Source organism: Rhodohalobacter sp. SW132, assembly GCF_003390325.1.
GTDB lineage: Bacteria > Bacteroidota > Rhodothermia > Balneolales > Balneolaceae > SW132.
Map to the genome: position 1 here is coordinate 115,343 of NZ_QUOK01000012.1, position 52,154 is coordinate 167,496.

Here is a 52,154-nt window from a genome sequence, read left to right on the forward strand (position 1 = left end):
CAAAGAATAAAATGACGACTGCAATACAGGAAAACCTTTTAAAACTTCATAGCAAACTGAATCGTATGTCAGAATTGGTTCTGGAGGCTGTGAATGAATCCGTCGATTCTTTATTGGATAAAGATGTTGAAAAAGCCAAACGGATCAAGAAAGGCGATAAACAAATAAATAGTATTCGATGGGAGATTGAGGAAGACTGCATCAATTTGATTGCCACGCAGCAGCCTGTTGCGTCTGACTTGCGCGAGCTGATCGCACTATTATATATCATTACAGAACTGGAACGAATCGGCGATTATGCGGCCGGTATCGCAAAGCTTACCATTGTTATGGGTGATGAACCTCACATTAAGCCTTTGATCGACATTCCAAGAATGAGAGATATTGCTGTTGAAATGATTGAAAGCTCAATGGAGGCTTACATAGATAAAGATGAGAGAGCAGCTCGTGCGATTCATATACAGGATGATGCTATTGATGATCTGTATAAACAGGTAAACAGAGAACTCATATCGTTTATGATTGAAAACCCTTCAACGATCACACGATGCACCTATCTTGTCTGGATAGCCCATAATATTGAAAGAATGGGAGATCGGGTAACCAATATTTGCGAACGGATCATTTATCTTGCAACCGGAGAGCGCGCGGACGATCTTTGAAAACGGTTTCGTCTGTTTTCCGGATTTTCTATTCATAGATATGTTCTGAGCATCCGTACTCTTATCTACTTAAAAAAGCCTATTTCGATAGCTTTTTAGCAGTAATTAATCCATTCCAATTCTCTAATACGTGAAGAAATAGTATATTGTGCGCTTAAATGCATTTTAAAAATGTTAACTACATATTAACATACTGTAAAGTGGCTGCATGAATTACACGTTTTTTGATTTTCTACAGCTGGTTGGCTCGCTCGGGATATTTATTTATGGGATGAAAATTTTCAGCGACGGCCTGCAAAAGGTCGCAGGTGGGAAGCTCCGCGCAATCCTTAAAGGGATGACCACCACCAGGCTTCGGGGCATTATTACGGGCTTTGGGGCAACTACAGTAACTCAATCATCTACCACTACAACTGTGATGGTGGTTAGTTTCGTAAATGCCGGACTGATTACCTTTATCGAATCCACAGGCGTGATTATGGGGGCCAATATCGGTACCACCGTCACTGCGTGGATGGTCTCGATTTTTGGGTTTAAGATGCAAATAACGCCCATTGCGATTGCCATGATTGGAATCTTTTTCCCCTTCATGTTTTTTGGTCGGGAAAAATTCCGGAATCTTGCAGAAGCGATGATCGGGTTCGGTATTCTGTTTATTGGATTGGAATTTATCAAGAATGCTGTTCCAAACATTGATGATAATCCCGAAATGTTTATGTTCCTCGACGGGTTTACGGAATTCGGGTTTCTTTCGATTCTGATTTTTGTCCTGGCAGGAACAGTCCTTACACTGCTTACGCAATCTTCCTCAGCAGCAACGGCAATTACACTGGTAATGCTTTTCCAGGGGTGGATCGATTTCCCGATTGCTGCAGCTATGATCCTGGGTGAAAATATTGGCACGACGGTTACGGCGAATATAGCGGCTATCATCGGTAATGTTCACGCAAAACGCGCTGCCCGTTTCCATTTAATTTTCAATCTATTCGGTGTGATATGGATGCTTATTGTCCTGCAGCCGTTTCTTGTGGGCATTGATAACATTATGAGCTTCTTTGCACCGGAAGCCGGTTCCGTTTTTGAGGCGGCGGATGAAATTGGACGCGCAAACGCAACGCTGGCTCTGTCGCTATTTCATACCACATTTAATGTGCTTAACGTTCTTATACTTTTTGCATTCGTACCGCGCATTATTTCGCTTGTAGAAAAAGTTCAGAAGGAGTCAAAAACTTCGGATGACAAATTCCGGCTTCAGTACATTTCATCCGGTATGATGTCATCTCCGGAAATGTCGATCGAGCAGGCACGAAAAGAGATTGAACTATTTGCGAAACTGATAGATAAGATGCATTTCAGCTTCCAGGGACTCTTTTATAAAAAACAGAAGAAGCATGAGAAATTCCTGAAGAAAATTAAAAAACGGGAGCAGATTACTGACAATATAGAATTGGAAATTGCTGAATATCTGACGAAAATTTCCAGCTTTAATTTATCAGACAGAGCGACACGGCAAATCCGGGCCATGCACAGTATGATCAACGACCTTGAACGGGTAGGGGATATCTACTTCCAGATGTCGAAAACGTTTGAGCAGATGCAGAATGAGGATATAAAACTGCCGAAAGATGCAGCCAAAGAGATCGGGCAGATGCTCGACCTTCTTCACAATGCAATTCGTCACGTTCGTCACAACCTGGACAAAACAAACGGGGAGTTTGATCTCGATAAAGCGATTATAATTGAGAAAGAGATCAATGATATGCGGGATAAGCTCATGGATCAACATTATAAACGTCTCGAGGAAAACGCATACTCCAACAAAGCAGGATTCATTTACCTTGACTACCTGAACCGGATGGAGAAAATCGGTGATCACCTGTTTAACGTCAGTGAAGCCCTTGCCGGGCGAAAGGTGAAATCAGCCTACTCCCGGGTGATGGAAGATCGCAACTAAAAGATTCTTCAATTGACTGCTCTGCACATTATCGTTGAAAAGGCGTCGGGCTACAATCGTTTATCTTTAATATAGATCGCTTTTGACTGGCCCTCGCCAACCGATCGCTCTTCGATATCAAAAAGCTTCATCGCTTTCACAAGCTCTCCCAGTTTTTGGAAGCCGTAATTTCTCGGATCAAATCCAGGCGACTGTTTTGCAATGTAGCTCCCGACAGGGGCAAGATGCGCCCAGCCGCTCTCATCCGATGCTGCCTCGATAGCATTTCGAACCAGGTTTACGAGTTTGGTGTCCTGCTTGAGTTCGTTGATCGGTTGTCGCTTCTTATGGGTTTTTTCATCAGGATCATCCTTAAGCACCTCCGTGTAGATGAATTTATCGCACGCCGCAACAAACGGATCGGGTGTTTTCTTCTCGCCAAAACCGTAGACAGTCAGGCCCGATTCGCGAATTCTTGCTGCCAGTTTGGTAAAGTCACTGTCGCTGCTTACCAGGCAAAATCCATCGAATTCACCAGTGTAAAGCAGATCCATTGCGTCGATGATGAGTGCGCTGTCTGTCGCATTTTTCCCCTTGGTATAGCCAAACTGCTGAATCGGCTGGATCGAATGCTGCAATAAAATGTCTTTCCATCCGCGAAGTTGCGGAAGGGTCCAGTCACCATAAATTCGTTTTACATTTGCAGTGCCATATTTGGCAATTTCAGCAAGAAGTTTCTCGGTGATGGATGGCTGGGCATTATCCGCGTCTATGAGTATGGCCAGTTTTTGCGTGTTTTTCGTATCCATACAGAAGTTTGGTTTGCTGTGTGTTTAAGTTTTAAGATGAAATAATGACTGAACAAAAATTCATATTCGTTTCCTGACGATAATGAACTATCAAGAAAAAACCCGAAAGATTCTCTTCAGATAGAAAATCCTGCTATTGTGATACATCTACATACAAAAACAAAACATAGCAGGTTACTCTATCAAACTACCTTTTTTTATGGTAAGTCACTTGTATCAATGCCCGAAGTATACAAAAACAACGGGAGTAACACGGGGGTCCCATCCGAAATTTTAAGAGAACCGGGTGTTGATACCGAAATTATTCCGGTAAGAATCGAAGAATACGCTTCAGAGACTACATTTATGGAAAGCAACTTAATGTTAGGTTGATAATTACCCCGATCATTTTGTATTTATAAGGGATAATTGATTTTATGCAAATGCTTGAAATCACAAATCGGATATATAAATAAGTGGCCTGCCGATGGCCATCTGTACTGAACCCGAAATTTTACAGGAGTATCATTTATGCCCAAGTGTGAACTATACAAAGATGTGAAAGGTGAATGGCGCTGGAGAAGAACAAAGAAAAACGGCGATATTGAAGCCTTTTCAAAGCAAGGTTTCGAAAGTGAGGAGGAGTGCAAAAAGAACGGCAAAGAAGAAGGAAATTGCACGAGCTTTAGAAAAGGTGCCTTTCACTAACCAATTATATTTACAGCTATCGGGATGGGAAAAGGGCGTTAGTATGATCTGGCGCCCTTTTTTACGTAACGACAAGTAAGTGGAACACATGGTGTGAGTCTGCAGCAGTTTCTGAAAAATTTTATTGTTTCATTAGGTATTACGCTGAAAAACCCATATCATAATAATGTTAATTTTAATCCCACCTACGGTACGGTAATTTTTTTGGAAACGACATGGTAACGCCCTTCTTTTCATTAGATGAACACTTAGGTGTATAAATACTATATACAATATTATGAGTAAGCAACAAGGTAAAGTAAAATGGTTCGACGCAGAAAAAGGTTTTGGATTTATTCAACCAGATGAAGGCGGAAAAGACATTTTTGTACACAGAAACAACATCGAGAATCTTGGATTTCAGGAAGGCCTGGAAGACGGTGAAGCTGTTGAATTTAACGTTGAAGAGACACCAAAAGGTCTCAGTGCAACGGACGTAGTAAGCCTGATTTACGAATAGGCCACACATTTTTAATGTGATTTTAAAAGCCCGTGCTGCTCAGCAGTACGGGCTTTTTCTTTTTATGGCTATGTACCGTCAGCATATGTGAGACTGATCAGCTAAATCGCATAACCATAATCCCAACTGGGATATAATTTGGTTTTATCATCCAGCATCTGCTTAAACGTTGCTTTGGTAATCAAATTGATATGGTAATAACACTCCTATACATTATGATGCCAGCACCATAGGTCTCCTGTTGAATCAACCACATCACAAACCTACCCTGTTTTACGCACCGGAAAAAACTGAAAATACATCGAAATGGTTCTCAGAAAAGATTTGATTTAGAATAACTGCCTGATCTCTTTCACGAAAATCTCACTATCTCAGTGAACTTTATAAGATCACTTGAAATGTCTAATGTCCGGCAGAAATAGTTGATAATCCGATTCCCGTTTTGTGCTTCTAATTTCATGCCTACTAACATTTCTTCAAGGCTTTGTTTACATTATACAGCAACCCATAAATTTTATTTCCAGTTTTATGAGTACTGATCTTAATTCCATATCTCCCCGTCGGGCGAAAATTATTGACGTACTTGATGAAGCAGGCGAAGCCCTTCAAATCCGTGAGATTGTAAAGCGAACAGGACTCGATTATGGCAATGCCAGGAGCGCCCTCTCCGAAATGGTAAATATGGACATACTTGTCAGGGTTCACCGCGGGGTTTATGATCTCCCGGAACGCGTTGAGAAAAGAGAACTCGACTCGCCTGATCACCCGATCCAAAAAATTCTTCAAAATCAGCAAATTCTCAAAGTGTTGCTGAACACCATCATCACCAATAAAGCGTTGATGGAAGCTCTTTTACTGGGGCAGCAGGAAATAATTCAGGCACTGCGCACCATCAGCCCCAGCACAGAAAAAGGTGAAGAAACTATAAAAAACCTGGAAGATATATTCGCCAAGCGTGTTGAATGGCATTTTGATGTAGCCGCCGAACAGGTAGCCGCCCAGTATACAAAACTCCCACCCGAGGTATTTGATGTGCTTGTTGCTCCCCTCACCCGCGACAAAGACACCAAGAAAAAAATGGCTGACATCGCCGAAGCATTGAAAAAATCGGACGAGAAAAAAAAATAAGGAAATAAACGATCATCAGGACGAACAAAGTATTGACGGTCATAACAAGCCTGACAATTGTCATTCAAAAATTATTCTGAGCAGAAGCCCCACCATTTTTTCTTCTCTTGATTAGACAACACCCATAACATAAATAATATCAATTCTATTTATTGATATTAGCCTTTTATGTCAATATCAATACGAGCCGATATTTTTATATAAAAATGACATCACCCACTTGTTACCTAACAATGCATCATTTATATTCTTTAAAAATTGTAAATAAGCGAACATGTTAGCAAAAGTTATGAATCTGGAAATTTTTAAATCTTAAGATGATTTCTGCAATTCCAGGGTTGCTGTTTATTTTTCTGATTCCACAAACTGCTCTGAATATAAATGACCCAATATATCTGACCCGAATCACCAGTCCGATAGTGATTGATGGTCATGTGGATGAACCCGCATGGGATGCCATCGACCCGGTTCCAATGGTGTCTTATGATCCGGTTTCCGGGCTGCCTCCATCCGAGCCAACTGAAATCCGCATCGGTTACGATGACTATTATATCTATGCATCTATCCGGGCGTATGACTCCAACCCCTCTGGCATTCGGGCTAATACACTTACCCGTGATCGCCTCAGCGGAGATGATGTTTTTCACATCCTGCTGGATACGTATAATGATAATGAGTCGGCCATGGCTTTTACCATCACACCTACCGGGGCCAAACGGGATGCAACCATCTCGAACGATGGTGAAGGCCCGCGAGCCATGAATGCAGACTTCATGACCTACTGGGATGTTGCCACACACTTTAATGATGAAGGCTGGTTTGCTGAGGTCCGCATCCCCTTTTCCAGCCTCGGTTTTCAGGATGATAACGGCCGGGTGGAAATGGGAATCTTATTTCAGCGGGGAATTGCAAGAAAGAACGAGCGGGTAACTTTTCCTGAAGTACCAGCCAATGTTTCAAGGCCATTTTTCAAACCATCGTTAGGCCAGCGAATTGTTTTTGAGGGAATCTACAGCAGTCGTCCGTTGCACTTTACGCCCTACCTGCTCGGTGGACTGGAACAAAATTACCGCATCAATGAAGATCAAGCCGGCTTTTCAAGAATTGATGATACTACACTGGAAGCCGGTTTTGACATTAAATATGGCATTACGAACAACCTTACACTCGACCTGACAGTAAACACCGACTTCGCCCAGGTTGAAGCGGATGATCAACAGGTCAACCTAACACGTTTCAATCTTTTTTTCCCGGAAAAGCGCCAGTTCTTTCAGGAACGGTCCGGTATTTTTGAATTTAACACGGGCGAAAACGGATGCCTGTTTCACAGCCGGAGAATCGGGCTGAGCAGCACAGGCGAACAAGTTCGTATTCTTGGCGGCGGACGCCTGACCGGCAGGGTTGGGTCCTGGGATATCGGCCTTCTCAACATGCAAACCGACCGATATCAAAACATCGACACGGAAAATTTTGGTGTACTCAGGTTGCGCCGCGAACTCTTCAATCCTTATTCGTTTGCAGGTGCAATGGCCACTTCACGAATCAATTCTGAAGGATACTACAATCTTGGCCTCGGTGCAGATGGGAATATCCGTTTCCGGGGGGATGATTACCTATCCTATGTTTGGGCATTCACTATGGATGAACAAGTGGGCAGACAATCGCTTACAGATGCTTCAAAATTGCGAATCCATGTTGAGCGAAGGTCCCGCAGGGGATTTTCCTACGAAACCACGGCCGGCTACTCCGGCGAAACGTATAATCCCGGAATGGGTTTTGTTCCCAGAAGCAACTACTACATGGCCGCCCAGGCTTTGCGATATGGCTGGCTGCCTGGCAGTCAGTCTTCCCTGCTTTGGCATTCAATACAGGTTGAAGGAGAAGCCTACTGGAATGCTACCACCAACAGCCCGGAAACCATTGAGTTTGGCCCGTCATGGTCAGCAACCACAAGGCTGGGGGCTTCGTTTAACGCCTCTGCAACCTGGTACTATGAAGCTGTGCCATTCAATTTCCGGCTTCTGGGAAGCACCACCATCGAAGAAGGTACCTATGAATTTTTCCGGGGTATGGTTAGCTACCAGATGCCATCTACCCGACTATTCAGAACACGGTTTGAAGTGGATGCGGGCACATTTTACAACGGCCGGCTGATCACTACGCGAATTGCACCCACCTGGAATGTATCTCGCCATCTGGAACTGGAAGCCTCCTACCTCTACAACCTGCTGGATGCCGGCACAGAAAAAGACTGGTTTTCTGTGCATGTTGCCCAGCTTCGGATGCGTACAGCCCTGAACACCCGGCTCTCTACAAATGCATTTTTTCAATTTAACTCATCTGCCAATGGGGTTACGGCAAATGTTCGATTCAGATATAACTTCCGGGATGGCAATGATTTTTGGATTGTATTCAACGAAGCAATAAACACCAACCGGGACAGGGTACTGCCAGTACTCCCGAGATTAAACACCAGAACGTTGATGGTAAAATACACGCACACCTTTCACCGGTAACATGATCGCATAATCAAAACAAAAAAAACCATAACTATGGACAATCACACTTCGATCTATTCAGATCCATTTCTCGAACATTACAAAACCGCCAGGCGGCTATTTTGGGGTATAGGCATCATGCTACTTGGTATAATCATTGCCGGATTCTGGAACTTCCACCTCGTGGATGGTTTCGGGCGGGACTTTATTGCCGGTCGAACCATCGGAGATACCGGACTTCTTGCCGATACATATGGTGAACGGGGTGGTGGTTTTGGATTTGTATTTGCTGCTATTGCCGGGCTTGCAGCCACCTTCACGGCCTGCAATTGTGTGGCCTTTGCGATGATTCCCGGGCTGGCCTGTTCTACCGATAAACAAGCAACAAGAAAAACAGCCATCCGGGCTATCATAGCATTTACACTGCCGGTTTTGGCAATCGGCGCTGCTTATGGCGTGTTTGTTGGTTTCCTCGGATCGGACGGAGTTGCTGCCATAAATGAGCGTGCCGTACGCCTGGCACAAGCCCAGGCTGTTTTTTCCATCATCGGGGCAGTTATGATTTTTTGGGGATTGATTGAACTGGGTTATCTCAAATGGTTTACCAAACACGTAAGCCCGTTAACCCGGGAATTCTTCAGCTCTTCAATTGCTAAAGCCGGTCTGATGGGTGTCTTGGTCGGCCTTTTTGCAGTGGGAAGACCCTTTCCGGTATTCCGTGAATTTATGACCTACGCTGCCGCAGCGGATAGCCCTGCCTATGGTGCTGCAGTAATGACCATGCATGGCTTGGGGCAGATCGCCGTACTGCTTGGCTTATTCTTCCTGCTTGTATGGCTTGCCGGTGACATGATGGTAAACTGGGCAACGGAAAAACCGTGGCAGCCACGGATGGTTACAGCCCTGGCTCTGCTTGGTGGTGGCGCCTACTTCGTATTCTATTGGGGCATAGCATTTATCTATGATGTAGGCCGTTGGGGATTTAAGCTGGGTTGGTACGGGTGAACAGTTTTGATGGGTTTTTCCGGCACGTCGATGAATCTTCTTTTTTTTGAGCGACTCTGCGGTTAATTCCACGCTAATATGCAAAAAAAAATGACTCGCAAAATGCTGCTTTATGCTCACATCTATCATCCCCAGTGATGTAAGGGATACGAAGCCGGAGAAGAAAATGATGACACAGAAATTGTTGAACGCGGTGGATACACCGGATGAACCTATAACCTGATTTCTATTAGACTACTCTTGAGTTGCAGCAAATCTACCTGTTATTCCCGGATCTGCCGCTGCCGATAGAAAAAAGCTGACGGGGACTATCCCTCGTCAGCAAAAGCATGACACACTTTAATGACCACCACTCCAATTGTACATTCCCTTTTTATACTGGGTGGTATAGCCAACGTTTTTCCATGTATTTTTTAGTAGTTCAACCTCATCCTTCCAGATACGCCCGTGAAATAGCTGTGAACTTAGCTGGCTGATCCAGAAAAGCGTAATGACCTGCGTTTTCAATCTCAACAAGGGCACTATTCTTTAATCCTTTCTCCAGCCGCCTGGCCTGGTCCATCGGTGTGGCATCATCGTCCGTTCCCCAAAGCAGCAGAATTTCATCAGGAATCTCATCAAGCCTGTCATCAAAAAACTCAGTGACTGACTTCACGAAGGTCTCCCTCATAACCCCCGAAAGTTTACTGTAATCGGATGATCCGAGTGATTTCCAGAGTGCTGTGTTGCGCAGGCGGTTCATCCAGGTCTCTCGTTTTGATGGAATGACCAGCTTCACGGGAAGTTTCAGCAGTTTCGCCGTGATTCTTTTGACATGAAATTTCAGGGAGCGTTTTGGTTTTAGTCCCGCACCGCCTGTTATGATGACTTTTTCAATCTGCAGAGTTCTTTTTTGTTCACTTAACAGTTTTAAAATGATACGCCCGCCAAAAGAGTGCACAAGATAATCGACAGGCTGATTCGGAAATTCATTTCTTACCAGAGATGAAACCATGTCAGCGTAATCGCCGATTCCCCACGCCTCAGGCGGTTCAGGAGATTTTCCAAATCCCGGCAGATCCACCAACACACAATTACGAATGCCTGAAAGTTTATCGGCCGCAGGTTTCATCACGTCACTACTGCTCCCCCATCCATGTAAAATGATAAGCGGTTTCCCTTCCCCTTTTTGGTACCAGGTAGTCTCTGCACCATTATACTGAAAACGTTTAGAAATAAATTCCATGAAATATGTAAGGCATGTTCGATTTTATGATCATAAAAGTACGGATGAACTATTAAGGAGGAAACTATGAAACGAAAACTATTTTTTTGGATCGATAAACTGAAAATAAAACGCAGTGAACGAATTATGCTTTCGGTATGCATGATATCTGCCCTGATATTAAGCGGTGCGCTTCTTTTCATCGATTTTTCACATGCACCGGATGAGTACGATTACAGTGAGCTGGAGGAACTGTTTCGTGAACGGTCAAAACAACAAAAACAGGAACACGATATGATTATGGCCCGGTATGGTGGCGAACCTGCTTTGACAGATACGATGGAACCAGAAGAGAATGTGGTGCAGGAAAACGTAAAAAGCTATGAAATACCGGAACCTGAGGTAACGGTTGCCGATACAACTCGTATTAATGTTAACACTGCAAATTCAGAAGAACTGCAACAGCTTCCCGGAATCGGACCAGCATACGCCTCCAGGATTGTTGAATGGCGGCAGGAAAATGGAAAATTCCAGACGGTAGAGCAGCTTCTTGAAATAAGGGGTATCGGACCGGCAAGGCTCGAAAACATCAGACATCTCGTTGAGCTTTAATTTTCTGAGAAACTTCCAATAGCAGGCTTCTTTCACTATTTTTAGACCAACCGAAGACAAACCGAGGAAAAAAGAAGATGCCAAATCAAATATTATGGGCTGATGATGAAATTGATCAGCTGAAATCGCACATTATTTTTTTAAAGAATAAGGGATTCGAAATTACCCCGGTTACCAATGGGGAAGATGCGGTTTCGATGATCAAAGAAAATGTTTTCGACCTTGTTTTCCTGGATGAACAGATGCCAGGAATGGATGGTTTGGCAACGCTTGAACAAATTCAAAACCTGCAGCCGTCACTTCCCGTGGTGATGATTACCAAAAGTGAGGAAGAGTCGATCATGGAGGATGCTATCGGCAGCAAAATTGCCGATTACCTCATCAAGCCGGTGAATCCAAACCAGATTCTTCTCTCAATCAAACGAACTCTCGACAAAAAGCGGATTGAGAATGAAAAATCTGCTCAGTCGTATCTGAAAAACTTCAATGAGCTCTCCTCGCGTTTTAATGAACAAACGGACTGGAAGGGCTGGATTGATATCTATCGTACGCTCACACACTGGGAGATGAACCTTGAAAACAGCGATCAGGGACTACAGCAGGTACTACAGGATCAGTTTCAGCAGGCGAATCAGGCGTTTGGACGGTTTGTAGAGCTTGAGTATAAATCGTGGCTGACGCGCGAACCGGAGGACCGGCCGATGCTGAGCCCCGACCTGTTGAAAAAGAAAGTATTTCCAAGACTATCAGATGACGAAACGGTCGTGTTCTTTTTGATCGATTGTATGCGTTACGATCAGTGGGTACTTTTCGAAAGAATACTTACCGAGTATTTCTCAATCGAGACCGATTTCTATTACTCCATACTTCCCACAGCAACACCTTATTCAAGAAATTCGATTTTTTCAGGACTCTATCCGCTTGAAATAAAAAACCGTCACCCACAGCTCTGGGAGATGGGCCAGGATGAAAGTTCGCTCAATCAGCATGAAGAAGAACTGCTTGAAAAGTATCTCGCACGAAATCATCTGTCAAAGCCATTTAAATATGAGAAAGTAGTTCGGCCGGAAGATGGGAAACGGATTGCAGATAAAATGTCGAACTACACTCAGAACCCGTTTACATCGATCGTTTACAATTTTGTGGATACCCTGGTTCACAGCCGGTCTGATTCGGACGTATTAAAACAGCTTTCACCCGATGTGCCGGCATTTCGGTCACTCACAGAGTCATGGTTTCAGCACTCCTCGCTGCTCCAGATGTTTAAGGAGCTGGCAGATGAAGATGTAACCATTATCGTATCAACCGACCATGGCGCAGTTCGATCCATGCGCGATACAAAAGTGTTTGGAGATCGGGATGCAGCGACAAACCTGCGTTATAAGTATGGCCGCAATCTGAAAGCAGAAGAGAATGCCGCAATATTTATCGATAAACCGGAAGAGTATTTTCTGCCGGTTCCCCGCCATGCAAACAGTTTTATCATTGCTAAAGAGGATTATTACTTCGTTTATCCCACTAATTACAACAAGTTTCAGAATCTTTACAAAGATACCTTTCAGCACGGCGGTGCCTCAATGGAGGAGATGATTCTGCCTGTAGCCACACTCAAACCCCGCGGCTGATAGATGGAAAAAATTGTCTGCTGCAGTGAACAGGAAACGATGAAGGCTGCCCGCTCGTTTGGTGAGGGGTGCACCTCCGGCGATACTATTTGTCTGAAAGGCGAACTCGGTGCCGGGAAAACGCACTTTGTGAAAGGTTTTGTCCAGGCTTTCGGGCTCACACCCGATGTGGTGACGAGCCCCACATTTTCCATAATTAATGAGTATAATGGGGACTTACCTGTATACCATTTCGATTGCTACAGACTCGAACATGTGCAGGAAGCCCTTGAAATTGGAGCAGAAGAATATTTATATGGGGATGGCGTTTCCATTATCGAATGGCCGGAACGTATTGAACCGATTCTTCCCGCCGATGTTAAGTGGATCGAAATTATCGCGATAAATAGTACAGAACGGCAGATTTCTTTTTTTTGATTTGTACCCCGATGCAGAATTAGACACAGATGTCAACAAAAAAACGACGACTTTCATACAGACTGGACTTGCTACCGGTAATACTACCCTATCACAGGAGAGCTGTAAATATCGTGCAAATCGGTGACCTGGTGTATTACGGACCTTCTCCGGAATATTACGGAATCGGGGAAGTTGTGGAGATTAGTGACAATTATAGTATTGTGGATTTCAGGGGAACAGGGCTGCTCGGAATACAAAAAGATGTTTTTGCCAATAAGTATATCATTCCCATTCATAAACTCAATCTGGGAAATATTCTGAAATCGACCTGAGGATTGTACAGGTTGTTTTTTTGTTCAGTAGTATTTTCACTTCCATGCTTTGAAGCAATACAGGAATCTTCAATTCGCCCGTCCTGAATGAAGCGGTCAAAAGTAATCATGATGTCTCTAAAATACGATATTCCGTCTTTGGCACGTAATCTTGAGAAATTGGAAAATATTAAGCAATAGCTTAACTTTTGAAACGTAACGCAATTATAATAAAAGAATCTTTTGACGGCAGCCGCTCTGTTGCCGTTGACGAAGATAATGCTGAGGAATTGCTGAATTTCTTTCGGCAGGATAACCGGTATAAAAAGAAATTTAATCATATTTGTGAGTTAATATTAGGCAATCATGTCAACCGTGAGCTTTACGACAAAGAAGAACCCGATGATAAGAGTAAAGGCGTAAGGGCAATGAAGTTTTTTAAAGGTCAGGAAAACGCCAGGGTATACTGTAAGGAGATAAATACTTCAGATAAAACTTGTGTTATTGTAGCAGCAGAAGTGCTAAAAAGAAAAAAACAGACCAAACTGACACACAAAGAAATTAACATCATACACCGGGTAGCAAGTTATGAGTACGAAACAATCAAATAGAGTGGAAAATATCCGAAGTGAATTTCAAAAATTGTTTGAAAAATCACCGGAAGAACATGTAGAAGACCGGGCACAGATGCTTTCCTATATGTTTCTGAGTGAAGCCCAAAAAACAATGGATCGAAAAGGCTGGACCCGAAAGCGGCTGGCGGATGAAATCGGTACATCTGCCAGTTATCTCACTCAGCTCTTTCGGGGCGACCGGCTGCTGAATTTTAAAACGGTTGCGAAGATAGAAGTTGCATTGGGATTCCGGTTTGAAGTGAATGTTGACAGTTCCGCAGAGGGATTCATTGAATATTCTGAAAAGGAAGATGTAGAATTGGAACAACCTCAAGTGAATGAATCATAATTTTAACAGGATTAAAGTTGACTTGACACTAATTTCAATGTCGTTCGGTTCGCTGAACCGAGAGGATTCACTATTCAAACGACCAATCAAAGTTCAGAACGATTCGTTAACCAAAAAAACGGATAGGTCGGCGGCTTTTTACTCTATTTCGTAATAGAGTTCAGATTAGATGGTAGATCACTTCTCATCAATTAAATCACCACCGTATAAATCACTTTCAGTCTTCCCATTTTTAGCTCGCCCAATAAGCCAGATCACAAATGCCACAAAGAGTCCGGGGTAAAACGGTTCAACTCCCATATAAAGATATCCTTCTCCTCCGGCCGGGAAATAAGTTCCGAGAATGAGCCAGGTGAGTGATATCAGAATCGGAATTACCAGGGCAGGAAGTGCAAATACCGTTCGAAGCTGAAATATCGGAAGATAGATTCCCAGTACCGGAATCAGTAATCCGGGTATGCAGACCGATCCAATGACATACCAAAGGTCGATAACGCTGGGATAGAGAATTGTGAGTATGATTCCAATTACCGCAGATATCAGGATTCCGGCGCGGGTCAGCCAGTTTGGGTTGATCGATGGCAGATATTTTTTCAGGTAATCACGTCCCAGGGTTTGACCAGAGATAAAGAGGTAACTGTCGAGAGTAGACATGATGGTGGCCAGCAGGGTTACGAAAAAGAGCCCCTTCAGGCCGATAGGCAGAAGTTGATCCGCAAGCACAGGATAAGATAAAATCGGGTTTTCCAGGCCTCCGCCAAGTATTGCAAAAGCGTATAACCCGGTAAAACAGGTAAGAAAATCGAAGAAGGTCCAGAACCCGATGGAGATAAAAATTCCTTTCTTAGCAGTTTCAGGAGATTCCGCCGCCGCCGCCCGCTGATGAAAACTGGGATCCACAAACGTCCAGAGTGCAATAAAAAACCACACCAATATATATTGCCAGCTGAAACCGCCGGTGAAATCGGTATGCAGATCAGGAAGTTCGGAAAAAAGCAGGCCGACTCCGCCAAACTCTGCAACAGCAAATAAGAGGAGCATTCCAAAGCCGCTGAACATCAGCACAATTTGCAATATATCGGTGCGAATCACCGCCCCGAAACCACCAATCGTGATATAGAGAACGGAGAACAAGGCAACCAGCGAGGCATACATCAAATAGGGTACATCTCCGCCGATCATAAACTGAAAAAGTACTGCAAGCATTAAGATGTAAGGAGCCGGACTAACAAGAATGAAGATGGGCAATGCGCTCACACGCCCGGCAAGCGGTGTGTAGCGGTTGGCAATGGCTTCAGGGATAGTCAGCGCTTTGTTGAGACGGATTTTTCCGGCAAGTAATACCGCAAAAATGGCTGAAAAGAGATAAAACGGAAGGCCAAAAATAAGCCACATCGAAATACCAAACTGGTAGCTGAACTCCCCGACACCCAAAATTCCGCCATACCAGGTTGAGACCAGTGTGGCAACAAATGCAGGGATTGTAACTTTACGCCCGCTTAAAAGAAATTCTTCTTCCGACTCATCACTCCATCCTTTTTTCCAGCTCAGCCAGATCAGAAAAAAGAAATAAAGGAGAATGAGAATCCAGTCGATGGAAAATAGTGTTGCTGACACAGCAATTAATCGGTTTGATGATTAATAAAAAGGAGGAGATCACCGGATTCGTACGTTATCACAACCTGGTCTGAAACCGATTCGTTGGACGTACCGTCGAATACCCCGTTTTCGAGTGAGTGGTTGTTCAATTTATACTTTAAACCGCTGCTGGAAATACCAGTCACTTTACCGGAAAGAGGGAAAAGGGAGATTTGTGTTCCCGGTGTAACCTGTTCGGTGTGTGGCGAATTGATCAGTTTTATATCACAAAATTTATCTCTGAAAACCAGGGTATTGAACTGGTTGTGAAATTGTTTCATAACGGAGAGATTTTTTACGGTATGATCCAGTCGCTGCCCGGTTGCGCCAAAAACCAGCACGTTTTCAACTTCAAGTTGTGTGATATGATTCAATGCTTTTTCCAGATCATTAATGTTTTGATCGGGTTTGTGCAGAACAGGTACGGTAACCGTATCAGGCTGATGAAAACTGTCTAAATCACCAATAATTATATCAGGAAGAAGGTTATATTGGAGTGCAATGTTACCTCCGCCGTCAGCGGCAATGAACAGGTCTGCCGTATCAATAGAGCGTTGCAGCTGCTCTTTCTCCGGTGGTTCTCCATTGCACAGTATTACCGCAAGATTTTTGCCAATTTTCATACTATCTGATCGTTTAAATGATCTTGTCGACCATTTACAAAAAAACATTTGACTCCTAATGATTGAACCATCATTTTAACAGGCTATTTTTCATGCTAAGGATAAAGAATTTATGTTTAAAGAGTTCATCAAAAACGTAAAGAAGTATAGCCGCGTTGGCGTGTTTTCACATATCCGGCCAGACGGGGATTGCATAGGTTCTCAGGTTGCGCTCAGTATATGGCTGCAAAAAAATGGAATTGAAGTTATTGCTTTTAATGATGACGATATTTCGGAAAACCTGATTTGGCTTACAAACTACTTTCCGGTAAAAAAAGCAACAAAGGAGAATACAGATGCCTGCGACCTGTTTATTGTAGTGGATGGAAACGCCCCGCACCGTTTTGGTTCCTATGAAGATTGGCAAAAAGAGAAACGGCGACCGGTTTTTATGATCGATCACCACCCGAATCCTGAAGACGAATTTGATCTGAGCATTTCTGTTGATGATGCTTCATCAACATGCGAGCTTATTTATAACTTGTTCAAAGAGCATGATATCGATCAGATTGATGAAAATGTTGCCAAAGCGCTCTATACCGGTTTGATTACGGATACCGGCTCCCTGCAGTTTGATAGTGTGAAACCGGAAACGATGGATGCCGCTGCTGAACTGTTGCGAAGAGGGGAATTTAAACCAAACCTCGTGGCTGAGCGCGTGTTTTCTAACCAGACACTGCCCCAGCTGCAGCTTTTGAGTTTATCACTCGGCACAGTTCAGCTTTTTGAAAACAATCAGATTGCGGTGATGACCGTTACGAAAGAGATGCTTGATGATACAGGGACAACAAATGCCGATACGGGCGGATTTGTAAATTACCCTCTGAGTATTACCGGGATTAAAGCCGCAATTTTATTGAAAGATCTGGATGATGACGGCGTTAAAATGAGCCTGCGATCGAAAAGTGACGTGGATGTGAACATATGGGCCCGCGAACTGGGTGGCGGTGGTCATAAAAAAGCTGCCGGGGCATGGCATCCGGGGCCCCTTGAGAAAGCGATCAGCGAAACCGTACAGATAGGGTCTAAACAGATTCAAAAACTCGAACTTGAAGAAGAAAGTACTATATAACCTGCTGCTGATTCTACCACTCCTGTTGCTGATGCAATGCGTTTCAGAGAGTGAAAACAGCAGCACAGCCAACGGGGATGAGCCGTTTTCAGCAGCCTTCGTTGAAGAAAATTCAGGCAACTCATCTGCCAATGAAAACGGGGCAGAAGCAGATATCGAAGAACGAATTCACAATAGCCGGGATAACGCGATTACGGCTGCAGTTGAAAAGGCGAGTAACTCTGTGGTGAGTATTATGGTGTCTGCCGTGGTCGACAGGCCGGTCCACCCGTATGACGAACTGTTCAGGCACTTCTTTGGCGACCGGCTCCAGCGCGATAATGCAAGAATCGGGTCGGGATTTATTATTAGTGATGACGGGCTTGTTGTGACCAATCAGCATGTAGTTGGGAATAATCCTACGGAGATTGTGATCTCAACAACATATGGAAATACGTATGTCGCTGAACTGATCGGCAGTGACGAACTTACCGATATAGCACTTCTTAAAATTCAGTCGGATGATCCGTTTCCTTTTGTTGAAATGAGTGATTCTGATGATGTGCGTGTTGGTGAGTGGGCCATAGCTCTCGGAAATCCATTTGGACTATTTGAAGACGGTAAACCAACGGTTACAGTTGGTGTGGTAAGTGCTATGAACCGCGATTTTCGTCCCGATCCGTCCAATCCGCGGGTCTACCTGGACATGATTCAAACCGATGCTTCCATCAACAGTGGTAACTCCGGTGGCCCGCTCCTGAACAGCAACGGAGAGGTTATCGGAATCAATACCTTTATCTACACTGGAGGCACTGGTGCGGGGTTCGTGGGGCTTGGATTTGCCATTCCGAGTAATCGTATCGACCGGATCATTACACAGCTTCTCACCAGCGGCAGCGTGATGCTGGACTACAATCCAGGGTTGAAGTTTACCAGTATGACAGAACAGCTCGTCTACCGGTACCGTCTTCCGTATGTGCAGGGCTTGCTTGTAACAGAGGTGAATAAAGATGGTCCCGCTTTTGAGAGCGGAATTATGCCGGGGGATATCATTCTTAGAATCGGGGGAGAACGTGTGGTAGGAGAAATGCACGCATGGGCTCTGCTCAGGGAGTATAACGAAGGGGATGAGATGGATATCGAACTACTTCGGGATAATAACCGCTATGAAACTGAAATATATCTCAGAAAAAGAATAACCGCAGAACAGACTGAATAAAAAGATTTCGATTTCTTGTGAAAATAGAAAAAGCCCCATCCAATAAATCAGGTTTGGATGGGGCCTTTATCTCTTGATATCCAATTTTGTATGCCTAAACAGTAACCTCAGCTTGACTATTTTGCTGCCTTAATCAATAGTCAGTTGTATGGTCCAAAATAAGCCAACTCCTTACACTTTTTTTTAAAAAAAATTTAAATCACTTTTAGAAACGTAATGTGCTTTTTGTATCAGCGTGGGTTCGTTTCTTAATTTAAGATCGTAAAAGCACACCGTAATACTGAATAAATGATTCTTTCTTCACTCTATAAATTCTTATTTTTTATGCTTTTCGATTGAATACTGGTTGCAGGAATATTTCCTGTTAGCCCCCGAATTCGGTCATTCATTACTTTACTATTTTTGAGCTATGCTTGCACAAAAAGAAAATAATACTACCACTGAATATCTGCTTGAAGTTCCTGATGGGCAGGATTCTGAAATCCGTTTGGATAAATACATCACTTCATTCATTCAGAATGCCACCCGAAATAAGGTGCAGAATGCGATTAAAGATGGCTACGTTTGGGTAAACGGGAAACATGAAAAACCGTCGTACCGAATGCAGCCTGGGGATAAAATTGAGATTAAACTTCCAAAACCACCGCCTCCGGAAGCTGAGCCTGAAAAAATGGATCTGGATATTGTGTATGAAGATGATGATCTCATCATCGTAAATAAACCGGTAGATATGGTGGTTCATCCCGCGTACGCAAACTGGACCGGCACCCTGGTGAACGGCCTTCTGTATCACACTCAGGAAAATTTATCAAGAACAGATGAGGAGACTCTTCGTCCGGGAATTGTCCATCGTCTCGATAAAAATACAAGCGGTCTTCTGGTTGTGGCAAAAAATGATGTTGCACACCAGAAACTCTCCAAACAGTTTGCTGAAAAAACAGCCGAACGAACCTACTGGACGATTGTCTGGGGCAATCCGCCTGATTCCGGAACCATCAGGGGAGATGTCGGCCGTTCGCCAAAAGACAGAAAAATTATGACGGTACGGCCAGATGGTGAAGGGAAAAGTGCGGTTACACATTTTGAAGTTATGGAGAGGTTTGACCATCTTGCACTGCTGAAGGTTAAACTTGAAACGGGGCGTACGCACCAAATCCGTGTTCATATGCAGTATGAAGGATATTACGTATTTGGAGATGTTACCTACGGCGGTGCTTCGGTTCGGTACGGGCCGAATACCGGAAGCCGTAAACAGATGTTTAACAATCTTTTTTCAATGATTACCGATCAGATGCTTCATGCAAAAACACTGGGGATTGTTCACCCCGGTACTGATGAATTTATGCAGTTCGAATCTGATCTGCCGCCAGAATTTGAACATGTGCTTGAGATGCTTAGAACAAATTGTAAACCCAATTTATCATATTAATCAGAAGTAAATGTCATCCAATAAAAAGAATATCAATATTGAAGTAGAACTGGATCAAAAAAACATCCCCACAAATATCAGGTGGAATGCAACCGATCTTGAAGGGTATGACGAGGCTTCCTGCCGTGCGATGCTTCTTGCATTGTGGGATCACAATCAAAAAGATACCCTTCGTCTGGATCTCTGGACCCGTGATATGACCGTGGATGAGATGAAAATATTTTTTCACCAAACCCTGGTAACCATGGCGGATACTCTTGAAAACGCCACCAATGATTCAAGAATCAGCGGTGACATGCGTGATTTTTGCGCCTATTTTGCAGAACGCATGGAAATAAAAGAGAAATAATAGTAGCCGGTAGTCTATTGGAACGGTAACGATTCGTATCTAAAGTACCTATATTCCGAACAGCCTGAAAATTTTAAAAAGTATATATCATGCAATATCTCGATTTTGAAAAACCGATAGCCGATCTTGAAGCTAAGATTGAAGAGCTTCAGGATCTTTCCGTAGGGGATGGAGTTTTGAAACCTGAAATTGATCGGCTGAGAAAAAAAGCAGAACAGCTGCGGGAGTCGATCTTTGCGAATCTTACCCGGTGGCAGCGTGTTCAGCTCGCACGGCATCCTGAGCGGCCTTACACACTGGACTACATTGAGCGGATTACCGAAGATTTTATTGAACTTCATGGGGATCGGTATTTCGGTGATGATCATGCGATCGTCGGCGGATTTGGTACGATTGATGGAAAATCTGTAATGATCATCGGTCATCAGAAAGGACGGGATACCAAAAACCGGCAGTACCGAAATTTCGGTATGGCAAATCCCGAAGGCTACAGAAAAGCGTATCGGCTAATGAAACTGGCTGAAAAATTTGATATTCCCATCATCACCCTGCTCGATACACCAGGGGCCTTTCCCGGACTTGAAGCAGAAGAACGCGGCCAGGCTGAAGCGATCGCAAAAAACCTGAAAATGATGGCTGGTCTCGAGGTTCCGATGATAAGCATCGTGATCGGAGAAGGAGCCAGCGGCGGTGCAATCGGAATTGGTATGGGAAATGAGGTATACATGATGGAGAACACATGGTACTCGGTCATTGCCCCGGAATCGTGTTCTTCTATTTTATGGAAAACCTGGGATTATAAAGAACAGGCAGCTGAAGCATTGAAGCCAACAGCGAAGGATCTGCTTGAGCTGAAAGTGATCGACGGCATCATTCCAGAACCCATTGGAGGTGCGCATCGGGATTATAACAAAGCTGCGGAAGCGGTGAAAGAATGCTGCCTGAAGAGTCTGAAGCGCCTTGGAAAACTTAGCGGTAATAAACTGGTAGATCAGCGTATAGAAAAATATGGCTCGATGGGAGTCTGGGCGACTGCCGGTGAATCGTAGCATAGTCCCTAAATGATTCAATTTCCTGATCGCCAGCCGATAATAAGCTCTACTCACACTCTGCGAAGCCGGTATGGCGAAACCGATCAGATGGGATATGTCTACTACGGGCGGTATCCTGAGTTCTTTGAAGTGGCCAGAACAGAAATGATGCGCGATGCCGGCCTTACATACCGAAAACTTGAAGAGGATGGCTTTATGCTTCCGGTAATCTCGATGGAAATTGATTACAGAAAACCGGTACTCTATGATGAAGAGATGCAAATTGAGGTAATGCTTTTTGACCGGCCACACATCAAACTGCACACCTACTACAGAATAACGACTTCGCGCAGCAGTAAACCTCATGTGAACGGTAAAGTGACTCTCTGTTTTGTGGATGCAGAGACACGAAAACCGGTTGAAGCACCAAACGCATTGATTGAAAGAATCAGAAAAGAATGAAACTTCTGCATCCTTTTCTATACCTCTTCGTATTAGCCGGCAGTCTGTTTATACTTGCAGTCTCTTTCGGGGAGATATTGTGGGGTGCTTCAGTCGGTTCAGGACCACACTGGAGTGAGCGAATGTTTGACGGGATCTGTCACCGGATACCCGACCGGACATACAGCTCAGGAAACCTGCTGATGGCAGTAAATACCCGCTGTTTTGGGGTATTCGCCGGAATGGCGGCCGGATTTATCCTGATGCCGCTCCTGAAGAAATTTACTGTAGGAAACAGATGGCCAATTTTATTACTTTTAGCAGCTGTGGCCGTACAGATTACAGATTACGCGGGAAACATGTTTGAGTTGTGGGAAAATACCAATCACTCCAGAGCAGTGCTGGGAAGTCTGCTGGGTCTTTCGGTTCCGTTGTCTGTATCAGAACTGTTTTATCAACGAAAAACTATAGAATAAAGAGGAAAATTCATGGATGAAGTAGAACAAAGAGCACCCCAAAATCCTACATTAGCAGACTACATGCCGTCTGCAGGTATCGTAGGCGCAATTTTTAGTGTGATTACATTCGCAATCGGGCTGGCGATCGGCTATCAGCAAATTGGTTCAGAACCAAGCGGCTCTTTTCTGTCGCCAACCATGCTTGGCGGAGTGGTCATCTGCCTGGTTTCCTGCCTTGCCGGTGCTCTTGCCGTATGGCATTTTACCAAAGAGGTAACCCCTTTCATAAAACTTGGGCAGGGTGCGGCACTTGGGTTTATCACAGGTGCTGTGATGGTTATTCTTACAGCCATACTTGGTGAAATCTGGAATTTTATTGATCCAAGTTATACCGAAAACCTGGTGGAAGCTACCATTGCCAATGTTGAAGCAATGGATCTGCCTGATTCACAAAAAGATCAAATGATTGACGGAATGGCGGAATCGGTAAGATCACAACAGTCATTTGGTTCACAGATAATCTGGGGAATCCCAATGAATGGATTACTGAACCTGGTTACCGCAATGATTGGCGTTAAAATATTTGCTAAAAAGGAGAATCAGGAGTCGTTTTAGAATTTGAATAATATTCAACCAGATTCATCACTTATTGATCAGCTGAACAGACCCTGGGTAGAAAGAAAAGGATTTTCTCACTGGGGGATGGCCCTGCTGTGGCTTGTGCTGATGTTCCTGACATCACAAGTTGTAGTTGCCATTGTGGCTGTCGCCGTACTTTTTATTACGGGAGAAGTATCCACCGCGGAAGAGCTGTTGGCGGCGATGGAAACCCGCCTCGATGTTCTGTTTATCGGAAACTCTGCGGGTCAGATTCTCTGTTTCGGTCTGGCAACGTTTCTTGTTGTAGGCCTGCATTCGGGAGCTGAGTCAAAACTTCGCTTTCTGCGAATGGGGTGGAATGATAAAGTGCCGGGTTTTATGTTTTACGCGGTACTTCTGACTCTCTTTATTCAGCCAAGCGTAATGTTTCTGGGTTACTTCAATTCGCTGCTTCCGGTCCCTGATTTTATTGCCGAAATGCAGCAGAACCAGTACCGGATGTTCGAAGAATTTCTGCGAACGGATGGTGTGTTGCTTTTCGGGCTTCTTCATATCGCGCTGGTGCCCGCCTTTGCTGAAGAGATCCTGTTTCGGGGATATATTTTACGGGCTTTCGAAAAGAGCGGCGGAATTATTATGGCAATCATCTTTTCAAGCCTGGTTTTTGCACTTTTTCATTTGCAGCTCACGAATCTTCTCCCTCTTGCTACGCTGGGTGCGATGATGGCAGTACTAACCTGGCTGAGCGGTTCTATATGGCCTGCTGTTGTCGCACACTTTGTGAACAATGGGGCAGCGGTGGTCATGGGAACCTATATGCCCGACACAGCGTTTGCTGATATGACTCCGGATGCACTCCCACCCATCTGGATGCTTGCTTTAAGTATCGTTTTAACCGTTATTATGATTAAGGTGATCTATCATAATTCCAATTATCAGCTGAAGTCATGAGTTTATTTAAAGGTCCCGAACCAAACAAGATCGATAACTGGGTTTGTGTCATGGAGCGGAATCTGGAGTTCGAAGTAGAGATGGCAAAGAATTACCTCGCTAACCAAAGAATCCCATCAAATATTTTGAACAAAAGAGATTCTGCACACAGTATAAACGTAGGAGAGATGTCTCTGATCTATTTATATGTGCCAAAAGAGTTCGAGAAAAGGGCACGAAAGGCACTCGCCGAATTTCAGAACGAAATCGACGAAGATCAGAATCTTGAGTGAACTAACCAAGCGTATTTTATTTGCTGTTCCTGCCGCCACTCTTTTTATATGGCTGGCCTGGATGGGCGGTATCTATTTTAATACGATTATGGCGCTTCTTGCACTGGGTACAGTATGGGAAGTGGATCGCCTCATGAAAAATGCCGGGTTCGGCGGTTTTTTTGGAGTGAGTGTAGCCATTGCCGCACTTCTCTGGTTCTCATCTTCATTGCCCTCGCTTGTGGTTTTAGCCGGATTTTTAGCCGCAATCATTCCACTTATAGCCTTTCTTTTTAAAAAATATCATGGATTTGGGTATCAGTGGATCAGTATGCTTTTTTGTGGGTTATATGCGCCAATAGGCTATCTCATGGTCGTTCATGTGCGGGAGCTGGGAGTGGATACCCAGGGATTCTGGCTGATCCTGTCGCTATTCTTTATGATTTGGGGCAATGATATCTTTGCCTACTTTATCGGCAGATCATTTGGTAAAAACAAACTGGCGCCGAATGTAAGCCCAAACAAATCCTGGGAAGGTTTTTGGGGCGGATTTTTAGGTGCAGCAACCGGTGCACTGATTGCCTGGGGTATCGCCGCCGATTTTCCTCTCACGCTGGTCGAATTACTGCCGGCTGCGGTAGTTGTAAGCATAACCGGCCCATTGGGTGATCTCACCGAGAGCCGGTTGAAACGACTTGCCGGAATGAAAGATTCATCCTCACTGTTACCGGGGCACGGAGGATTGTTTGACAGGTTCGACGCCATGATTTTAACAGCACCTTTTCTCTTTTTTTATTTCACGTTTTTTCTTTGAAAACAGAGCATAGAAAGACAGTAATTTAGCTTTTTCCTCAGTATTGAATCCAGACTAAGTGAAATGCTGATTTGAACCGGACATATAGATTCTTTTGTCCGGAAGCTCCACTAAATAATAATGTAACCGGTAAAAACCATGAATAATGAAAAGCAGATTTTAATAACGGGAGGGACCGGATTTATCGGTTCTTATCTGGGTGAAGATTTGATGAGAGACGGACACTACCTCACACTGATCACCCGCTCCCCGGAAAAATATGCAGAACAGAGTGCTCAAAACCACCGGTACATCGGCTGGGATGATAACCTGGCAGCAGAAATGGAGAAGGCTGATGTTGTGATTAATCTTGCCGGAGAAAACCTGTTCGGCAAACGATGGACAGATGAGGTGAAAAAGCGGCTGTACAACAGCCGGATTGATCTCACGAAAAAACTTGTAGATGCGATGGGCAAGGCATCCAATCCACCGTCGCTTTTCATTTCAGCTTCCGGTATTAATTATTATGGAGACTCAGGTGATAAGGTACTCACCGAAGAATCGCCAGCCGGGAATGATTTTTTGGCAAAACTATGTGTGGATTGGGAAGCTGAAGCACTTAAAGCGGAACAGCACAACGTAAGAGTTGCAATACCAAGAATTTCTCCCGCCCTTGAAGATGATGGCGGTATGATTGAACAGATGAAGCTGCCTTTTAAAATGTTTGTCGGCGGACCGCTCGGCAGAGGAACGCAATATTTGTCATGGATTCATATGAATGATCTTTGCAGTTCCATTCTTTTTCCGATGAAGAAACCTGAATTCTCAGGACCTTACAATGCTTGTTCACCTAACCCGGTTACCATGCGTGAACTTGCAACTGCGATGGGAAATGTGCTCAAACGCCCATCACTCTTCAAAGTGCCGGAATTCGCTCTCAATACAGTTTTGGGTGAAGCGGCAACACCGGTGTTATCAAGTGTAAGAGCTCAGCCGAAGCGTCTGCAACAAGCAGGATTTGAATTTGAGTACGAAGATCTCGATTATGCTTTGGCAGATATTTTATAGGGATTTTCGTTTACATTAAGTTCTGAAAATGGTTATCTTAAAAATCTGGGGCAAGTTCCATACAGTCAGCTCCCTGTGAACTCCGTCAGGGTCGGAAGGCAGCAGCGGTAGCAGGTCGTAGCGGCGTGATATGGGTAGCTTGCCCCTCTTTTTTATCTCATCTTTTTTTGATCTGCTACTTTCCCTATGTCCCTTTTCAATTTTATGGGTTACGCTGAACTCGGTAACCTAATAGAAATCATTTCCTGATACTTTTTGGTGTCAAAAAGTATCCAAAAACCACCGGGCTGTGCCATTGTTCGATCGGAGGTTTCCCTCCGCTATGAGATGTATTAAGCAATGGTCCGCGACTCTCAGATAAAGTTTGAAAGATCCGGCCGGAGTGCTTTATACAAGCAATCTCATACGCTCCGTTCAACCTAATCACCTCACTCACACTGGCAAGGCCGGTTTATTTCAGCTCTTTTTTATTAGAATTTGTCTAAAAAGTAAATCTTAAAATAGGACAGAGAAAAGATATTCGATCTTGATTTTTAGAACATCTAATCACATTCGATAGCAAGTTGAATACTGTCGCCTGCCCCGATTTTTTCGGGGACAGCAAAAAAGTAACAGGCTATTGTAATTGTTGCGATTGCGACCACATGATTTCGCCCTACCCATACAAAATAGAATAGAGCCCTCCTTTTTCACTGATCAGCCAAGTTTTTGTTCGATATCTTTTGCAATCTGATCTGCATGAACCCGGGTATTTTCGATAAACAAACGGCTGGTGTCCATCCCGCCGCAGACAACTCCGGCCACGTACATTCCGGGCCGATTGGTTTCCAGGCTCTCTTCTCTGTAGACCGGCATTTTCACATCATCATCGGTCAACTCAATCTCAAGAGATTCCATCAATCCGTAATGCGGCCGGTAACCGGTCATCGCCAGCACAAAATCATTCTTTAGCGTTTTTTTACCGTCTGGTGTTTTGATATCCACCTCTTTTTCCCGGATTTCCAGCACTTCGGAATTAAAATATCCAATGATGGATTCTTCCTTAATCCGGTTTTCGATATCCGGTTTTACCCAGTATTTGATGGAATCTTTCAGAGAATCATTCCGAACCAGAATTGAAACATCTGCTCCCGAGCGGTAGGTTTCAAGAGCGGCATCCACGGCTGAGTTTCCCCCGCCGACAACCAATACATTTTGCCACGCATAGCGGTGCGGTTCATCATAATAGTGAAGGACTTTCTCCAGGTCTTCGCCAGGCACCCCCATTTTATTTTCCTGTCCGTAAAACCCGGTAGCCACAACCACTTTATCTGCTGAATAAGACCCTTTATCCGTTATGATAGTGAAGTCGCCATCTTCACCTTTTACAGTGTCGACCGACTCATAAAGCCTTACATCAAGATCATAGTGTTCGGCTGCGCGGCGGTAGTATTCAAGTGCCTCTTTCCGGGTTGGTTTTGGTCCGTGAGAAATAAAGGGAATATTTCCAATTTCAAGCCGGTCAGACGTGGAGAAAAAGGTCATATTTACGGGGTAATTGTAAATAGAATTCACCAGGCAGCCCCGGTCGATGAGGAAGGAGGGGATACCGCGATTTTTTAAAGCGATGGATGTTGCCAGACCGATGGGTCCGGCGCCGATAATTGCTACCATAAAATATGTTTTTTCTTGTGTTTTTGAATACCAACTGCTTGTTTCGTTGACTCAAATAAACAGAACATCTCCTCATTCAGTTCTGTAAAGATACGGAAGCATAGAGAGAATTTTTTAGTTGTTATTCAGCTCAGCAACTGCCGGAAGTAGGTTCCGATCGTCAGCTCAACCCAGCCGGGCGGAAGGCTCCAGAACCCCACATGGCCGCCCCGTTCCGGGAATGATGTTGTAAGCTTAGGATTTTGATTGATGACATCTTCCGGGGTGAAATCAAACGGACAGAGCGGATCTTCCCGGCTGTGAATGAGCAGGCCCCAGGTTTTAATCTCATCCATAAAATAGGCGCTGGAACACTGTTGGTAATAGTCACGTGCATCCTCAAATCCGTGGATTGGGGCTGTGACCTGGTCATCAAAATCAAAAACGGTTCTGCCGCTAAATGTTGGGAGATCAGAAAAGGATTCTCGTTTTTGATGAAGTTTCTGTTTAAGAGTTCTTAAAAATTGGTAATCATATAATCGGTTAAATCCTTTTTGCAGATTTAGTGAACCCCGGTACAGATCATACGGTACGGAAACTGCAGCAAAACCTGAAATCTGGTTGTTTGTTGCATGATGCCTGAGGTAGTTCAGAAGTACACTTCCGCCCAGTGAAAATCCTGCAGCAAGAATCGGCGATTCGGGATATTTTTCACGGAGCCAGTTCGTGACAGTGTTGAGATCCTCATATTCGCCGGAGTGATAAAATCTGCGTTTTTTATTCATTTTACCGCCACAACTCCTGAAATTAAGCGCTGCAACAGTATGTCCGTTCACATGAAGGTGATTCGCCAGGTTACGCACATAAAAGCGGTTTGATGATCCCTCCAGTCCGTGCAGTATAATCGTAACCGGTGAGCCGTTCTCATGTTCAACCAAGTCCAGGTTCAGATGATCACCATCGGGTGTTGGAACGAGGTGTCGCTTAAAATCAACAAAAGCGGGCTGAAACAGGAGGGATGCAAAAATGGTATGCATATGGCCGTTCATACACCACGGTGCGGAATCAAATTCGGGCAAATAGAACTCTTGGGAGTCAGACACAGATCGGATTTAATATTTCGGTTTAATAAAGGAATAAGATGAGGAAAATGTGAGAATCATTCATATTAAATTGGAAACCGGTTCTTCTATTAGTTTATTTATTATGAGCTTTGGATACATTTCAAAAATTTAAATTCAATCCGCATCTACAATGCCTGAAATAACATTTCGCCAGCCGGTTCGCCGAATTGCAGCAATCGACCTGGGAACCAACTCATTTCACGCAGTAATTGTAGATGTTTTTCCTGATGGAAGCTTTCAGACGGTAGATAAACTAAAAGAGATGGTTTTGCTGGCTGAAAAAGGCTTTGCAAACCGGCTGTCTGATGCGGCGATGGAGCGTGCGATGAGCGCTCTGCGAAAAATTAAAACGTTGAGTGACCATCAAAATGCTGAACACGTTCTTGCATACGCAACCAGCGCTATTCGTGAAGCGGAAAATGGCGGTGAGCTGATCCAGCGGGCGATTGATGAACTCGGCATTAAAATCAATGCCATTCCGGGAAGAGTGGAAGCGGAACTGATCGGGCTGGCTGTTCAGCATGGAATCAAACTGCCCATCAAGCCGGTTTTGATGGTGGATATCGGCGGCGGGAGTGTTGAGTTTATCATTGGGGATAAGCTGAAGTTTTATCATCTCGCCAGCAAAAAGATTGGGATTGCCCGCATGACCGATAAGTTTGTAGACAGCGATCCGATCAGCCAAAAGGAAATTTCGAGTCTCGAATCATACTACGAGGAACAGCTTCGGGATGTGGCACAGGCGTTTGCCACGCATCGCGCGGAAATGATGGTAGGCTCATCCGGAACGCTTGAAAATATCGGTTTGATGATCGCCCGAAGAGAAAAGATGTCGTCAAGCCTGTCGGTGAATGAACTCGAATTCAGCCGTGAACAGTTTTTATCACTTTATGATGAGTTAATCGGCATGGACAGAAAACAGCGCTCTGAATTGTCTGAACTGGATGACAAACGGATCGACCTTATCGCCCCGGGACTCATCCTGGTTCGTTATATCCTGACTTCTTTCGGGATTAAACGAGTGAAGATCTCGTCTCAGGCATTGAGGGAAGGAATTATACTGCGCTATATCAGGCGGGAGATGGATGATCTGAAAGATCTGGCACTATTCAGCGATCCGCGTCTCAGAAGTGTAATGGAACTCGTAAACCGCTACGACTGGCACGAGGAACACTCCAGGCATGTTGCAAAAATTGCGGTAAAACTGTTTGATGAAATCCGGGACGAACTTGAACTGACGGATACCGACAGGGAGTTGCTTCGGTATGCCGCTTTTATGCATGATATCGGTTATTATATCTCCCATAGAAAGCATCATAAACATGCGCTGTACATCATCCGCCATTCTGAATTGCTTGGGTTTAAGGAGATGGAAGTCGAGGTCATGGCAAATGTGGCCCGGTATCACCGGCGATCTACACCAAAGATGAGGCACCTGTTTTACAAACAGCTACCGGAAGATGAACGAAAAAGAGTGAAAAAACTATCAGCTCTTTTACGTGTAGCAGATGGGCTTGATCGCAGCCATTTTCAAAATGTGCGTGATCTGAAAATCGAGAGAAAAAAGAAGAGAGTGTTGATAGAACTTCACACCGAAACCGATCCGCAGCTCGAAATTTGGGGAGCGATGAGAAAGCGAACGCTCCTTGAAAAAGTTCTCTCTTCCAAAATTGAAATAAAAGAGGCTAAAACGGCATGGCTGGGCTCTACTGATTCTGTTCAGCCTGACGTGCTTTAAGTTTCTGTATATATTCATAACGGGCTTTAATGCCTGCACGGTTGCCGTAAAATGCGCCAAGACCACAGGAAAACGCCAGTATAACGATTAGAATTAGTTCCGATCCTCCTGCAGATTCACTGATGGCATAGATCCAGATTGCAGCGGGCAGGAAGATGAACAGCGCGAGGAGATAATGTTTGTTGGTAGGTTCGGGTACTTTACGGATGTACCGTTTTATCGCTGCGTAAGCCAGATTCAGGTAGACGAACCCAAATGCAAGCAGCGCAACCAAACCTATCCACCCCGGATCGGCAACGTATGATAAAAATGGATTTCCTGCGAGAATAATGGCCAGGGAGACCATCACCACCCAGGTAACATAAGCGAAAAATCGGGCACCGTCCTGCATTGTTTCAAGAGTAAATTAAAGAATCTGTTGGCCGGAAGATAAGGGGAACTACAAGGACTTTCATCCCTCGTTTGCAGAGCGGGTCTGGCAAAGTTCAACCAATACGCCGTGGTTATCTTTTGGATGAAGAAATGCCACAAGTTTATTGTCTGCTCCCGGTTTCGGCTGCTCATTTAAGATCGTAAATCCTTCACCTGCGAGACGCTTTATCTCCTGCTTGATATCCTCAACTTCAAACGCAACGTGATGAATTCCTTCCCCTTTTTTATCGATGAACTTCTGGATCACAGAGGATGAATCTGTAGGGCCGAGAAGTTCTACTTTCGATTCACCGGTTTGAAAAAAAGCGGTCTCCACTTTTTCACTTTCTACAGTTTCAGTTTTTAAACACGGGCGGTTCAGAATTTTTTTGTAGGTGTCAATCGCCTGTTGAAGATCTTTAACAGCAATACCGATGTGATCAATGTGCATAACACGTATTTATTTAAGGAGCATTGGGAGTGAAATTTACTGAGTAAATGTAGGCTTCGCCGGGTACTTTCAAAAAATATAATCCAAAAAAAAAGCCACGCCGTTTCGGCGTGGCTTGATATCAGTTGAAACCTGAACAGTAGTTTTAGTTAATGTTCGGGTTTGAGTTGATTTCGTTTGAACTAACTTCGAGACACATTCGCTCGACATTCAAAACGTTAACCGGGTTATCGTCATCACCGCGGATCACTTCAAAGGGTACGGAACCGGGAGTATTTGTCCATCTGCGAAGGTCGGCAATTCGGCGTCCTTCCAGCCAGAGTTCAATCCCCTTCTCTTTCATGAGAAGTTCCCAGGCTCCATCGAGGTTATAATCTGAAGCATCATGCGGATCGAGTCCATGAAGAGCTCTGACTTCATTGATTTTTGATACCGCTTCATCAACATCCTGGTTTTGAACAAGAGCAGCTTCCGCCTCGATGAGTCTCATCTCTGTTCCTTTCACGATAGGGATAGGTGAGTTCCGGGAATCGAATTTTCCGGAATACCAAAGCGGACGGACATTATCGCCGCCTGTAGCTACATCACCTTCAGATGTAAACTGAATCTCGAAAGTAACGCGTGGATCTTCTTCAGATGCATATTCACCATTTACCTCGGTTCCCCATTCAGCAAAAGGTGTACCCCAAACTGACATTTGCTGACCGTTATCTCCCCGGGTAGCCCAGTTGTGCACACCGTTATGTTCGCGTGATGCATTATCAGAGTGAACCTGGTCAAAACTGAAATCAGTGGGGACCATATCTGCATCATTCAGTGCTTCACCCCAGTTGCCCAGCATCACATGTGCCTGAGCCCGGCCTCCATACGCAGCTGTAAGCATTTCACCGTCACCCACATTATTTGCAATTGCAATTGCATCCGTAAAGAAATCAACGGCTCGTTGCGAAAACGCGGTGTGTTCTTGCATCGGGCCTCCGTCAACAACTGCATCGCAGAAAGTATCTCCTTTCAGACGATTTGAGAAGCCTGCATAGAGCGTAACCATTCCAACATCAGCGTTGTTTTGCGGATCATCCACAATATTGCCAATTCTCCGGATAGCATCTTCGGCAACCCAACGGGCTCTTGCTGCATATCCCCAGCGGCTCTGGTTTTCCGGTTCTGAGTTTATTGTTATACCGTCACTGGCAAGCCTGATCGGCTGCCATGTTCCCACATGAACGAGTTCATCTGTAAGAACGGCAGTAGAAGTGTATAAACCACCTCCGCCCGGGATTGTGGCTGCATACCCAAAATCGCCTTTTACACCGTTAACCAGTGGAGTAACAGCTCCGGGGGTATCGAGATCGGTATCATCAATTTGGCCGGGATTTTCAACTCCCAGATCGCATCCAGTAAAAATTATTGCAGATAGCAATAGTGTTGCTGCTCCCGTCATCCAATTGCGAAGAGGGGACTGGAAATCTTCTTTACATTTTTTGGAAATCATAGTAATCAATTTTTTAAGATTTGAAGTTCTTTCAGAGAATCTTGGTTTAGAAGCCAATGTTTATGCCAACAATAAATTGACGCGGTATCGGCGTATCAAAAAAGATCTGCTTTCGGATTGCTGAATCTGAAAGATCTCCACGATAGTTTGCTTCGGCTTCGAGCCCTTCATACTCCTGTGATCTCCAGAGATTTCGACCTGAAAATGTTAAAGCGGCATTCCTGAGTCCGGCACGGCTAACAAGGTCTGACGGAACTCTGTAGGTAACGGATAGCTCTCTGAGTTTCCAGAAATCTGATGGAAACACAAAATCACCCTGAGTAAGGTCGGAATTTCTCTGGCAGTTCATATTTATAACTTCATTTGCAGGCTCCCGGCAGGCGATTGCAACAGGGCCTGGAGTTGCCACGCCTTGTCCATCAGAAATATCTCGCCGTGGGTCCCATAACCATCGAAGGGTACTGCTCTGCAGGTAACCGCCACTTTGGTGATCGAAAAGAACTTTTACGTTGAAATTCCGGATATCAAACGTACTTCCAATTTGTGCTGTTCGGGTAGGTAAAGCCGGGCCGATGTAGTCCCATCCTTCCTCTGAAGTATCGAGAAGGTTGCTTGCGAGATCCGTCTGCCCATCAACCGTGATATAACGGTCGCCAAAGAAGCTTCCCACGGAGTACCCTTCCTGGATAAATTGACGCCATTGAACCTGTACAGGGGCACCATCACCAAGAGAAATCACTTCATTCTCATTTGTGCTGTAATTTACCAGTCCGTTCCAGCGGAAATCGCCGCGATCGATAATTACCCCGTTTAGAGAAAGTTCAATTCCCTGATTCTTAATCTCACCAACATTTTCAAGCTGCGTGGAGATGAATCCCTGTGATGGAGGATATCTGAACTGGTACAGTGCATCTTCGGTGCGTTGATAAAAATAGTTGAAATCAATATTGAGCCTGTCATTCAAAACACTTGCATCGAACCCGATTTCGTATTCGTGAGACACTTCAGCTTTCAGATCGGGGTTTCCAAGGTTATCAGGTGTTACAGCAGGTTGGGCTCCTACAGCGGATACCGGAGACCACGTTCGGACAGCTGAAAAAGCACCAGGTTGCTGACCGGCAGTTCCATACGCACCGCGCAATCGAAGTGTTCCCCAATTCTCATTCCAGAAAGAGCTTTCTGAAATGATGTAGGATGCATCAATTTTTGGATATAAAACATAATCAACATCATCACCGAAAGCGCTGTGACCATCAGCCCGTGCCCCGAGAGTTACATACAGGCGCTCATTGAATCCAAACTGCTGCTCTACAAAAAAGCCAGCTGAACGCTCTTTAAATCTCGACTCTGCCGCACTTTGATCAACAGTGGCACTAACAGTTGACAATCCAACCATTGGGAAATCATTACCGATAGCAGAATTGGATCCAACGTCTCTGTCGAAATACTGGAATCCGCCGGATGTAGTGGTTCTCAGCCATTCTGTTGGTTGAAACCGTAGAGTTGCAACATAATCAACATTGAAGTTGGTAACATTTCTTCGATAGTTGCTTTTAAAGCCGTTGATGAGATTATTGATGGCTCCAAAAGGAAAGAACTGTGTCTGATCTTCATTTCGGCTTTCGTACCCCAGGGTTACTCTGTGGCTGAAATTTCCTGCCGGGTTGTGGTTCATTTGGAGGGAAGTGTTAAACCGGTTTCCATCCTGGAACGTTTGGATAGCTGTGTGGTCGCGAGTTGGAGTTCCAAACTGACCTTGTGGCCCGCCCACGAGTCCGTTAATCGTGTATCCACGGGTGTTATTGGCATCTGGTACGTGTTGAACCGAACGATCTGAAAAGGATGTATTCAAACTGATATCGAGATCATCACGAGGGTCAAAATCCAGATTCAACCTGAAACCAAGATAATCTTCACCACTTTCAGGCAGAATACCAGTTTCATTTCTGAAACTACCGGAAGCATAATATCGCACATTATTCACTCCGCCTCTGACAGATAGGTTGTGTGTGGTCATCGTTCCGGTTTGAACCATCTCATCATAAAACCAGTCGCTGTATTCAGATACCTGCCACCAGCTGGGTGGTGTGTTTAACATGCCAACCTGATTGCGGTAGGTGAATTGTGGTGTTCCGTCGATCCCCCTTTTTGTAAAAATCTGGATTACACCAGCTGATGCTTCTGAACCATATAACGTTGCTGCTGAAGCTCCCCGGATCACTTCCATTCGCTCAATATCTTCCGGGTTGATATCATCGAGACCTGACCAGCTTACACCTGCTGTAGTAGTGCCGATTCCACTTGATCGTTCGTTATCAATCCGAACACCGTCTACATAAATGATCGGTTCGTTACTTTGTGAAATACTGGCGGCTCCTCTAAGTACTATTGTGCTTCCCTGGCCTGACTTACCACCGCCAAGCTGAACTCTCGCACCGGCAACTCGCCCCTGGAGCATTTGAGACATATTTTGGATGGGGGCTTCAGCCAATTCTTCGGTAGAAATACTGGAAATGGATGATCCGATTTCGCGACGGGCTGAACTGGCGCCTCTGGCTGTTACAACAACCTGATCAAGTCCGAGTACATCTGCCCGGAGATTAAAATCCATTTCGGTGTCCACACCAGACTGAATTTCTATGGTTCGCTCCAAAGCAGTGTAACCAATAAAGTTTGCACTGATTTGGTACGTTCCAACAGGGATATCAGATATAGAATATTGCCCGTCCACATCTGCGGATGCACCCAGTCCGAGTTCTTCAATAAAAACATTTGATCCGGGCAGGGGATCTCCTGAACTACGATCTGTAACAATACCTGATACAGATCCGGTTTGAGCAATTGCACTACCTGTTACAATCAATGTAAACAGGAGTAGCATACTCATGCAGCTAACTAAAGTTCGATTAATTTTTTTGCAAACCACGCCATTCCTCGTAAATCGGGAGGAATCACCAGGATTGAGCAAAAACGTTTTCTGGAGCGTTCGTATCATAATAATACTTTTGATTAGGTTACGATGGTAAATTAAACGGAACAGGTAAGAATTAATGAATGATTAGTGAAGCAGCTCAAACTGTTACAGTTTAATGATTACCATCTGTTGAATGTTATGCTAACATTATCAAATGTGCCCCAAAAAATCTATGGTCAATTGGAAAGATTTTTGGCACTGCATCAGTACCTTATTGGGTGCGTTAATGGCTTTAATGTTGAATGCAATCCCGATCCGGCAGATAAGGTTCTGGGGGGATTAAAAATATTTTCGGTATTCCCGTACCCAGTGAAGAATTGTTGAAAAAGAAATTATGATAAGAAATAATCAAATTTCAATATTTGCCGATAATATCACTTTAGGTATTAATTTCTAAGCTTTTTTACCAACAGGTGGAGTAATGATCAATATTAAAATGACTCAAAAAATTGCAGGTTCATTCATTCTTATTCTATTTTCAATTACGCTTTTATCGTGTAAAACTACCGAGCCTGCAATGGATCGCAGCCCCGGTTTGGATGAGGAAGAGCGTAACGGGCTTGAAAAAATATTTACAAAATCTGACGTCTTTTCTGAGAGTATAACCGGCTTTGTTCTGTATGATCCTGAATCAGAATCCATCCTCCACAACAGAGACGCAGAACGCTATTTCACGCCGGCATCAAACACAAAAATTCTTACGCTCTATGCCGCTCTTCAGGCGCTCCCTGATACCCTCGCTTCCCTCCGCTATACGGTTCGGAATGATACACTCTACTTTCGCGGCACCGGTGACCCCTCATTTTTAAGTCCTTATTTCGACTATTACAAAGTGTATGACTTTTTGAAAAACAGGGAAGAAGTTCTGGTATACGACGACAGCCATTTCAGAGATGAACATTTTGGCGAAGGGTGGCCGTGGGATTGGTACCCGCAGGCGTACGCTCCCGAGAAAAGTCCGTTCCCAATTTACGGAAACATGATGCGTCTGCATGCCCAGCAGGTCGCCCTGGTAATGCTGAACGAAGAACAGTCCATTGAACCGGCTTACTTTGAAAAATATATCGAAAACATGGGGTGGGACGGGGATCAGCTCGAACTTGTGAAGCGCGACAGAAACAGCAACACAATTTACTATGCACCGAAATCAGACACCGCACGTCAGGTCAGAAATATACCATTTATTTATGACCGCGAACTCATTGCCGGACTGCTTGCTGATACACTCGGGCGTGATGTGCTTCTGGCAGATAATATAGAGGCAGAGTATGATTCAACTCTTTACACGACCCCGGCAAAACCACTTTACGAACGCATGATGCTGATGAGTGATAACCTGATCGCAGAGCAGCTGATGCTGATGATTTCTGACAGGGAATTTGGCACAATGAATACGTCACGAGCCATACAATTTTCATTAAATTCATTCATGAACGACCTGCCGCAGCGGCCCCGGTGGTCTGATGGATCCGGGCTCACTCGATACAACCTGATCACTCCATACACCACTGCAATTTTGCTCGAAAACCTTTACCAGATGGTGGGGCATGATGATGCATTGTCTTATTTTCCGGCCGGCGGGGTCAGCGGAACACTCAGCGGATGGTACCGCGCACCGGAAGGCCGGCCGCCATTTGTCTACGCAAAAACGGGGACACTTCGAAACAGCACAAGCCTGAGCGGATATCTTTTTACAGACAGCGGTCGCCGGTTAATTTTCAGTTTTCACAACAATAACTATGTAGTGAGCAACAATGTTCTGCGCACAGAAATGAATACGGTTCTTCAGCATATTCGCGAAAACTATTGATTGTCAGATGATCTTAATTTTCAATACATTTTGCCTGATTCAATAACAAACTAAACACCGTATGACAGATCACCGACAACTCTTCCTTTTTATCGTTCTCATTCTATCACTCATGCTTCCGTTTGAAAAAGCTCATGCGCAGGATGCCCTGAGTGATGCAGATTATGAACGGGCAGAACAGATGCTCAGCTGGAACCTATCAGATAAAGTGTTCAACAGTTCTGTGTCACCAAACTGGGTTGACAATCACCATTTTTGGTACCGGACAAATACCCGCCGTGGTGTGGAATTTCGCTTAATCAACGCTTCCGGCCAAAGCAAAGAGCAGGCATTTGATCACGAACGGCTCGCTGCTTCAATGTCTGATATCACAGATCTATCGATCGATCCGTATGACCTGCGGATTACTGGTCTCGATTTCGAGGACGACTTCAGTGCACTGATTTTTCAATTCAGGGGAGATACCTGGAGCTGCTCCCTTCAGACGTATAACTGTGATGTAAGCAGTGAGGAACGATATTCTGCCCCGATGTCGGTTACATCACCCGACGGAAAATGGGCTGCCTATCAAAAAGAGTATAACTTGTGGGTGCGCAATCTGGAAACCGGCGATGACATACAGCTTACGACTGAGGGTGTGGAGCATCATAGTTTTGGTACAAATAATCACGGATGGTCCCGGTCTGATCGTCCGATACTCACCTGGTCACCCGACTCCAGAAAAATCGCCACGTTTCGTCTGGATGAGCGCGATGTGGGAATGATGACACTCTGGAAAACAATGGTTGGCCGCCCCGAAGCCGATATCTGGCCATACGCATTGCCGGGTGATACGGTGGTTCCCATGCTCGAGCGCGTAGTTTTGGATGTTGAATCACAGGAAAAAGTGTGGCTTAATGTGGAACCCGACCATCAGCGGGCCTCCAACTGCTGCGGACTGATACGCGGCGGGCAGTGGACCGATATCGAATGGAGTGCAGACGGCGAACATCTGGCCTTTGTTTCAACTTCGCGCGACTACAAAGATGTGAAACTGCGTGTTGCGGATCCGGAATCGGGTGAAGTGACCGAGATATTTGAAGACCGGGATGAGATCTTTTTTGAATCCAACCTGACCTCTCGCGGTTTTCCGAACTGGCGCGTTCTGCACGATAGCAGCGAATTTATCTGGTTCAACCGGAGTGATAACTGGGGGCATCTCTACCTGCACGATCTGCAATCCGGCGAGCTGAAAAACAGGATTACCGGCGGAGACTGGAATGTGGTGGATATACTGCATGTCGACGAAGAGAACCGGACGATTCATTTCACGGCTGTAGCGGTTGAAGAGGATCGCGATCCATATCACGAATATCTCTATAGAATTAATTTCGATGGGTCGGGAATGGAACTGCTAACTCCGGTTGAGGCGCATCACTCCGTTTCGCTGAGCCCCGATCACTCATACATTGTGAATACATTCAGTGATTTTGAAACGCCGCAAAAAACAGTGCTGCGTGATGCTGATGGCAACGAGCTGATGACCATCGAAGAAGCTGATATCGAAGATCTTCTCGCCACGGGGTGGAAGAAACCGGTTCCGATTCGTGCCAAAGCGAGGGATGGCGAGACCGATATCTACGGAATTATGATTCTGCCCACCGATTTTGATGAAAATAAATCGTACCCGATCATTAATGCGATCTACCCGGGACCGCAGGCGGGCAGTGTTGGCAGCCGGCATTTCTCTCCGACTCGAAGGGGACAGGCACAGGCTCTGGCCGAACTCGGATTTGTAGTGGTGGCGATTGATGCACTTGGCAGCAGCCCGATCCGCTCTCGTGAATTTCATACAGCCTACGCCGGTGATATGGTTGATAACGGACTACCTGACCAGATAGCCGCGATGCGTCAGCTCGCTGAAGAGTACAGCTTCATCGATATCGAAAGAGCAGGTATTTACGGCCATTCTGGCGGCGGATTTGCAACTGCCGCGGCGCTGACCATGCATCCGGAATTTTTTAAAGTTGGAGTATCCGGCGCTGGAAACCACGATAACCGGGGTTACACCTACTATTGGGGGGAAAAGTACCAGGGTCTTCTTGAAGAGGAAAACGGCGGCGATAATTACGAACAGTCGGCAATCCAGCTTCAGGCGGAGAACCTTGAAGGCAAGCTGTTAATCACCTACGGTTCGATGGATACGAACGTACATCCCGGCATGACGCTTTTGTTTGTTGATGAGCTGATTCGCCACAATAAAGATTTCGACCTGATTGTAATGCCGAACCGCGGACACGGTTACGCAAGCGAGCCGTATAACATCCGCAAGACGTGGGACTACTTTGTAGAACACCTGGCAGGAAAAACCCCGCCGAAGGAATACCTGATCAGGCGGTGATACCTTGATCGAAATTTTTTCAAAGAGTGTAATTAAGAAACCCTTTCAATATAATTTGCGGAAGGGTGACTGATTGCAGGATGTATACTACTTAAACATTTATTCTACACTACAAAGATCGCGGCATCCCCGCGATCTTTTTTTAATTCCCGAAGCAACTATTAATTATGGAAGCAAACATTATTTATGAAATCATCGGTTATGTGGCGTCCGTTCTGGTAGCCATCTCACTGATGATGAGCAAAATTGTTCAGCTCAGAATTGTGAATCTGGTTGGTGCAGCTACATTTTCCCTTTACGGAATTTTAATCAGTTCTATCCCGGTTGCTGCAATGAACGGGTTTATCGTTCTGATTAATATCTATTACCTGTCGAAGATATTTCGCGGACAGGAGTATTTCAAAATCCTGAGTGTTGGAACAGAAAGTGAATATTTGAATGAATTTTTATCGTTCTATAAAAAAGAAATCAAAAAGTTTCAGCCAGGCTTCCGGGGTAAACAGGCAGACTGGAATTTTTCATTTTTTGTACTGCGGGATATGGTTCCGGCCGGCGTGCTTGCAGGTACTTTACAAAATGGCACATTGAAAATGGACCTGGATTTTGTATCTCCCAGCTATCGCGATTTCAAAATTGCCGAATATGTGTATCGTGACCAGTTAAACTACATGAGAGAGAAAGGGGTGAAGGAAATCGTTACACCACCCGGGAGCGAAAAACACAATGCATACCTGGAAGAAGCGGGTTTTTCGAAAGATGAGAGAACAGGTGAGTATAAACAAAAGGTGTAGGCCCATAAAAAATTAGCAGCTCTCCGATCAAGAAGAACTGCTAAATATCATCTACAGACGGCTATTACCCCATTTGCACTTATAACATACTTGTTGAATACACCTACTGCAATAAGTAAAGTCTCGTAATTTAAGTACGTAAAAATACGTAGTGGTGCATTAAAGGACAGTTATATCGGGTGAGAATCTTCACCGAATGAATTCGCTTCAACCGGTGAATTGCCCTGTCTTTACATCATCCAGTGCATAACCGGTTTGATTAATATCTAAACCCAACAACTCATCCGAAGACGTGAAGAAATCAGAAGTGAATACTTTCTTATAAATCTTCACCTTCCTGAAGAGCATACCTGACCAGGCCCGCAGTATTTTTGATTCCAAGTTTTTGCATAAGATTTGAGCGGTGTGTCTCCACCGTCCGGGGACTAATGTAAAGCCGCTTCGCAATCTCAGCGCTTGTCAGCCCCTGTACGATCAGCGACAGAACTTCCCGTTCTCGTTTGGTGATTGTATCGCCCATCGGTTTTCCCGGTTTATCCCTCTTGTTCGCATAATGCGTAACAATCGTTTTGGTAACTTTTCGGCTAAAAGCCTGTTCGCCATCAGCAACGGCTAAAACCGTTTTTTCAAGTTCATTGGATGTCACCTGTCGTGTGATGTATCCCTTCACACCACAATTCAGCGCCTGGTTTACATGGCCGATATCTGAAGTGCCGGAAACAACAATTACTGCAGGTGATGGATTTATTTCCTGGAGTTTTTTCATCAGGTCTTTGAGGCTCAGGTCGGAAAGTGAGGAAGAAATTATGCAGACACTGTCGGTGCCGCATGAATAGGATTTGAGCAGTTTATTAGCCGTTGGGTAGGTGTGAATCTTATCGATTTTCCTGGATTTTTCCAGCAGGCATACCATTCCACTTCTTGATATTTCAGAACCATCTGCTATGTGGACGGTAATTTTTTTCATCGGTTCTCTCAACAGGTTTACTCATGTCAATATAATTTAATTTTTCAAATTGTAAATAGTGAACTTAAAATGAGTTGAATAATGAGAATTGTATTGAGAGATAAATCAATAAAATCAGGCGTATCGTCCAAAGTGCTGTTCGCACCCAGTTGGACTGAACCAGTTTTTTTACGCGTCCGGAACTATGGCTTTCAGCAAGTTTCAAATGAATCGGCATTTGAAGAAGGAAGGTAGACAGCCAGATCAGTCCGATCAGCAGAATATTGATCATAAATAGAAAATTGCCGGAAAACACGGTAAAGAGGAGATAAAGCCCGGTGAAAAGTTCAGCCAGCATCACGGGAATCACAATAAAAGAGATACGCAACCGGTGCAGATCCATCTGACGGGTAAAATCACTTTTCTCAATATGATCAAAGAGAGGGTAGTGAAGTAGTTGAATGACCCAGATAAGGCCAGTCATAAATGCCGTTGCAACCAGGTGGATCAGAAAATAGAAAGACATAAACCGATGGTTTTATTGATCAGATGATAATTAAAAAATGGATGAACCTGAAACAGGATGTCGCTGCCGTTCAATACAAATCACTTAGTTAAATTAATTGGAGGATTGAATAGGCGAATGGTTTACATATTGTTTATTTTAGCGCTTCTGTAAACAAAATGACGATAATCTTTTAAGTAACTGAATACTATATGAGCTGGCTTCGCACTCACACCTGTGGTGATTTAACGAAAAAAGATGTAGATCAAGAGGTAATATTAAATGGCTGGGTTTCCTCGCGAAGAGATCTCGGAGGCGTGATTTTTATTGACCTCCGCGATCGATACGGAATTACTCAGATCGTATTTGATGAGTCTAATAATGACCTACATAGCAGCGCTGAAGATTTGCGCTCAGAATATGTGATTGGGATAAAAGGGAAGGTTCTTCTTCGGGATAAGGAAACCATCAACCCGGCAATGCCAACCGGGGAGATTGAAATTGAAGTGTCGGAACTGAATGTTTACAGCGAAGCCGAAACGCCTCCGTTTGAAATAAAAGACGGCATCGCAACCAATGAAGAGACGCGGCTGAAATATCGCTATCTCGATCTTCGGCGACCGGAAATTCAGCAAAATCTTCTGCTGAGATCAAAGCTTTATCATACCATCCGGTCGTTTTACCACAAGCTCAATTTTGCTGAAGTGGAAACTCCGGTACTGATGCGCTCAACACCGGAAGGCGCGCGCGATTACCTGGTACCCAGCCGCGTGAATGCCGGTAAATTTTTCGCTCTTCCCCAGAGTCCGCAAACCTACAAACAGCTTTTGATGGTTTCCGGAATGGACCGCTATTTCCAGATCGTGAAGTGTTTCAGGGATGAAGACCTGCGGGCAGACCGGCAGCCGGAATTTACCCAGGTTGACGTGGAGATGACGTTTGTAGATGAAGAACAGATCTACAAAACGCATGAAGAACTGATGGCAGAAATCTGGAAAACCCATCTTGGCAAAGAGATCAAAACACCGTTTCCCCGGATGCAGTACAAAGATGCGATTGAAACGTACGGGTCTGATAAACCGGATACGCGATTTGGACTGAAGATTAAAAACTTGTCGGACCTTCTGGAAGATTGCGGGTTTAAAATATTTGAAAGTACCGTGAAAAAAGGCGGACGCGTGGTCTCCATCAGTGTGCCCGGGAAAGGAGATCTTGGGCGCGGGGCTCTCGACAGGCTTACCGAAGATGTAAAAAGAGAAACCGGCGCAGCAGGCCTCATCTACATTAAAGTATCGGATGAAGGACATTTTTGCAGCGTGGGCAAATTCTTAACGGAAGAAAAAGTTGAGGAGATGGTAAAACGAGCCGGCGCAGAAAATGGCGATTTAGTGCTGATCCTCGCAGGGCCGAATCCACAGGTATATAAGCAGATGGGAATTTTGAGGCTTATGATGGGTAGAGATCTTGAACTGATCGATCAGTCGGCGGATAACTTCCTTTGGGTTACCGATTTTCCGCTTGTGGAGTGGGATAAAGAGGAGAAACGGTATGTATCATTGCATCACCCGTTCACTGCGCCAAAAGAGGAAGATCTCGAAAAACTTGAAAAATCACCCGAAGAAGTGAATGCCAGGGCGTACGATCTTGTACTGAATGGAAGTGAAATTGGCGGCGGCTCGATTCGTATCCACAACTCAGAATTGCAAAACAGAATGTTCAGGTTGCTTGGAATTGGTGAAGAAGAAGCCCGGGAGAAGTTTGGGTTTTTGCTTGATGCATTCACCTATGGCGCTCCACCCCACGGCGGCATCGCCCTCGGTCTCGACAGGGTTGTGATGATTATGGCCGGTGCGGGCAGTTTACGGGATGTGATTGCATTTCCAAAAAACCAGAAAGCCCAGAGCACAATGGATAAATCACCCGGTGAGGTTGATGAAAAACAGCTTCGCGAACTTCATATTAAACTCCGAGAAATAAATTAAAACAAAATTCACGTGAAAACTGCTGGAATAGACGGCTGCAAAGCGGGCTGGATCCTCATCACATTCGATGAAGAGCCCAATTATAAAGTGTTGCGAACGGACGATGAATTGCAGGAAGCCTTTCAAACATTCGACCGAATTTTCATCGACATGCCGATTGGCCTGGAGGATGAAGAGTATACCCGTGAATGTGATCGTCTTTTGCGGAAGGAATTAGGAGCTGAGTATGCATCGAGTGTATTTAGCCCGCCAATCCGTCCCGCTCTGCATTCGCCATCCTATGTGGAGGCAAATATGCAGAGTTATGAGTTTACGGAGAAAAAGCTAACCGTTCAGGCGTGGAATATCACACCAAAAATCCGAACAATTGATTCTTTTTTGAGAGAGAATAAAGAACTGACCGAAACCGTGCTCGAAAGTCACCCTGAGCTGCTGTTTATGAATTTGAACGGCGGAATGATCTATCAGAAAAAACAGACAAAAAAAGGGTTGAGACATCGGCTGAGCCTGGTATCAGATCACGAGGAGATTGCCGCGGACTTCTTCAGGGAAATCAAAGAGGAGTTCAGAAGAAATGAAGTGGGCGAAGACGATATTGTTGACGCTATGGTCCTTGCGCTTGCTGCAAAGCTTTCCAAAGAAAACCGAATCGTAACATTGCCGGAAGACCCTCCAAAGGATTCTGAAGGGCTGCCGATGGCCATACATTATGTAAAAAGAACGCGGTAAGTCGGCCGCGTCCTAATGCAGTTGAAGCGCTTGGTCTTAGTTGTTTTCTGAGCGTTCAAGAATGTTTTTATACTTAATCCCGGCTTTGTAGACTCTGTTTACTCCGTTAAATGCAGCTACCCGATACGCTTCTGAATAAGTAGGATAGTTAATAACGTGCTCCATAAAGTAGCGGATATTTCCGCCGAACGACATCACGCTCTGCCCCAGATGAATTAAGTCCGCGGCCTGCTCTCCAACAATGTGAACTCCAACAAGGGTTAGGTCATCTGTTTTAAAGACCAATTTGAGCAAACCATCATCCGAATGGGTGATATCTGCCTGGGTAATGTTTTTGTAATAGGCTCTTCCTACAGTTACATCGATACCTTGTTTGGCAGCATCTTTCTCGGTTAAACCGATCGATGATATTTCCGGGATGGAATAAATTGCATATGGAATGGAGCCGTCAAGGTCGTGCGCTTTTTGGTCGAACATACTGCATGCCGCAAGCCGCCCTTGCACAAAGGATGCAGACGCCTGTGCCGGAAGCCCGATCACATCACCGGCAGCAAAAATGGAGTCAACAGAGGAGTTGAAATATTTATCGACTTTAATGAATCCTTCGTCACTCAGCTCTACGCCGCTGTCTTCAAGCCCAATATTTTGTGCATTCGGTTTCGTACTTCCCACAAACAACACGTGTTCGGTTTCAACGACTTGCAGCCTGCTTCCCTGTTCTTTTGATTTAAAACCTACCTCGGTACATGTACGCAGTTTATTGTTGCTTACGTGCTGAACTTCTACATCATAAAATATTTGAATTGTGCTATTCTTAAGAATGCCAAGAACTTCCTTTTCAATTTCTTCATCCAGAAAGGGGAGCATATCCGAACGATCAGCCAATATCGTTACACGCGTACCAAGTGCCGAAAAAATGGTGGCATATTCAAAACTGATTATTCCATTACCAACAATTACGAGACGGCGGGGAATGTGTGTCAGATTTAAAACGGACTCAAAATCGAGGACACTGCTGTGATTAACACTAAAAGCCTCAGGTGCTTCAAAACTGCTGCCTGTAGAGATGAGTATGTTTTTGGTTGTGTAGGTCTTCACATTATTTAAGTGATCCGTGACCTGCACTGTATTCTTGTCTATTACTTTGCCCCAGCCCCTGGCGGTATCGATCTCATTTTTGATCAGATCATTTTTCACCTTCTGATTTTTACTGTCCAGAATTGTACGTTTGTACTGCAAAAGATCATTCATCTTAAATTGCTCGTACGGCTTTCTGTCGCTTTCATCCCCGAATTGGCGGTGAAATTTCTGGATAGATTTGGCAGCTTCACGCAAAGCTTTGCTGGGAACGGTTCCTGTGTTAATCCATGTGCCGCCTAAATGATCGTCGCTGGCCTCAACCATTAGAACGTTTTTGTCAAATTTAGAACTTTGCATGGCGCAGGAAAATCCGGCAGGTCCGCTTCCCAAAATGATTACGTCGTAATCGAAAGTCATGATTATCTGTTTTTTTAAATTGATCTGTAGCCCTTAAAATAAGATTCTATCACGTTAAACCCATCTATAGTTTCAGGAAATAAAATGTGGATACTGTGGAACGAAATCTTCTGCAAATTCAATTTTACGGGTAAGCAACACAATGTTATATTAAGCTGTTGAAATATAACGCCTTACAGAATTTTAATAACTGCTAACTTCTAAATTAAACGAACATGTCTTACAAACTTCCAGATTTACCCTATAAACATGATGCACTCGAACCGCACATTGATAAGAAGACCATGGAGATTCACCACGGAAAGCATCACGCAGGATATACTAAAAAAGTGAATGCAGCTCTTGAAGGGCATGAATTTGCTGATCTGCCGATTGAAGAAGTACTGCAGCGGATTGACGAAGTGCCAGAAGATATCCGTCAGGGTGTGATTAACAACGGTGGAGGATATGCGAACCATAAATTATTCTGGACCACTCTTTCGCCTAACGGCGGAGGCAAACCCACCGGTGAACTTGCAGATGCTATCAATTCAACCTTCGGTAGTTTTGATAAGTTTAAGGAAAAGTTCAGCTCTGCAGCCGCAGGTCAGTTTGGTTCAGGCTGGGGATGGTTATGCGTTGATACATCCGGCAATCTTAAAGTAATCTCAACAGCCAACCAGGACAGTCCTTTGATGGACGGGCTTACGCCAATTCTCGGTGTTGATGTTTGGGAACACGCCTACTATCTGCATTACCAGAACAGGCGACCTGATTACATTTCTGCATTCTGGAATGTGGTGGATTGGGAAAAAGTAAATGAACTGTATAAAGACGCTAAGTAATCGCGTTTTTCAGTATTTTTTAAAGCGCCGCAGATGTCTGCGGCGCTTTTTTAATTTTGTACCGGAATATTAAGGTGAAACCACTGTTCGTAAGCTCCCATCATATGACGCATATTTGACGGGTTATTTCTGCGTTGTTGCTGCATGGGCCGGCGCTGACCACCATACCGTTGCTGATTCATTGTATCCTGATCGTTTCGGATTCTAAAATTCGGCGGATCAATCTCAAATCCCAGCCAAATCTCATCACTGGATAAGTTAAACAAAGAGGCATCATTGAGCGGAACCCGCATTTCGATTCCCAGAAGCCTGCGCCCGTCATCTGAAGCAATTTCAATCCCGTCTACTTGCAGCTGATCTTTGTTGATAAACCCCCTGTTTCTGTCTGAACCGGATTGTTCAATAATCATAATTCGGTCAAAAATATTTTCCTGCAGATCTTCAAGGAGCTCCCGGTTTTGCGGATTCTGGCTCCACTCTTCGTCATTAATGAAAGAATTATACACACCCGGATTTTCTCTCAACAGGTTGAACGTGCCGGATGGAAAGGCAATACCGGCACGTTTCCGGTTCTCTTGATTATCACTCAAATAGATTATGAAACCAGACTGACGCATGGCACTGTTTCGCGCAGCACTGCGAACATCCACAAACAAATAAAGATATTCATCATCAAAAGCTGCGTAGTAATGAGCGGCATCAGAACGGTCAACGACGGACTGTTCGATATTCCAGTCACTGAGAGAGCCATCCACGGTGATCTGCGTTTCGGTTTGATGTGTTGTAACCATCCGGGAGCCGGAACAGGCTGTAAACAGAAGAAGTAGGGTTATAGATAATATCAGTTTAATAGAACTCATAAAGACAGGAACGATAAATTCTGGAGATATATTCAATTCAAATCGGTTCATCCGATAGCTCAATAAAGTACTAAATTATCCGTATATTCATTGAAACGAATAAAACCAATCAAACCTATACAATTATGCAATTTGGATTTGGAGTAGGCCCTGATACATCCTGGATGAGAGAAGAGCTCACCAAACTGGGTGTAGAGGAGCTGAAGACCCCCGAAGATGTAGACCGAGTAATGAAAGAGTACACTGATGGCACCATGCTTATGGTCATCAACTCCGTGTGCGGATGCGCCGCCGGTAATGCCCGGCCCGGTGTGGAAATCGCACTCGAAAAAACAAGCAATAAACCAGATCACCTGGTAACGGTTTTCGCCGGACAGGATAAAGAAGCCACTGAACGGGCTCGTGAATATTTTAGCGAATATCCGCCATCATCCCCGGCATTCGCCTATTTTGTGAATGGTGAAATTAAAGCGATGGTACCCCGTCACAGAATCGAAGGCAGAACGCGCGAAGAAGTCTCCAAAGACCTGCTGATGGTTTTTGATGCATTCGCCGAAGAAGAGAGCAAGGAAAACGCCTGATTCTGAAAGTGAACTTGAACAAGCTATAATTCGAAAAAGCCCGCTTCTTCACAGAACCGCGGGCTTTTTTAATTCACAACGTTTTGATAGCATCAGCAACGATGTTCCGTGACTCGCGTGTGTCAATTTGAGCACCGATTTTCATTAGGAAATGATACAGGCCAAGATGAACCCGGGTGCTGTAGATAAAATGCTTATTTCCCCGAGCCTCGTTTCCAATGGGTGCATTTTTCGTATAGCCGCGGATTAACTCTTTATATTCCGGGTCGCCAAAATCAAACTTGTCTGATTCGTAAGGCATCGCAAATGTATACCCATAATTGATGCAAAAGTCGAAATACCGTTTCTCTTTCGGATCTTCATCAGGATGAGTTTTCAGCACACTAAGTTCCTTGTACAGTTTGATGATGGCATCAATATCCCGGTCAAGGTGCGTTGGCAGCAGCAGCAGGTAGTTTTTGAAAAAATCAGGCGGAAACGTTTTTACGCAGCCAAAATCGATGATTCCAAGCTTTCCGTCAGGCGTCAGTAAAAAATTTCCGGGATGTGTATCGGCATGAATTTCATCAAACTCCTGTATTTGCTGATGGAAAAAATCCCACAAAAGCTGCCCGTACCGATCTTTTTCTGTTTGCGATGGCTCTGTTTTTAGAAATTCATTCAAATGGTTGCCTTCAATGAATGTCATGGTGAGTACGCGTTCGGTGGAGTACTCTTCAACCCACTGCGGAGTTTCGAACTTCTCCCCCGCAAATCGTTCGTGAAACCGGTTGATCGATTCTCCCTCCGCGATATAATCGGTTTCCCGCCGCAGGGAGGATTCAATTTCCCGGAAGTATTCATCAAGTTCATCACTATTCTTGATAAATCTCCTGAACAACGTTTTTGCCAGGCCGAGATCTGTTGTGATGGTATCCCGCACACCCGGATACTGAATCTTTACGGCAACCTTCCGCCCGTCTTTTAATGTAGCACGATGCACCTGACCTATAGAAGCTGCCGCTGATGCTTCGGTTTCAAAAGAGGCGAATAGTGTTTCAGGGTAGCTGCCAAGTTCACGCTTAATAATAGATCGTACGAGGGATCGGTTGATAGGGGGTACAGAATATTGCGCCTGTGTCATCGCCTCCGCAAACTCATCAGGCAAAAATCCCTGGTCAATACTGAGTGACTGTGCAATTTTCAATGCAGTGCCCCTGAGCTTAGTGAACTCTGTTAAAATCTCCTGGGCGGTTTGATTATAAAACTGTGAATTCTGTTCACTATTGGAGCCGCGCAGTGATTTCAGGTAATGCTTTGCATAATTAGAACCAACCTTCAGCCCGGTTTTGGCGAAAATTTTACCGCGATCGTATTTCGATGATGGAAAATCACTCATTTAGCCTCTTTTTTGGATGTGCCGGTATTGCAGCGGGGATAAGGGAGATTATAAAAAGCAAACTTTGCCAGTTCGAATCCGCGGTCGATGATGCAGTTATAATGTATTTCTTCAACAAATGCAGTCCATTTATCGACCAGTTCCATTGTTTTTTGGTCGCCTTCACTTTCATCATTCAGCCATAAATTGATCAGGATATGAAAATTCATAACCCCGGTTTTATAAAGGAGATTTGAATTAAGCGCTGAAGAAACAGCAGATTGACGCGCATCGTTTTCGTAGATGGATCGCAATTCATCTTTCAGGCCCCGGTTATATTCGGGAGTTCTTGAAGAACATACGATCAGGCGACGATAAGTTTTTGCAGTAAACTGTTTGTGTTCACCAAGCAGGTCAATTACCGTTAACGCCAGGTTACTTAGCTTTTCGGCAAGCGAGAAATTTTGGTATCCATCTATTTTCTTTGTGATTTCTCGATACTCTATGATAACAGACTCATAAAAGAATTCCAGGACGGAACGTCTGTTCGGGAAGTACTCATAAATTTCATTGACTTCTATTTCAGAAGCAGCTGCAAGGCTTGTCATCGTAAAACGGGTATTCTTCAGATACAGATCCGCCCCGTTTTTTGCAATCTGAATTTTTTTTGATGTTTTCGTATTCATATCGTTGAATTGTTTTATTTGACCTCCATAACAGAAAGGTATTCATAAAAGGTTCAGATGATTTTAAAATCCCTCAGGAAACCTACACCTCATAAAAGAGATCTTCTTTTTTTATCACTGGCCGGGGTTTTTATAACCTCACTTGTTCTTGGCAACGTAATCGGCACAACGAAGTTTATCACACTCTTTTCATTTGAGCTGCCGGATTGGTTACGTGGTATAACACCGGCTATTGTCCGTGACGGAAGTATATATGTAATGAGTATACCGGTTGGGTTGATAGCATACCCATTTACATTTCTCGCCACCGATTTGATTTCCGAACTTTATGGAAGAAAAAAAGCACAAAGTGTGGTCTGGGCCGGATTTTTTCTGAACCTGTATATGCTTTTGCTGATGACTGCCGCACAATGGTTGCCAAATACATATGGAGTAAGCGGAGGCCTGGAGTTGTTTGACGGGGTTTATGAATTCTTAGTAGCCAATACAATATCGAGTATGATTGCCTACCTGATCGCACAGTCTGTAGATGTGAGACTATTTCATTTTTGGAAACGAGTCACAAAAGGAAAATATCTGTGGGTTCGAAACAACGGATCCACAATGGTGAGTCAGCTCGTGGACAGCACCGCAATACTCTCAATTTTATACCTAACCGGAAATCTTGGGGAGAATATTACAACTGTCGGCGCGCTGGGGATACTCATTTTGAACTCATATCTCTTCAAATTTTTCTTTGCTCTGTTTGATACTCCACTTATATACGCCGGGGTTTGGCTGTTTAAGGAGTATGATGAAGACCCGGAAGGGTATAAATTATATGATGAATAAATGGTGTGAAGGCTAAGGTCTTATAAATTAGGTGGATGGGATAGTGCGGTGTAAAATTGAGTCGTGAAAGAAAAAAAATAACAGATTTTGATTGACACTGGATCAGATTTGCTCGTATATTTAAAGCCCTTCAGAAATGGAGGCAGCTATTGAAAATTTGATCGAAAATAATTGAAGTATCTATTGTGTTCGATCCAAATTCTTCTTAGTTTGTAAATCTGCGATGGAGTTGATGTCGCGGGTAATGTTCTTTGGACATATTGAAAGAGATAAACAG

The 52,154-nt window shown here is 44.4% G+C and carries 50 protein-coding genes and 1 other RNA gene; 35 read left to right on the forward strand and 16 right to left on the reverse strand.

All coding sequences use genetic code 11. The features are described 5' to 3' along the window. Positions 1 to 11: 11 nt before the first annotated feature. Together phoU and DYD21_RS18370 are read left to right on the forward strand one after the other, a co-directional pair. Positions 12 to 662: a phosphate signaling complex protein PhoU gene (phoU, locus tag DYD21_RS18365; protein WP_116038467.1), complete on the forward strand. Its 651-nt coding sequence runs from the start codon at positions 12 to 14 to the stop codon at positions 660 to 662. Between the two features lie 208 nt (positions 663 to 870). Next, on the forward strand, positions 871 to 2,616 hold the full coding sequence (locus tag DYD21_RS18370; RefSeq protein ID WP_116038468.1) for a Na/Pi cotransporter family protein: 1,746 nt from the start codon (positions 871 to 873) through the stop codon (positions 2,614 to 2,616). Positions 2,617 to 2,666: 50 nt separating this feature from the next. Here DYD21_RS18370 and DYD21_RS18375 read toward each other — a convergent pair whose 3' ends face one another. Further along, entirely contained in the window at positions 2,667 to 3,404 is a 738-nt protein-coding gene (locus DYD21_RS18375; protein WP_116038469.1) for an NYN domain-containing protein, read from the reverse strand. Positions 3,405 to 3,914: 510 nt separating this feature from the next. Here DYD21_RS18375 and DYD21_RS21260 point away from each other — a divergent pair. The 5 genes from DYD21_RS21260 (at position 3,915) to DYD21_RS18395 (ending at position 9,221) form a co-directional block, all read left to right on the forward strand. Continuing rightward, on the forward strand, positions 3,915 to 4,091 hold the full coding sequence (locus tag DYD21_RS21260; protein WP_199535606.1) for a hypothetical protein: 177 nt from the start codon (positions 3,915 to 3,917) through the stop codon (positions 4,089 to 4,091). A 277-nt stretch (positions 4,092 to 4,368) separates the two neighbouring features. Then, positions 4,369 to 4,590, forward strand: a complete 222-nt coding sequence (locus DYD21_RS18380; protein WP_116038470.1) for a cold-shock protein — start codon at positions 4,369 to 4,371, stop codon at positions 4,588 to 4,590. Between the two features lie 528 nt (positions 4,591 to 5,118). Next, positions 5,119 to 5,718: a hypothetical protein gene (locus DYD21_RS18385; protein WP_116038471.1), complete on the forward strand. Its 600-nt coding sequence runs from the start codon at positions 5,119 to 5,121 to the stop codon at positions 5,716 to 5,718. Positions 5,719 to 6,035: 317 nt separating this feature from the next. Next, entirely contained in the window at positions 6,036 to 8,234 is a 2,199-nt protein-coding gene (locus tag DYD21_RS18390) for a carbohydrate binding family 9 domain-containing protein (RefSeq protein WP_116038472.1), read from the forward strand. 36 nt (positions 8,235 to 8,270) lie between these two features. Further along, positions 8,271 to 9,221 (forward strand): sulfite exporter TauE/SafE family protein, encoded by a 951-nt coding sequence (locus DYD21_RS18395; RefSeq protein WP_116038473.1) that lies wholly within the window; start codon positions 8,271 to 8,273, stop codon positions 9,219 to 9,221. Between the two features lie 427 nt (positions 9,222 to 9,648). Here the strand turns inward: DYD21_RS18395 and DYD21_RS18400 are convergent, their stop codons facing one another. Next, the gene (locus DYD21_RS18400; protein WP_116038474.1) at positions 9,649 to 10,446 is read right to left on the reverse strand and encodes an alpha/beta fold hydrolase; all 798 of its coding nucleotides are present in this window, start codon (positions 10,444 to 10,446) and stop codon (positions 9,649 to 9,651) included. A gap of 66 nt (positions 10,447 to 10,512) precedes the next feature. On the opposite strand from DYD21_RS18400, the gene DYD21_RS18405 reads away from it, so the two are divergent. The 6 genes from DYD21_RS18405 to DYD21_RS18430 all read left to right on the forward strand — a co-directional run bounded on the left by DYD21_RS18405 (position 10,513) and on the right by DYD21_RS18430 (position 14,335). After that, complete coding sequence (locus DYD21_RS18405) at positions 10,513 to 11,037, forward strand: ComEA family DNA-binding protein (RefSeq protein ID WP_116038475.1); 525 nt, start codon at positions 10,513 to 10,515, stop codon at positions 11,035 to 11,037. A gap of 77 nt (positions 11,038 to 11,114) precedes the next feature. Continuing rightward, entirely contained in the window at positions 11,115 to 12,662 is a 1,548-nt protein-coding gene (locus DYD21_RS18410) for a response regulator (RefSeq protein ID WP_116038476.1), read from the forward strand. Between the two features lie 3 nt (positions 12,663 to 12,665). Next, positions 12,666 to 13,079, forward strand: coding sequence for a tRNA (adenosine(37)-N6)-threonylcarbamoyltransferase complex ATPase subunit type 1 TsaE (gene tsaE / locus DYD21_RS18415; protein ID WP_116038477.1), 414 nt, complete (start codon positions 12,666 to 12,668; stop codon positions 13,077 to 13,079). A 29-nt stretch (positions 13,080 to 13,108) separates the two neighbouring features. Next, positions 13,109 to 13,393: a hypothetical protein gene (locus DYD21_RS18420; RefSeq protein WP_116038478.1), complete on the forward strand. Its 285-nt coding sequence runs from the start codon at positions 13,109 to 13,111 to the stop codon at positions 13,391 to 13,393. A 188-nt stretch (positions 13,394 to 13,581) separates the two neighbouring features. Next, positions 13,582 to 13,983 (forward strand): hypothetical protein, encoded by a 402-nt coding sequence (locus DYD21_RS18425; protein WP_116038479.1) that lies wholly within the window; start codon positions 13,582 to 13,584, stop codon positions 13,981 to 13,983. Continuing rightward, the gene (locus DYD21_RS18430; RefSeq protein ID WP_116038480.1) at positions 13,961 to 14,335 is read left to right on the forward strand and encodes a helix-turn-helix transcriptional regulator; all 375 of its coding nucleotides are present in this window, start codon (positions 13,961 to 13,963) and stop codon (positions 14,333 to 14,335) included. The genes DYD21_RS18425 and DYD21_RS18430 overlap by 23 nt, the downstream gene beginning before the upstream one ends. Positions 14,336 to 14,512: 177 nt before the next feature. On the opposite strand, the gene DYD21_RS18435 is transcribed toward DYD21_RS18430, so the two are convergent. Next, positions 14,513 to 15,952, reverse strand: a complete 1,440-nt coding sequence (locus tag DYD21_RS18435; RefSeq protein ID WP_158607367.1) for a sodium:solute symporter — start codon at positions 15,950 to 15,952, stop codon at positions 14,513 to 14,515. Between the two features lie 5 nt (positions 15,953 to 15,957). After that, positions 15,958 to 16,596, reverse strand: a complete 639-nt coding sequence (locus tag DYD21_RS18440; RefSeq protein ID WP_158607368.1) for a thiamine diphosphokinase — start codon at positions 16,594 to 16,596, stop codon at positions 15,958 to 15,960. 112 nt (positions 16,597 to 16,708) lie between these two features. Here DYD21_RS18440 and DYD21_RS18445 point away from each other — a divergent pair, with 112 nt between their 5' ends. The 13 genes from DYD21_RS18445 to ffs all read left to right on the forward strand — a co-directional run bounded on the left by DYD21_RS18445 (position 16,709) and on the right by ffs (position 26,424). Further along, complete coding sequence (locus DYD21_RS18445; RefSeq protein WP_116038483.1) at positions 16,709 to 17,707, forward strand: bifunctional oligoribonuclease/PAP phosphatase NrnA; 999 nt, start codon at positions 16,709 to 16,711, stop codon at positions 17,705 to 17,707. Continuing rightward, on the forward strand, positions 17,685 to 18,905 hold the full coding sequence (locus tag DYD21_RS18450) for a S1C family serine protease (protein WP_233505584.1): 1,221 nt from the start codon (positions 17,685 to 17,687) through the stop codon (positions 18,903 to 18,905). The genes DYD21_RS18445 and DYD21_RS18450 overlap by 23 nt, the downstream gene beginning before the upstream one ends. 409 nt (positions 18,906 to 19,314) lie before the next feature. Continuing rightward, a complete protein-coding gene (locus tag DYD21_RS18455) occupies positions 19,315 to 20,334 on the forward strand; it encodes an RluA family pseudouridine synthase (RefSeq protein WP_116038484.1) in 1,020 nt (339 codons plus the stop codon). A 10-nt stretch (positions 20,335 to 20,344) separates the two neighbouring features. Next, positions 20,345 to 20,683 carry a gliding motility protein GldC gene (gene gldC / locus DYD21_RS18460; protein ID WP_116038485.1) on the forward strand — a complete coding sequence of 113 codons (339 nt, stop codon included), beginning with the start codon at positions 20,345 to 20,347 and terminating at the stop codon, positions 20,681 to 20,683. Between the two features lie 89 nt (positions 20,684 to 20,772). Beyond that, positions 20,773 to 21,732, forward strand: a complete 960-nt coding sequence (locus DYD21_RS18465) for an acetyl-CoA carboxylase carboxyltransferase subunit alpha (RefSeq protein ID WP_116038486.1) — start codon at positions 20,773 to 20,775, stop codon at positions 21,730 to 21,732. 12 nt (positions 21,733 to 21,744) lie between these two features. After that, a complete protein-coding gene (locus DYD21_RS18470) occupies positions 21,745 to 22,176 on the forward strand; it encodes a thioesterase family protein (protein WP_116038487.1) in 432 nt (143 codons plus the stop codon). After that, the gene (locus DYD21_RS18475; RefSeq protein ID WP_116038488.1) at positions 22,173 to 22,631 is read left to right on the forward strand and encodes a DUF2085 domain-containing protein; all 459 of its coding nucleotides are present in this window, start codon (positions 22,173 to 22,175) and stop codon (positions 22,629 to 22,631) included. The genes DYD21_RS18470 and DYD21_RS18475 overlap by 4 nt, the downstream gene beginning before the upstream one ends. A gap of 12 nt (positions 22,632 to 22,643) precedes the next feature. Further along, complete coding sequence (locus tag DYD21_RS18480; protein ID WP_116038489.1) at positions 22,644 to 23,228, forward strand: DUF4199 domain-containing protein; 585 nt, start codon at positions 22,644 to 22,646, stop codon at positions 23,226 to 23,228. 3 nt (positions 23,229 to 23,231) lie between these two features. Next, entirely contained in the window at positions 23,232 to 24,164 is a 933-nt protein-coding gene (locus DYD21_RS18485; RefSeq protein ID WP_116038490.1) for a CPBP family intramembrane glutamic endopeptidase, read from the forward strand. After that, a complete protein-coding gene (locus DYD21_RS18490) occupies positions 24,161 to 24,436 on the forward strand; it encodes a putative signal transducing protein (RefSeq protein WP_116038491.1) in 276 nt (91 codons plus the stop codon). The genes DYD21_RS18485 and DYD21_RS18490 overlap by 4 nt, the downstream gene beginning before the upstream one ends. Then, positions 24,429 to 25,229 (forward strand): phosphatidate cytidylyltransferase, encoded by an 801-nt coding sequence (locus DYD21_RS18495; RefSeq protein ID WP_158607369.1) that lies wholly within the window; start codon positions 24,429 to 24,431, stop codon positions 25,227 to 25,229. The genes DYD21_RS18490 and DYD21_RS18495 overlap by 8 nt, the downstream gene beginning before the upstream one ends. 138 nt (positions 25,230 to 25,367) lie before the next feature. Continuing rightward, entirely contained in the window at positions 25,368 to 26,276 is a 909-nt protein-coding gene (locus DYD21_RS18500; RefSeq protein WP_116038493.1) for a TIGR01777 family oxidoreductase, read from the forward strand. A gap of 48 nt (positions 26,277 to 26,324) precedes the next feature. Further along, positions 26,325 to 26,424: signal recognition particle sRNA small type (gene ffs / locus DYD21_RS18505), an RNA gene on the forward strand. A gap of 548 nt (positions 26,425 to 26,972) precedes the next feature. Here the strand turns inward: ffs and DYD21_RS18510 are convergent. Together DYD21_RS18510 and DYD21_RS18515 are read right to left on the reverse strand one after the other, a co-directional pair. Continuing rightward, positions 26,973 to 27,929: a YpdA family putative bacillithiol disulfide reductase gene (locus DYD21_RS18510; RefSeq protein ID WP_116038494.1), complete on the reverse strand. Its 957-nt coding sequence runs from the start codon at positions 27,927 to 27,929 to the stop codon at positions 26,973 to 26,975. Positions 27,930 to 28,054: 125 nt separating this feature from the next. Continuing rightward, positions 28,055 to 29,011 (reverse strand): YheT family hydrolase, encoded by a 957-nt coding sequence (locus tag DYD21_RS18515; protein WP_147303645.1) that lies wholly within the window; start codon positions 29,009 to 29,011, stop codon positions 28,055 to 28,057. A 151-nt stretch (positions 29,012 to 29,162) separates the two neighbouring features. Here DYD21_RS18515 and DYD21_RS18520 point away from each other — a divergent pair, with 151 nt between their 5' ends. Further along, a complete protein-coding gene (locus DYD21_RS18520) occupies positions 29,163 to 30,770 on the forward strand; it encodes a Ppx/GppA phosphatase family protein (RefSeq protein WP_116038496.1) in 1,608 nt (535 codons plus the stop codon). On the opposite strand, the gene DYD21_RS18525 is transcribed toward DYD21_RS18520, so the two are convergent. The 4 genes from DYD21_RS18525 to DYD21_RS18540 form a co-directional block, all read right to left on the reverse strand. After that, positions 30,739 to 31,161, reverse strand: coding sequence for a hypothetical protein (locus tag DYD21_RS18525; RefSeq protein WP_116038497.1), 423 nt, complete (start codon positions 31,159 to 31,161; stop codon positions 30,739 to 30,741). The two genes, DYD21_RS18520 and DYD21_RS18525, sit on opposite strands and share 32 nt — an antisense overlap. Before the next feature lie 60 nt (positions 31,162 to 31,221). Then, positions 31,222 to 31,632, reverse strand: coding sequence for a methylmalonyl-CoA epimerase (mce, locus tag DYD21_RS18530; protein ID WP_116038498.1), 411 nt, complete (start codon positions 31,630 to 31,632; stop codon positions 31,222 to 31,224). 145 nt (positions 31,633 to 31,777) lie between these two features. Then, entirely contained in the window at positions 31,778 to 33,124 is a 1,347-nt protein-coding gene (locus DYD21_RS18535; RefSeq protein WP_116038499.1) for a RagB/SusD family nutrient uptake outer membrane protein, read from the reverse strand. Between the two features lie 46 nt (positions 33,125 to 33,170). Continuing rightward, on the reverse strand, positions 33,171 to 36,011 hold the full coding sequence (locus DYD21_RS18540) for a TonB-dependent receptor domain-containing protein (protein WP_158607370.1): 2,841 nt from the start codon (positions 36,009 to 36,011) through the stop codon (positions 33,171 to 33,173). Between the two features lie 508 nt (positions 36,012 to 36,519). Between DYD21_RS18540 and DYD21_RS18550 the strand changes: the two genes are divergently transcribed. From DYD21_RS18550 to DYD21_RS18560, 3 genes are all read left to right on the forward strand, one after another. Further along, the gene (locus tag DYD21_RS18550; RefSeq protein ID WP_116038502.1) at positions 36,520 to 37,908 is read left to right on the forward strand and encodes a D-alanyl-D-alanine carboxypeptidase/D-alanyl-D-alanine-endopeptidase; all 1,389 of its coding nucleotides are present in this window, start codon (positions 36,520 to 36,522) and stop codon (positions 37,906 to 37,908) included. Between the two features lie 61 nt (positions 37,909 to 37,969). Next, positions 37,970 to 40,288, forward strand: coding sequence for a DPP IV N-terminal domain-containing protein (locus DYD21_RS18555; protein ID WP_116038503.1), 2,319 nt, complete (start codon positions 37,970 to 37,972; stop codon positions 40,286 to 40,288). 167 nt (positions 40,289 to 40,455) lie between these two features. Then, complete coding sequence (locus tag DYD21_RS18560) at positions 40,456 to 41,079, forward strand: hypothetical protein (protein WP_116038504.1); 624 nt, start codon at positions 40,456 to 40,458, stop codon at positions 41,077 to 41,079. A 319-nt stretch (positions 41,080 to 41,398) separates the two neighbouring features. Here DYD21_RS18560 and DYD21_RS18565 read toward each other — a convergent pair whose 3' ends face one another. Both DYD21_RS18565 and DYD21_RS18570 read right to left on the reverse strand, forming a co-directional pair. Beyond that, positions 41,399 to 42,046, reverse strand: coding sequence for a response regulator transcription factor (locus tag DYD21_RS18565; RefSeq protein ID WP_116038505.1), 648 nt, complete (start codon positions 42,044 to 42,046; stop codon positions 41,399 to 41,401). A gap of 64 nt (positions 42,047 to 42,110) precedes the next feature. Next, complete coding sequence (locus tag DYD21_RS18570; protein WP_116038506.1) at positions 42,111 to 42,551, reverse strand: hypothetical protein; 441 nt, start codon at positions 42,549 to 42,551, stop codon at positions 42,111 to 42,113. Positions 42,552 to 42,742: 191 nt separating this feature from the next. On the opposite strand from DYD21_RS18570, the gene aspS reads away from it, so the two are divergent. Together aspS and DYD21_RS18580 are read left to right on the forward strand one after the other, a co-directional pair. Then, positions 42,743 to 44,512 (forward strand): aspartate--tRNA ligase, encoded by a 1,770-nt coding sequence (gene aspS / locus DYD21_RS18575; RefSeq protein ID WP_116038507.1) that lies wholly within the window; start codon positions 42,743 to 42,745, stop codon positions 44,510 to 44,512. A gap of 12 nt (positions 44,513 to 44,524) precedes the next feature. Beyond that, positions 44,525 to 45,241: a DUF429 domain-containing protein gene (locus DYD21_RS18580; protein WP_116038508.1), complete on the forward strand. Its 717-nt coding sequence runs from the start codon at positions 44,525 to 44,527 to the stop codon at positions 45,239 to 45,241. A gap of 36 nt (positions 45,242 to 45,277) precedes the next feature. On the opposite strand, the gene sthA is transcribed toward DYD21_RS18580, so the two are convergent. Further along, the gene (gene sthA / locus DYD21_RS18585) at positions 45,278 to 46,738 is read right to left on the reverse strand and encodes a Si-specific NAD(P)(+) transhydrogenase (RefSeq protein WP_116038509.1); all 1,461 of its coding nucleotides are present in this window, start codon (positions 46,736 to 46,738) and stop codon (positions 45,278 to 45,280) included. Positions 46,739 to 46,953: 215 nt separating this feature from the next. On the opposite strand from sthA, the gene DYD21_RS18590 reads away from it, so the two are divergent. After that, on the forward strand, positions 46,954 to 47,562 hold the full coding sequence (locus DYD21_RS18590; RefSeq protein ID WP_116038510.1) for a superoxide dismutase: 609 nt from the start codon (positions 46,954 to 46,956) through the stop codon (positions 47,560 to 47,562). A gap of 50 nt (positions 47,563 to 47,612) precedes the next feature. Here the strand turns inward: DYD21_RS18590 and DYD21_RS18595 are convergent, their stop codons facing one another. Further along, the gene (locus DYD21_RS18595) at positions 47,613 to 48,422 is read right to left on the reverse strand and encodes a hypothetical protein (protein ID WP_147303646.1); all 810 of its coding nucleotides are present in this window, start codon (positions 48,420 to 48,422) and stop codon (positions 47,613 to 47,615) included. 125 nt (positions 48,423 to 48,547) lie between these two features. Between DYD21_RS18595 and DYD21_RS18600 the strand changes: the two genes are divergently transcribed. After that, positions 48,548 to 49,003 (forward strand): BrxA/BrxB family bacilliredoxin, encoded by a 456-nt coding sequence (locus DYD21_RS18600; protein WP_116038512.1) that lies wholly within the window; start codon positions 48,548 to 48,550, stop codon positions 49,001 to 49,003. A 73-nt stretch (positions 49,004 to 49,076) separates the two neighbouring features. Here the strand turns inward: DYD21_RS18600 and DYD21_RS18605 are convergent, their stop codons facing one another. Next, entirely contained in the window at positions 49,077 to 50,381 is a 1,305-nt protein-coding gene (locus DYD21_RS18605) for an AarF/ABC1/UbiB kinase family protein (protein WP_116038513.1), read from the reverse strand. Continuing rightward, positions 50,378 to 51,046 carry a hypothetical protein gene (locus DYD21_RS18610; protein WP_116038514.1) on the reverse strand — a complete coding sequence of 223 codons (669 nt, stop codon included), beginning with the start codon at positions 51,044 to 51,046 and terminating at the stop codon, positions 50,378 to 50,380. The genes DYD21_RS18605 and DYD21_RS18610 overlap by 4 nt, the downstream gene beginning before the upstream one ends. 57 nt (positions 51,047 to 51,103) lie before the next feature. On the opposite strand from DYD21_RS18610, the gene DYD21_RS18615 reads away from it, so the two are divergent. After that, positions 51,104 to 51,877, forward strand: a complete 774-nt coding sequence (locus tag DYD21_RS18615; RefSeq protein WP_147303647.1) for a queuosine precursor transporter — start codon at positions 51,104 to 51,106, stop codon at positions 51,875 to 51,877. Positions 51,878 to 52,154: the final 277 nt, after the last annotated feature.

What these genes read in the sequence shown, in the direction of transcription:
- DYD21_RS18420 (WP_116038478.1), top strand. Translation starts at nt 13,109, where the DNA reads ATGTCAACAAAAAAACGACGACTTTCATACAGACTGGACTTGCTACCG.
- DYD21_RS18570 (WP_116038506.1), bottom strand. Translation starts at nt 42,551, where the DNA reads ATGTCTTTCTATTTTCTGATCCACCTGGTTGCAACGGCATTTATGACT.
- DYD21_RS18380 (WP_116038470.1), top strand. Translation starts at nt 4,369, where the DNA reads ATGAGTAAGCAACAAGGTAAAGTAAAATGGTTCGACGCAGAAAAAGGT.
- DYD21_RS18565 (WP_116038505.1), bottom strand. Translation starts at nt 42,046, where the DNA reads ATGAAAAAAATTACCGTCCACATAGCAGATGGTTCTGAAATATCAAGA.
- tsaE (WP_116038477.1), top strand. Translation starts at nt 12,666, where the DNA reads ATGGAAAAAATTGTCTGCTGCAGTGAACAGGAAACGATGAAGGCTGCC.
- DYD21_RS18510 (WP_116038494.1), bottom strand. Translation starts at nt 27,929, where the DNA reads ATGGTAGCAATTATCGGCGCCGGACCCATCGGTCTGGCAACATCCATC.
- DYD21_RS21260 (WP_199535606.1), top strand. Translation starts at nt 3,915, where the DNA reads ATGCCCAAGTGTGAACTATACAAAGATGTGAAAGGTGAATGGCGCTGG.
- DYD21_RS18615 (WP_147303647.1), top strand. Translation starts at nt 51,104, where the DNA reads ATGATTTTAAAATCCCTCAGGAAACCTACACCTCATAAAAGAGATCTT.
- DYD21_RS18370 (WP_116038468.1), top strand. Translation starts at nt 871, where the DNA reads ATGAATTACACGTTTTTTGATTTTCTACAGCTGGTTGGCTCGCTCGGG.
- DYD21_RS18465 (WP_116038486.1), top strand. Translation starts at nt 20,773, where the DNA reads ATGCAATATCTCGATTTTGAAAAACCGATAGCCGATCTTGAAGCTAAG.
- DYD21_RS18390 (WP_116038472.1), top strand. Translation starts at nt 6,036, where the DNA reads ATGATTTCTGCAATTCCAGGGTTGCTGTTTATTTTTCTGATTCCACAA.
- DYD21_RS18400 (WP_116038474.1), bottom strand. Translation starts at nt 10,446, where the DNA reads ATGGAATTTATTTCTAAACGTTTTCAGTATAATGGTGCAGAGACTACC.
- DYD21_RS18525 (WP_116038497.1), bottom strand. Translation starts at nt 31,161, where the DNA reads ATGCAGGACGGTGCCCGATTTTTCGCTTATGTTACCTGGGTGGTGATG.
- DYD21_RS18555 (WP_116038503.1), top strand. Translation starts at nt 37,970, where the DNA reads ATGACAGATCACCGACAACTCTTCCTTTTTATCGTTCTCATTCTATCA.
- DYD21_RS18600 (WP_116038512.1), top strand. Translation starts at nt 48,548, where the DNA reads ATGCAATTTGGATTTGGAGTAGGCCCTGATACATCCTGGATGAGAGAA.
- DYD21_RS18610 (WP_116038514.1), bottom strand. Translation starts at nt 51,046, where the DNA reads ATGAATACGAAAACATCAAAAAAAATTCAGATTGCAAAAAACGGGGCG.
- DYD21_RS18560 (WP_116038504.1), top strand. Translation starts at nt 40,456, where the DNA reads ATGGAAGCAAACATTATTTATGAAATCATCGGTTATGTGGCGTCCGTT.
- DYD21_RS18490 (WP_116038491.1), top strand. Translation starts at nt 24,161, where the DNA reads ATGAGTTTATTTAAAGGTCCCGAACCAAACAAGATCGATAACTGGGTT.
- gldC (WP_116038485.1), top strand. Translation starts at nt 20,345, where the DNA reads ATGTCATCCAATAAAAAGAATATCAATATTGAAGTAGAACTGGATCAA.
- DYD21_RS18405 (WP_116038475.1), top strand. Translation starts at nt 10,513, where the DNA reads ATGAAACGAAAACTATTTTTTTGGATCGATAAACTGAAAATAAAACGC.
- DYD21_RS18440 (WP_158607368.1), bottom strand. Translation starts at nt 16,596, where the DNA reads ATGAAAATTGGCAAAAATCTTGCGGTAATACTGTGCAATGGAGAACCA.
- DYD21_RS18540 (WP_158607370.1), bottom strand. Translation starts at nt 36,011, where the DNA reads ATGAGTATGCTACTCCTGTTTACATTGATTGTAACAGGTAGTGCAATT.
- sthA (WP_116038509.1), bottom strand. Translation starts at nt 46,738, where the DNA reads ATGACTTTCGATTACGACGTAATCATTTTGGGAAGCGGACCTGCCGGA.
- DYD21_RS18375 (WP_116038469.1), bottom strand. Translation starts at nt 3,404, where the DNA reads ATGGATACGAAAAACACGCAAAAACTGGCCATACTCATAGACGCGGAT.
- DYD21_RS18520 (WP_116038496.1), top strand. Translation starts at nt 29,163, where the DNA reads ATGCCTGAAATAACATTTCGCCAGCCGGTTCGCCGAATTGCAGCAATC.
- DYD21_RS18410 (WP_116038476.1), top strand. Translation starts at nt 11,115, where the DNA reads ATGCCAAATCAAATATTATGGGCTGATGATGAAATTGATCAGCTGAAA.
- DYD21_RS18605 (WP_116038513.1), bottom strand. Translation starts at nt 50,381, where the DNA reads ATGAGTGATTTTCCATCATCGAAATACGATCGCGGTAAAATTTTCGCC.
- DYD21_RS18550 (WP_116038502.1), top strand. Translation starts at nt 36,520, where the DNA reads ATGATCAATATTAAAATGACTCAAAAAATTGCAGGTTCATTCATTCTT.
- DYD21_RS18500 (WP_116038493.1), top strand. Translation starts at nt 25,368, where the DNA reads ATGAATAATGAAAAGCAGATTTTAATAACGGGAGGGACCGGATTTATC.
- DYD21_RS18395 (WP_116038473.1), top strand. Translation starts at nt 8,271, where the DNA reads ATGGACAATCACACTTCGATCTATTCAGATCCATTTCTCGAACATTAC.
- DYD21_RS18470 (WP_116038487.1), top strand. Translation starts at nt 21,745, where the DNA reads ATGATTCAATTTCCTGATCGCCAGCCGATAATAAGCTCTACTCACACT.
- DYD21_RS18475 (WP_116038488.1), top strand. Translation starts at nt 22,173, where the DNA reads ATGAAACTTCTGCATCCTTTTCTATACCTCTTCGTATTAGCCGGCAGT.
- aspS (WP_116038507.1), top strand. Translation starts at nt 42,743, where the DNA reads ATGAGCTGGCTTCGCACTCACACCTGTGGTGATTTAACGAAAAAAGAT.
- DYD21_RS18455 (WP_116038484.1), top strand. Translation starts at nt 19,315, where the DNA reads ATGCTTGCACAAAAAGAAAATAATACTACCACTGAATATCTGCTTGAA.
- DYD21_RS18385 (WP_116038471.1), top strand. Translation starts at nt 5,119, where the DNA reads ATGAGTACTGATCTTAATTCCATATCTCCCCGTCGGGCGAAAATTATT.
- DYD21_RS18445 (WP_116038483.1), top strand. Translation starts at nt 16,709, where the DNA reads ATGTTTAAAGAGTTCATCAAAAACGTAAAGAAGTATAGCCGCGTTGGC.
- DYD21_RS18535 (WP_116038499.1), bottom strand. Translation starts at nt 33,124, where the DNA reads ATGATTTCCAAAAAATGTAAAGAAGATTTCCAGTCCCCTCTTCGCAAT.
- DYD21_RS18590 (WP_116038510.1), top strand. Translation starts at nt 46,954, where the DNA reads ATGTCTTACAAACTTCCAGATTTACCCTATAAACATGATGCACTCGAA.
- DYD21_RS18595 (WP_147303646.1), bottom strand. Translation starts at nt 48,422, where the DNA reads ATGAGTTCTATTAAACTGATATTATCTATAACCCTACTTCTTCTGTTT.
- DYD21_RS18430 (WP_116038480.1), top strand. Translation starts at nt 13,961, where the DNA reads ATGAGTACGAAACAATCAAATAGAGTGGAAAATATCCGAAGTGAATTT.
- mce (WP_116038498.1), bottom strand. Translation starts at nt 31,632, where the DNA reads ATGCACATTGATCACATCGGTATTGCTGTTAAAGATCTTCAACAGGCG.
- phoU (WP_116038467.1), top strand. Translation starts at nt 12, where the DNA reads ATGACGACTGCAATACAGGAAAACCTTTTAAAACTTCATAGCAAACTG.
- DYD21_RS18480 (WP_116038489.1), top strand. Translation starts at nt 22,644, where the DNA reads ATGGATGAAGTAGAACAAAGAGCACCCCAAAATCCTACATTAGCAGAC.